Consider the following 57,671-nt stretch of genomic DNA (forward strand, 5'->3'; position numbering starts at 1 on the left):
TTTACTGCATCAGGCAGGCTATGATTTTGAGGTAGTCCCCGCGCAGGTAAATGAAGCCTGCCCGCATGGCACCCCTCCTATGCAGCGGGTGGAACAACTGGCACGCCGAAAAGCGATCGCAGTTGCGAAACAGCATCCTGGAGATGTAGTCCTTGCTGCAGATACGCTGGTGGCTTTTAAAGGAAGAATTCTCGGGAAGCCCCAAACCCCCGAAATGGCAAAAAAGATGCTCGAGCTGCTTTCCGGGCAGGTGCATCAGGTCTATACGGGGTTTTGCTTGGTTGCAAACAACGAGATTTATGAAGATAAAGATTGTACGAGTGTGGAATTTTATCGGATTGAACCGGAAGAAATCGAAGCTTATGTCGCTTCGGGCGAGCCCATGGATAAAGCAGGCGGATATGGAATTCAGGGGCGCGGCGCCGTTTTTGTCAAACGAATTGATGGAAGTTTTACCAGTGTGGTTGGACTTCCGCTTGGAAAAATTCATAGGATTCTGAAAAAGGTTGGAATCCATCCGGAAAAGTAGGATAAGGGAAAGGAGCTTCACGAAATTATGCGCTTGAAAAATATTGCGATTGATCTTGGTACGGTCAATACGCTTGTTTATGGAAAAGGCAAGGGAATTATATTAAGAGAGCCGTCGGTTGTTGCAGTTGACGTCGAAAGCGACGTTGTGCTGGCAGTCGGAGAAAAAGCACGGGAAATGATCGGCCGTACACCGGATACCATTGAGGCTGTCTGTCCGCTTCATGACGGCGTCATCGCGGATTTTGACATTACCGCGACCATGCTTAAACATTTTATTCAGGAAACTTTGGGGAAGCCTTCTCATTTTTCCAAGCCTAAAATCGTGATTTGTGTGCCTTCCGGCGTTACCGGGGTAGAGCGCCGTGCAGTGGAAGATGCGATGGCGGATGCCGGTGTGCGTCAGGTAGAAATTATGACGGAACCGATGGCTGCTGCGATGGGTGCAGGGCTGCCGGTGATGGACCCGATCGGTTCTATGGTAGTGGATATCGGCGGTGGGACAAGTGAAGTTGCGGTGATTTCTCTTGGAGATATTGTTACAAGTACCAGTGTTCGAGTAGCAGGAAATAAATTTGATGAATCCATTAGCCAATATGTTAAAAATAAATATAATCTTTTGATTGGCGAGCGTACAGCGGAAGAATTAAAATTGCAGATCGGTTCGGCCTATCCTACGGAGGAATCAAATGGCCTTTCGCTGAAGGTCAAAGGGAGAAATCTTGCGGATGGTCTGCCCGCTTATATCACGATTACAGCTCCTGAAATTCGCGAGGCAATCTCTGACCCGCTCTCTGAGATTATTGATGCGGTTCGCAATACGCTGCAGAAAACGGAACCGGAGCTTGCGGCAGATGTCATTGACCATGGAATCACACTTACAGGCGGCGGCGCACTGCTGCGGGGGATCGACGAATTAATCAAAACAGAGACTTCCCTGCCGGTTCGGATTGCGGATGCCCCTTTGGATTGTGTGGCGCTGGGTGCAGGAATGCGTTTGCAGGGAATTGAGCAGGCAGGACGGCAGGAGCAGCCGGAGCCGAAGAAAAGTGAGCCGAATGATTCGAAAGAATGAAAATTCGAAAAAGCAGAAAGATTTCGGACAAACAAGGATCCGCTGATCTTTTCTGCTTTTCTTTTTCCGACTTTTATGATGAAAAAAGGAGGCGGCGGAGTTGAAAAAAGGATCTCATAAAAAGAGTCTCGGAAAACTTCTAATGGTATGTGTTTTAATGGGCTGTTTGATGCTCTCTACCGCCGCGTTTAGTTCCAGCGGTTTTGGAGGAGCTGTCAATTTGCTTTTGATGCCCATGCAGCGGGTCAGTGCTGCTTTGTCGGAGCAGATTACTGCAAATGCAGAGGAAACAGGAGCCTCAAAAGAAGATCTTCTCAGCGAAAATGAAGACCTTAAGGCGCAGATCAATGATTTGAACCGTCAGCTTATCAATTATGATACGCTCAAAAGAGAGAACGAAGAATATAAAAAATATCTGGGGCTTAAAGAAGAAAATCAGGATTATCAGCTTTTGGCGGCAGAAGTGATTGCAAAAGATCCGGATGATCTCTATGGAAGCATCACGATTGATCAGGGGTCTAGAGACGGCGTTTCAAAAAATGACCCGGTCATAACAGATGCAGGGCTTCTCGGTTGGGTGAGCGAGGTGTTCCCCACTTCCAGCCGTGTGACAACGCTGTTCCATGCGGATGCAAAATTTGGCGCCCGTGACAGCCAAACGCAGGAAACAGGAATTATGAGCTGTACGGTCCAATCGGCAGACGAAGGATATCTTCGAATGAATTATCTGGATTCCACCACAAAGGTGCAGGAGGGCGACTTGGTTGTTACCAGCGGCCTTGCAGTAGAGAGCGGATTCGGCGGGCTTTTCCCCAGAAATCTGACGGTGGGAACAGTGAAGTCTGTCAGCCGAAGTGAATCAGACGCCTCCCTTTATGCACTTGTACAGCCTGCGGTAGATTTGAAAAACCCAAAAGATGTGATGGTGGTCACCAATTTTGCAGGAAAAAGTGCAGCCGGTGAAGATACAGCTTCCTCAGGGGGGAACTCATGAGGCGGGCGGGCATTTTGCGGGGGATGGCTTATGGTGCCGAATTTTTGCTATTGTATTTGCTGCAGCAGGTTCCAGGACTTTTTCCGGAAATATCTCATTCCCTGCCGATACTTCTGATTCCGGCAGTGGTTACAGTAGCTTTCTTTGAAAAGGAAGTGCCTGCGATGGTCTGCGGCCTTTTTTGCGGATTGCTGATGGATTTTGGCAGCGGCAGTTTTTTGGGAGCAAAAGCCTTAGAGATCGCGATTGGCGGATATTGCGTGAGCTTTCTCGCCAGTGAATTTTTAAAGACAAACCTTTTGAGCGCTGTCGTTTCCACTTTGGTACTGGGAGGGATCTTGGCCCTTTTACAGTGGATTTTTACCGCTCTCTTTCCGGGAAGTTCAGAGAGCGGGTATCTGCTACTTTACCATCTTTTGCCGCGGACTCTTTATACGGCGGTATTTGCAGTGCCTCTTTATTATCTGAATCGGTTTTTAGCGACAAGGCTGAGAGCGCCGGCTGATACTTAATAAAATAAAAAATTTCGGAAAGGAAGTGGGATCACTTGAGGTTGTGGAAAAAACAGTTGTCCAGAAAAAAAGTTTGCATGGGACTTCTTCTTTTAGCCTGCGGTATTTTTGCCGTTCGGTTGATACAGTGGCAGTTTGTGGATGGACAAGAGCTTTCGGCCCTTGCGGAACAGTCGGTCAGCACAACACAAACGATTCCCACTGCCCGGGGAGAAATTGTGGATATTAATGGGGTCGGGCTGGCAACCAATCAAATTTCTTACGAAATCCGGTTTAATTTGGGAGAAATGTCGGCGGCGTCGATTAATAAAATTACAGGAAAACTGATTTCACTTTTAAAAATGCGCGGAGAATCATGGAATGATACTTTGCCCATTTTATATCAAAACGGGGAATACGAGTTTCAAGCAGGTGCGGAAGATGAACTTACATATTTAAAATCCGATCAGTTCTTGAAAGTAGGACAAGATGCCGATCCGCAAACTTGTATTGACGCACTTTCAAAACGATATTTCGCGGGGAGCGGAAATGATGCTTCAGAGTATACTCCTGAGCAGTTGCGCGATATCTTGTCGGTGCGTTACGGAATGACAATGAGCGGATTTTCTCTGGGGGTTCCATATATTTTTTCCAGCAAGGTCAGTCAGGAAACGGTAGCGATCATCAGCGAAAACAGCGATGATTTGCCAGGTGTATCTACACAGATCACGTCGGTCCGGAAATATCCGGAGCCAACTTTGATGCCCCATATTTTAGGCAATCTGGGGGCACTTTCTGAGAAGCAGTATGAGTCTTTAAAATCAGAAGGATACACGCTGAATGATACAATCGGAAAATTTGGAATCGAGGCTGCGATGGAGTCTACACTGCGGGGCTCTGCAGGAGAAAAGAAAATTGAGTATAATAGCAACGGAGAAGTTCAGCAGGAGACTGTGACCAAAGAGCCACAAGCGGGAAATACCGTATTTCTTACCGTTGATTCTAAAGTGCAGAAAGCTGCCGCCGATTCACTCGCAAAAAATGTACAGGCAGCGCATGCCACGGCCAAAGACTGTGTCGGCGGCGGAGTGGTAGCATTGAGAGTTTCTGATTTTTCGGTGCTGGCTGCTGCAAGCTATCCGACTTATGATCTTTCTCAATACAGCAAATCTTCTTATTTTGATTCCCTTTTAAAAGATGCTACCAATCCGCAGGTCGATAGGGCTTTCGGAAGCGCGTTTACCCCCGGTTCTATCTTTAAACCGTGCGTTGCACTGGCAGCTTTGCAGGAAGGTGCCATTACGGATACAACGAAAATTGTCTGCAATCATGTTTATGATCGTTTTAAACCGAGTTTGATTATAACCTGTATGGGTTGGCATGGTCCTATGGATGTTCGTTCTGCCTTGGCACAGTCCTGCAATGTGTTTTTCTGCGAGACCGGCTATCGCTTGGGTATTACAAGCATGGATCTATATGCGAAAAAATTGGGACTCGGAGTAAAAACCGGAGTGGAGATCGATGAGACGGAGGGAACGCTTGCCGGCCCGGAATCCAGAACTGCTGCGGGTGGAACCTGGTATGACGGCGATACCGTGCAGGCGGCGATTGGGCAGAGTGACAATCAGTTTTCTCCCGCTCAACTTGCCGATTATGTTGCAACGATTGCAAATAATGGAACTCGAAAAAAAGTGCATTTGGTTGATCACGTAACCGATTATAGCCGTCAGAATACGGTTTCTTCAACAGAAGGAGAGACACTTGTTGATAACTCTGATTATAGTTATCTTTCTGCGGAAAATCTGAAGACAGTACAGGAAGGAATGAGAGAAGTTGTGACCTCCGGTACTGCAAGAACACTCTTTTCTAATTATAAAATTGCGATTGCCGCAAAAACCGGAACGGCAGAAACAAACGGCAGCGATAATGTTACGTTTATCGCCTATGCGCCTTATGATAATCCTCAAATCGCTGTGGCGGTGGTGTTGCCGCATGGCGCAACAGGCAGTTATGCTCAAAATATCGCAAAAGATATTTTTGACGCATACTTTCAATCATAAATTTGTTAAAAAAAGTCTGGAGACAGAATTAAAAACAGTTATTTTGACTGTATTTTAGCTTGTATTAACAAATATCTGTTGATTTTAGATAAAAAAATTGACTATTTAAGAGTCTTGTGATACTATGAAAATGAGGTTTTTAATATGGGAGCAGTAACAGTTATTACATCGGGAAAAGGTGGCGCAGGGAAATCCACCACAACAGCGCATGTTGGTCTGGCATTGGCAGCAAGAGGGCGTCGGGTGCTTCTGGTTGATTGTGATGCAGGGCTGGGATGCCTTGATTTGCTTCTCAATATTGCACAGGAGCAGGTCTTTGATCTTTCCGATGTGGTTTCCGGTACTGCTACACCTGCACAAGCGATCTATCCCAGCTCTTATCAGGATGGTCTTTATTTGATGCCGGCTCCATTTCGGGAAGAAGACTTAGTTAGCCCTGAAATCATGAGGGAGCTGATCGGTGCAATCGCATGTTATTTTGATGATGTGCTGATTGACTGCCCTGCAGGGATCGGGGCAGGTTTTCGCAGTGCTGTTTCGGCAGCAGACAGAGCCTTAGTAGTCAGTACACCGGATAAAGTTTGCACATTGGCTTCTTTTAAAACCCGTGAGCAGCTTTTAGAAGCAGGCATAACGGAACAAAGGCTTGTGATCAATCGGTTTTCATCTTCTTTTTTCCGAAAATCGGGATTTTTTACCGATGTAGATGATATGATTGACCAGACTGGAATCCAGCTGATTGCAGTCATTCCGGAAGATGTGGAGCTTCGTGCAGCAGCGGTGCGGAAATTGCCTCCGCAGAAATGCCCTGCAGCGTTAGCTTTTGCTCGACTTGCCATGCGGCTAGAGGGACATGAGGTTCCGCTGCCGCCTTTGCAAAAGTTTTAAAAGTATCGAAAAAAATAATGATATAGGAGAGTGTTTAAAAATGAATATTGCATTGATCGCACACGATGCAAAAAAAGAATTGATGGTTCAGTTTTGTATTGCATACTGCGGGATTTTAAGCCGTAACGATTTATGTGCTACCGGCACGACAGGAAAGCTGGTCAGCGATGCGACCGGCCTTAAAATACAACGTTTTTTAAGCGGAAGTCAGGGTGGAGATCAGCAGATTTCTGCTCGAATTGCCTGCAATGAAGTGGATATGCTGTTGTTTTTTAGAGATCCGCTCTCTGCAAAGCCACATGAACCCAACGATAATAATATGCTTCGTCTCTGTGATACTCATAATATTCCGGTCGCTACGAATATTGCAACGGCGGAAGTTTTGATTCATGGTTTGGAGCGCGGCGATTTGGATTGGCGCAATATTGTAAATCCTTCCCACTGATTTTATCAGTGGGTCTCTTTGTGCGAATCATTAAAAAAGTCCCGCCTTTGCCGTATCTCTCCGGCAGGGCGGGATTTCTGCTTTTCTTTTAGAGAAAAGTAGTTTTCGGAGCGGTCAATTTATGGTATAATAAAAAATAACATTTTTATTTGAGATCAAGGCCCAAGAGCTCGGATAGCTTTTGATGGCTTTTGAAATGATTCAGGAGGAAAATTCTTATGGAACTGATTACGCAGGTACCTCGCGGAACAGAAGATATCTTGCCGGGCCAGAGCGAAAAATGGCAGATCGTAGAATCGGTTGCACGAAACGAAGCCGAAAAGAATGGATTTTCGGAGATTCGCACACCGGTTTTTGAACATACAGAACTTTTTTTGCGCAGTGTTGGGGAAACTACCGATGTGGTACAAAAAGAGATGTATACATTTAAAGATAAAGGCAACCGCAGCATTACCCTTCGCCCGGAGGGAACAGCTGGTGCGGTGCGTGCTTTTTTGCAGCATGGCTTGCTTTCTGCCGGAATGCCGCAAAAGTTTTATTATCTGACCAGCTGTTATCGCTATGAAAAAGCGCAGAAAGGCAGACTGCGGGAATTTCATCAGTTTGGGATCGAGATGTTTGGTTCCAATTCCCCACTTTCGGATGCCGAAGTGATCGGTGTGGGATATTCTGTTTTGCAAAGACTCGGAATTGCCGGCATTTCGCTTGCAATTAATTCCATTGGGTGCCCTACTTGCCGGGCGGCTTATACAAAGGCACTGAAAGAATATTTTTCTGCCCGCAAAGAAGAACTATGCGAAACCTGTTTGTCTCGTCTTGAACGGAATCCTATGCGGATCTTGGACTGCAAAGAGAAAAAATGCCAAGAGATCGCAGCAAATGCGCCAAAGATTTTAGATTTCCTTTGTGAAGATTGCCAGAGACATTTTGATGGCGTAAAGCATGCACTGGAGGCAATGGGGATTTCTTATACCGTTGATCCTTCTATTGTCCGCGGATTAGATTACTATACAAATACCGTCTTTGAATTTCTCTATAAAGGAATGGCGATTTGTGCCGGCGGACGTTATAACGGACTTGTAGAAGAAATGGGAGGAACTCCAACACCTGCATTGGGATTTGGAATGGGACTCGAACGCGTAATCCTTGCGATGGAAGAGCAGAAAGTTGAATTTCCACCCAAAAAACGCTGCGATCTTTTCTTAGCGTCTCTTGGGGATGCAGCGCGGGAGAAGTCATTCCTTCTGGCACAGAAGTGCAAGGAATCCGGCCTTTATGCAGAATTTGATGAGATTGGGCGCGGGCTCAAGGCACAGATGAAGTATGCCGATAAAATTGGGGCACGGTTCAGTCTGGTTTTAGGCGATAATGAGATCGAGAGCGGCCGGGTCATGATTAAGAATATGGCGAACGGAGAAAAGACGGAAGTTTCTCTGGGAGATGAGTTCTTAAAAGAATTCTGTGTCTTAGAAAACAGCTGATTGTATCGACGGAAATATCGTTAAATTTGTTTTTATTGATCTAATTTGATTATAAGAAAGCCCACGCGAAATTCGCGTGGGCTTTCTTATTCTGAAATATACCTTAAAGTAGCTCTCCATATCTTTTAATATATAATTTTTTGACAATGGTCGCGAGTATCATATAACCGAGAACAATCGCGGAAAGCCATGCAAAATAAATTGGAGGAAGGGGAGAAAATCCTAAAAATGTTCCCAAAGGAGTACTCACGATCAGTGTTGCCGTTAAAACAGCAAATGCCGTTAGAGACAGCACAGGCGCAGAAGCACGGCTTTGTAGAAATGGAATTTTAGGAGTGCGGATCATATGGACTACCAAAGATTGGCTCCACATGGATTCCACAAACCATCCGGACTGAAAAGTCGAGATATAAAGTAATTTTAAAGAAGGGTCCGTGATCTGCTGGAAGAGCTGCCCGCCGCAGACCATAGGGCAAATGAAAAAATACATGAGAAGATACGTGACAATATCAAATACCGAGCTGGTGGGGCCAATCCAGAGCATGAATTTGCTGATAGAAGAAGCATCCCATTTCCGCGGCTTTTGCAGATATTCCCGATCTACATTATCCCAAGGAATGGCGGTGCAGGAGATATCATAAATCAGATTCAGCAATAATAGCTGAATAGAAGCCATTGGAAGGAAAGGAAGAAACGCACTGGCTGCCAAAACGGAAAACATGTTTCCGAAATTAGAAGAAGCAGTCATTTTGATATACTTTATCATGTTCGCGTATGTTTTTCTTCCCTCGATGATTCCGTCTTCCAAAACCATCAAGTCTTTTTCCAACATAATAACATTCGCAGATTCTTTTGCGATATCTACAGCAGTATCAACAGAAATGCCTACGTCGGCGACTTTCATAGCGGCAGCGTCGTTGATGCCATCGCCCATATATCCGGTGACATGGCCATTATCCCGGAAAATTTGAATCACACGCGCTTTTTGAGTGGGAGACAGCTTTGCAAAGACCATCGTTTTTTCTGCTTTTTGGGCAAGCTCATCGTCCGTCATGTTGTCGAGATCTTCTCCTAGAAGCATACGATTGTCTGGAATTCCTACCTGACGGCAGATGCTGCAGGTGACTTTTTCATTGTCTCCGGTCAGAATTTTAACGGCAACACCATGTTCGTTAAGGGCGCGGATCGCTTTGGCTGTTGTTTTTTTTGGAGGATCTAAAAAGGCAAGAAAGCCGATCAAGACCATGTTGTCTTCGTCTGCTACCGAAAATTCACCGACTGGAGCAGGATTTGTTTTGTGCGCGACTGCAATGACGCGCATGCCCGAAGCGTTTAGTTCGTCAGATTTGGAAATAACAAACGAGCGAACTTCTTTTGTCAGCGGCTCCACTGTCCCGTGAAGCTCGGCATAAGAACAGCATTTGAGCATTTCTTCAATGGCACCTTTTGTAATCATTTGCGTTTTGCCGCTTTTATCCGAGACCACAACGCTCATTCTACGACGATTAAAGTCAAATGGAATTTCATCCACTTTCCGATAGTCTTTTTCGATGGGGACAGGCTCTAATTCATTCTGCTTGGAGATAATTGCAAGATCGATCAGATTTTTGAGCCCTGTTTGAAAATAGCTGTTTAAAAAAGCATGGCGCAGTACGCGGGAATCTTCATTGCCCTCAACATCCAGATGGGACTCTAAAATCACACGATCCTGTGTGAGAGTTCCGGTTTTGTCGGTGCAGAGCAAATCGATAGAGCCTAAATTCTGGATGGAATTCAGACTTTTGATGATTACTTTTTTTTGACTCATTGCGACAGCACCTTTTGCAAGGCAGGTAGTCACAATCATGGGCAGCATTTCCGGTGTAAGACCTACAGCAACGGAAATTGCGAATAAAAATGCTTTAAGCCAGTCGCCCTTTGTAAATCCATTAATGAAAAGGACAATCGGTACCATAACCAGCATAAACCGAAGAAGAACCCATGAAACAGAGTTGACCCCTTTTTCAAAACTGGTTTTTGGTGGTTTTTCCGTCAGACTTTTTGCAATGCGACCAAGCATGGTATCATTCCCGGTAGCAATTACAACAGCTTTGGCGCTTCCGCCGATCACGGTGCTTCCCATAAAAGCAAGGTTCGAAATTTCTGTCAAGGAGTTCTGTTCACTTACAGGAGCTCCATATTTTTCAACTGGCTGGCTTTCCCCGGTTAGGGCGGATTGGCTGATAAACAAGTCTTTTGCTGAGAGAATCCGCAGATCGGCTGGAATCATATCACCGGCGGAAAGGTAAACGAAATCGCCGACCACCACATCTTCCAGGGGGATTTCCTGTTTGCCGGATTCCTGCCGCTCGACGCAAGTCGTTGTATGGATCATTTTGGAAAGGCTTGCAGCTGCGTTTCCACTTTTAGTTTCCTGAATAAAGCGCAGGACTCCAGAAATCATTACCATCGTTACGATAATAATGACGGTTGTATAATTTTGTTCACTGGGTTCTGTAAAAAGAATATCAGTAAACACCGAGATAATGGCAAGCGCAAACAAAATCGCTGTAAAAGGATTGATAAAAGCGCTGCAAATTCTTTTAAAAAGAGATTGTTTCTTTTTATGCATGACGATGTTGCTGCCAAAAGATTTTCTTGCGGATTCAACCTCTTCGTCGTTTAATCCATTAGTCCCGGTACCAAGCGTTTGCAGGACTTCTGCTTCATCGTGAGTCGAAGCAAATAAAAGACGATTTTTAACTTCTGTACTACACGAATCTGCCATGGAAAGACTTTTTTTGGTTAAAACTGTTTTTGAATTTTTTTTCATCGCTCGTACCTCCATTTCTTTAGATTGGCATGTGCTAAAAGGAGGAAGTATGGCACTTTTTATAAGACGGAGGACTAGATACAGAGAAGAATGAAATCATGGTTTGATTCTTTTATTGTTTCCATTTTTGCTGTAGGCCATCCGTCGGGGACTGTGCCGCTGCTACTCCCAGAGTCCATTCTTCTCACCTCCGTTTGAATCAAAAATTATCTTCGATTTTAAAGATGTCAAAACATGTTAAAAAAATAAAAAGCTCCCATATATTCGGTCAAGAATATATGGGAGTGTAAAAAAACACTTCTGACTTCTTCGTTTGAGCTTTAGCTTTGCAGGGCAGTGAAACTGTATTATGCTACACCTTAGGTTCGATATAGCCTGCTCCAACCTTCTCCATGGTGTCTCCACCACTCTGCGGCAACAATCCATATCCCTGCAAAAACCTCACCTACCGAATCTTACTTATTATAAGTATATTCAAATGTGATGTCAATGGTTTTTGACATTTTTTTGAACATTAGAAAAATTTTGTGCTTTTCTGTCCAAAAAGATCTCCTGCAAAAAGTGGTAGCTACTAATAGAAAGAGCTTTTAAAATGATCCGAGAGGAAACTAATCATAGTATACAAATATTTGTACTGTTTGTTAGGCAATTATTTTTCACAAACGAAAAATGAAATGCTTTAAAAAAAATAATCAATAAATATCATGAGAAAATTACAGCAATATTATACGAAAGCATTGAAAACAAATTTCACAAAAATCCTATATTTACTATTTATTATATAAAATATGGACTAAATGGAAACGAATGAACAAGGGATTTCTTGTGAATATTCTGAAAATACTTGTTTTACCTTGTTAAAACGCGATGCTATACTTTAGCCAACAAAGCAAGAATCAGGCCGGCCTCCTGCTTCTTTGGGAATAGATTCCATAATGGAGGAAGCAGATAGGTGTGAAAAATTTTGATGATAAAGCAAGTGAACTAATGAAGGGAGGGTATGACTTACATATTCATACATTACCCTCGGTGTTTCCGCGGTCGCTGGATTGTTTTCAGTTGGTAGCAGAAGCTAGCCAAGCGGGAATGAAAGGAGTTGTTTTAAAGAGTCACTATGAATCAACAGTTGCCCGTGCTATCTTGGTTAATCAATATGGGAACGCTCGAGCAAAGGCGTATGGTGCCGTTGCGTTAAACTGGCCCGTAGGAGGGTTAAATGTTTACGCGGTGGAAAACGCGCTCAGATTTGGTGCGAAGATTATCTGGATGCCAACACGGGATGCGGCCAACAGTTTGACTTTTGGAAATATGTCGGGAGATTTTTTTGATCGCCCAGGAATTACGATTCTTGACCAGAAAGGTCATCTTAAGAATTGTGTCTATGAGATTATGGATGTTGTTAAACGGTATGATGCAACGCTGGCAAGTGGGCATTTAAGTCCGGAAGAATCCGTTATTCTCTGCAAAGAAGGAAGACGCAGAGGCGTTCGCATGGTTTTGACACATCCGGAGTTTTCCCGTACGATCGTTCCGGCGGAAATTCAGGAGGAACTTGCTAAAGAAGGGGTTTTCATTGAAAAGGTTTGGCTTAATGTCGTTCAGAAATCCGTATCGATCGAGCAAATGGTGAGTACCATTCGCCGAATTGGCTCGAGCAGTGCATTTATTACAACAGATCGTGGACAAAAAGGAAGTCCGCATCCCACGATCGAAATGCATCGGTTTGTTTGTGCGCTGCTGGAACAAGGATTGAAGAATTCTGAGATCCGGGATTTAATTCATAATGTTCCGGAGGTTATTTTAGGGTTAGAGTAGAAATGGGGGAAAATCGAAAATGAAACGTTTCATTGCCGCAGTTTTGGTATCTGCTATGGTGCTTAGTTTGGTCGGATGTGGAGAAACAAGTTCTGCTCCGAAAACAGTACTCAGCATCGGCTATACGACTGCTTCGAATCCAAATGATCCTTATGCGCTCACTGCGCAGAAGTTTAAAGAAGTCGTGGAAGAAAAAACACAGGGGCGCATTACGGTGAACGATTATCCGAGCAGTCAGCTTGGTTCGGAACCGGAAATGTGGGAAGGAATGCAGATTGGCACCTGTGATATGGCCGTTATGACAAACGCATATGTTTCTACCTATGTTTTGGCAAACGGAGCTTTGGATCTTCCGTTTATCTTTTCCGATTCCAAACAGGCAAGAAAGATTTTGGACGGCGATTATGGACAGAAGCTGGCAAAAAATGTAGAGAGTGCAGGCGTAACAGTTCTGGGATGGTCCGAAGGTGGGTTCCGTCAGCTGGCTACGGGCAAAAGAAGCATTAAGGAGCCGTCCGATCTTGCGGGAATGAAAATTCGCTGCATGGAGACAAAAACATATCTTGCGGCTTATGCTGCGCTGGGCGTCAACGCGACCCCGATGGCATGGAGCGAGGTTTTGACTGCTTTACAGCAGGGAACCATTGATGGGTGCGATGCACCGTTAAGCGTGCTGTATACAAATGGGTTCCCGGATGTCAGCAAATACATCAATAATGTGAATTTGTTTTATTCGCCTTTGCCGATCTGTATTTCGAGCAGAGTTTTGGAATCTTTCTCTGAAGAGGATCAGCAGATTATCCGCGAAGCTGCACAAGAAGCCGTTGCTACCGTTCGCAAAAACAATGATGATTCTGCGGAAACGATGGAAAAGGATCTGATCTCTAAAGGAATGACCGTAGTTCCTACCAATGAGGTGGATTCAAAGGCCTTTCAGGAAGCTGCAAAGCCCGTCTATCAAAAAATGGAATCTTATATTGGCGGAACATGGGTTTCGGATCTTGAAAAGGAAGTTGAAAGCAAATGATGATTTTGAAAGGGCTTTTGCAGGGTAGCGCGAAAATCAGAAATTCTGATCAGAATGAGAAGGGGTGGAAATGTAAATGAAAGGGTTAAAACGCGTTTCTCATACGATTAATAAAGCGGTCAGCTATACGGGAATCGGAATGTTTGTAGTGCTTGTTTTCGCATGCGTTATGCAGGTGTTCTTCCGCTTTGTGCTGAATAATTCGCTTTCGTGGACAGAAGAATTGGCGAGATATCTATTTGTTTGGATGCATCTAATCGGCGCATCTCTTTTGATTGAGGATGGCGGACATGCGACTGTGACGGTGATTCTGGACCTTCTTCACGGCAAGGCACGCAAAGCCGTCAATATCCTAATAGAGGCAATTATTTTGATTGACGGCACTTTGATGCTTTATTCCGGAGTGATTGTATCTTATCGCTCCCGCACAAACGTCAGTACGGCCATGTCGATCCCGATGTGGGTAATCAATTTGTCGGTAGCCGTAAGCGGTGCACTTCTGATGTTTCAGGCCATTGTGCAGATTGCGGTCTATCTTTCTGATAAAGCGGAAAAGAAGGAGGGCACTGCAGAATGACACTCGTATTTATTATCTTGTTTGGCCTAATGCTGGTCGGAGTTCCGGTCGCATTTGCAATTATTTCTTCCGGTGTTGCATATCTTGCAACCAATGGAATGAGTATCCTTACTCTTTCTCAGCGCTTGATTTATGGGCTGAATTCCTTTACGCTTCTGGCGGTTCCACTGTTCATCTTGGTAGGAAATCTAATGGATTTTGGCGGGATTTCCAAACGCCTCACCGATTGGGCAAAGAGCCTTTTGGGCTGGATGCCAGGCGGACTCGGGATCGTAACGGTTTTTAGCTGCGCAATTTTTGCAGCATTGACCGGATCCGGCCCGGCAACAGTTGCGGCAATCGGCAGTATTATGCTGCCCTCAATGATCAAGTCTGGCTATTCCAAAGAGACCAGTGCCGGCTTGGTTGCTGCGGCAGGTGCTTTGGGGCCCATTATTCCTCCGAGTATTCCAATGATTATTTACGGCGTTACCATGAGCCTGTCCATTCCGGCCATGTTTGCTGCCGGAATCGTTCCCGGTCTTATGATTGCAGTTGTTCTGTGTTTGGTGAATGTTTACTTCTCCTTTAAAAATCCTGAAGTACGGAAACAGGCGGGCGAAGTAAAATTCGATTTTAAATATTCCCTTAAAATGTTTTGGAAAGCTTTGGGTGCCCTTGGACTGCCGGTGCTTATTTTAGGCGGTATTTACGGTGGGATTTTTACGCCGACTGAATCCGCTGCTGTCGGTATCGTTTATGCGCTGGTTCTCGGATTTGCACTTAAGGAACTCAAAATCAAAGATATGCCGAAAATCCTGATTTCCTCTCTTAAAACTTCTACGATGGTAAACTTTATCATTGCGGCCGCTTCACTATTCTCTTGGGTGGTTTCCAGATCTCAGGTCGGAAAAGTGATCTCGAAAGGCTTTATCAGCATGGTTGGCGGAAACAAAAATGTTTATCTTATCTTGTTGATCCTGATTTTGCTGGTTGTCGGATGCTTAATGGATAACGTGGCTGCCACGTTAATCCTTGCTCCAATTTTAATCCCGATTGGTGTTTCTCTCGGATGCAATCCGCTCCATTTGGGCGTATTGTTCTGCATTTGTCTTGTAGTTGGTTTTGTAACGCCTCCGTTCGGCTACAACCTTTTTACGGCTGTTTCCGTATCGGGACTTAAATTCAATCAGGTTGTTAAAGGAGTTATCCCATATATGCTGACAGAAGTAGTTTTGCTGGTACCTTTGGCATTTTTCCCAGACATTATTTTATGTTTGCCGCGTGCTATGGGATTTAGTTATTAGGAACTCTTAAAAAGCAATCGACATAAATCATATACATATAAAAGAAATAAAAAGGCAGTGTCCTGTTTTTATGCAGGCACTGCTTTTTCTAAAGGAATTCGCAGGCAAAAATCGTGACGATTTCTTATGATTGCAGATTGTCAGAAATGATAGTATGATAAATAAAGAAATTTTATTTGCATGAATGAAGAGAAGCTAATTCATATGGAAGGGGATTTTCCATGAAAACAGGATATGAAATCTTTTTGATGACGGCAGAAGAAAAAAATATTTCTCGTGCCGCAGAAAGAGCATTTGTTACCCAGCAATGTGTCAGTGACCATATTAAGCGGTTGGAAAAAGAATATGGGGTTCAGCTTTTTGAACGGAAACCCAAATTTAAACTGACGCCGGCGGGAGAAGTGATGCTCCAGAATCTTAGAAATATTCAGATCCTAGAAAAACGAATGAATAGTGATTTAAAGGATATGGCGCATGGAGAAGTCGGAAAATTTACGCTTGGGATCAGTACATCCCGAGCCCCGGTGATTCTTCCGGCGGTTTTGTCGCACTATCACGAAGCTTTTCCAAAAGTGAAAATTTCTTTTTGTATCGAGGATACGCAAGTTTTAGAGGAAAGAATGCTGCGTGGGGATATTGATCTTTTTATCGGTGTGAATACAGACCCAAATCCTGAATTTTGCATTCAAACGATCGCTTTAGATGAAATTGTACTGGTGATTTCTTCGGAACTTCTGCATAGCTATTTTCGTGTGGAAGAAATTAAAATGATGCAAAAAGGGGTGGATATGGAAAAGTTCTGTGATGTCCCTTTTACGCTTAGTTTTAAAACAGGAAAGGTAAATCGGGTGATTCAAGAATACCTGAATGACAGAAAGCTTCAGCTAAAGGTCATGTATAATATCAGCGATAGTGAGACGCAGATCCTTCTTTGCGCAGAAGGAATTTGTGCATCGCTCTGTCCCAAAATGCTGCTCACGACTGCCTATCGGCATAACCTGACCTGTAGTGAAAATGAAAAGCTTTATATGTTGCCCATTAATCATTTGGACCGAAAACTGCGCATCGATCTAGTGACGCACAGCCATATGAGTCAGCCAATGTATGTTCGTGTATTTATTGAAACATTGAGAAAAGAGGTTGCGGAAATTTCCAAAAGAAATTTTTTAGCGATTGGACAGGACTAGTTGTTCAAAAACATAAAAAGCTCGAAATATAATAATGCTTAAAAGTTAGTACAAAAAACAGTCTCAGAACCTTTTGGGCTCTGAGACTGTTTTTAGACAACGTTTAAAAATTACAAGACCAACGAAGGGGCAACATAGACGCGAGTTTGCAGTTCATTGTCCAGCATATAAAGTCCCTTAGGGTCATTCCCAAACAAATCATACTTTTTGATTAAATCTTCTGCATTCTTTTCTTCTTCTCCCTGCTCTTTCACAAACCAATCTAAAAACTGCATGGTACGAAAATCATGTGCCTCATTACTGGCAGCATAAATCATGTTAATTAGAGAAGTCACATAGCGCTCATGCTCTAAACCAAAATGCAAAGGATCTTCAAATTTAGTCAGCTTTTTGTCCGGCTTTTGGACGGTATCGAGAGTGACCTTTTCGTTGCTGTTCAAAAGATATTGGAGCATTAGCATAGCATGATCTCGTTCTTCCTGCACCTGCACTTTGTACCAGTTGGAAAAACCATCTAAGCTTTCAATAGCATAGTAGTTGGAAAAATCCAGATACAAATAGGCAGAGTAGAATTCCTGTGTAACTTGAGAATTCAGAAGCTGTGCAACTTTTTTGTCTAGCATAAAAAACGCCCCTTCCATACAATTAAAATAAGAATAATTACTTTTTCATGTAAAATTATAGCACAAATGAAAAATTTATGAAATTATAATTACATAAAAAGGAAGGCCCCCAATACCAATTTGGTACGGAAGCCTTCCTTTTTCAATTTATAGGGTAAAGTTATGCTGCAAATTTTAAAAAATTAGTCAGCGTATTTATCGTCGTTCCAAGCGTACATTTTGCGCAGCTCTTTACCGACTTTTTCCAGTTGATGAGAAGCAGCTCTTTCACGGCATGCATTAAAGTGTGCACGGCCGCCTGCTTTGTTCTCTGCGATCCATTTGGAAGCAAAGGTGCCGTCCTGGATCTCGGTAAGAATTTGCTTCATCTCGGCTTTGGTTTGAGGCGTGACAAGACGTTTGCCGGTCTCGTAATCGCCGAACTCAGCAGTGTCGGAGATGGAGTAACGCATGAAGCTGAAGCCGCCGGTGTAAATCAGATCGACGATCAGTTTCATCTCATGGATACATTCGAAGTAAGCGTTCTCTGCCGGATAGCCAGCCTCAACCAGTGTTTCGAATCCAGCCTGCATCAGAGCGGTAACACCGCCGCAAAGAACTGCCTGCTCGCCGAACAGATCGGTTTCAGTCTCAATCTTAAAGGTGGTATCCATCAGAGCTGCACGAGCAGCGCCCAAACCTGCGCCATAAGCCAGTGCAATATCGAGGCAGTGACCGGAAGCATCCTGGTAAACCGCAACCAGAGCCGGGGTGCCTTTGCCTTCGACAAACTCAGAACGAACGGTGTGACCCGGTGCCTTCGGAGCAATCATGAAAACATCAATGTTCTTAGGCGGGACGATCTGCTTAAAGTGGATGTTAAAGCCATGAGCAAAGGCAAGTGCTTTTCCTTCAGTTAAGTAGGGAGCGATGTCTTTCTTATAAATATCCGCTTGCTTCTCATCAGGAGTTAGCATCATAATGATATCTGCCTTCTGAGTGGCTTCTGCAGTGGTCATAACATCAAAGCCCATCTCTTTTACATGATCCCAGCGCCGGCTGCCTTTATAGAGGCCGACAATTACATTTACACCGCTGTCACGCAAGTTTAGAGCGTGAGCATGACCCTGGCTGCCGTAGCCAATAATTGCAACGGTCTTCCCCTTGAGAACGTTGATGTCGCAGTCTGCGTCGTAATAGATCTTTGGCATATGTTTTTTCCTCCTTGCCTTTCTCAGGCTTAAAATTTATAAACGAAACTCTCAAAAGAGTTGGGTTAACGTAAGAAAATCAGGGATTTACTTTGCTCTTTGTAATCTGAGCGCCCTTTTCAATCGCGATTGCACCGGTTCGGACAATTTCTTTGATTCCATAGGGATGTACCAAATCAATCAAAGTCTGGGTATTTTCCTGTGTATCCGAAATTTCCAAAGTCAGGCTGCTGGGTGCTACATCTATAATCTGAGCTTTCATCAGCTCGGCGATCTTCATCAGGTCTATTCGGTCTTGTGTGCGGCAATTCACCTTGATAAGAGATAACTCTCGAGAAAGGAAGTTTCCGGGAGTTAACACTTTTACCTTAATGACCTGAATCAACTTATTTAATTGTTTTTCCACTTGCTCAACGATCGATTCATCGCCGTCCACTACGATTGTAATGCGGGAGATGGTGGAGTCTTCCGTCACGCCCACTGCAAGAGAATCAATATTGAATCCCCGCCGGGCAAAAAGGCTGACCACTTTTGAGAGCAGGCCGGGCTGGTTTTCAACCAGTACAGAAAGCGTAAATTTCATTAAAACTGCCCTCCTTTAAATACTTGGGGTATCCGGATCAACCCGACATACTAAAATATAGGGGTCAGGACTTTCGAGCATTCGTGCGGCGGCTTCTTTTGCTTCTTGGTTGGAAAAAGCGCATTCTGCTTTGATTCCATAGCTTTTTGCCAGAAGGACAAAATCCGGTTCGCCGCCTTTTAGCTGTGTCGCAATATAATGGCTGTGATAAAGTTTATCCTGAAACTCTTTGACCATGCCGAGAGTGCCATTTTGCATGATGATGATTTTAATCGGAATTTGATACTGCATGATGGTGCCGAGTTCGCACATTGCCATCTGAAAGGAACCGTCTCCGCAGACGGCGACGACCTGCCGGCGAGGTTTCGCAAGCTTTGCGCCGATTGCCGCTGGAATGGCATATCCCATGGTGCCAAGGCCGCCGCTTGTTAGGAACCGACCCAGCTTTACATTAAAGTTGCGTGCCGACCAAATTTGGTTTTGTCCCACATCGGCGACAAGAATCGCATTTTCTTCCATCATAGAAGAAAGGTCGCGGATAAAGACCCGGGGTTCTACCGCATCCTCCCGGGGAACTCCACGGAGCGGATACTGATTTTTAAGCTCTAAAACTTCTTTTTTCCATTCTTCCGGAACGGTGTCGGTGATTTCTTCTGCCATCGTGTGCAGAACGCCGCGGATATCGCCGACAATCGGAATATCCACCTGTATGTTTTTTCCGATTTCGGCAGGGTCGATATCAATATGAATAATCACGGCTTTATTGGCGATCTGTTCCGGAGAGCTAACAGCGCGGTCCCCTACTCTTGCGCCGCATAAAATCACCAAGTCGGCTTTTTTTAGTGCCCGATTGGCGCTTTCTCTGCCGTGGGTTCCGATCATGCCGAGATAATGATCACTATTCATCGGAACCACGCCGATCCCCATCATGGTCGCACAGACGGGAATTCCGCTGTTTGTTGCAAAGGCAATCATTTCTTCCCTGGCACCAGAAAGAACCACACCGCCGCCGCAGCAGAGGATGGGGCGCTTTGCTTTACCGATAGCAGTGAGCGCTTTTTTGACCTGCATAATATGTCCCTGGGTGCGGGGCTTGTAGCCACGGATCTGCGCTTTTTCCGGATAGTGAAAATCTTCTACCATCTGGTTTTGGATATCAGTGGGAATATCGATCAAAACGGGGCCGGGGCGCCCGGTAGAAGCAATATAGAATGCTTCTTTAAAGATACGAGTCAGATCATTTGCATCTTTTACAAGATAACTGTGCTTTGTAAAACTTTCACAGGCGCCGGTGATGTCGGCTTCCTGAAAAACATCACGTCCCAAAAGCCATGAATTTACCTGGCCGGTAATGATAATCAGCGGAATCGAATCCATATAAGCGGTTGCAATGCCGGTAATTAAATTAGTTGCACCAGGGCCGGAGGTCGCAACACAAACACCAATCTTTCCGCTGGAGCGGGCATATCCGCTGGCCTCATGTGCAGCATTCTGTTCTTCCCGACAGAGGATATGGCGAATGTCAGATTCGAAAAGGCAATCATAAAAAGGGCAGATTGCGGCGCCAGGATAACCGAAAACAAGATCGACGTTTTCTTCTTCCAGACATTTTACCATAATCTTTGCGCCGCTAAACATGAAAATTACCTCCTCATTTTGCCAATAAAGTCACCAAGACTTTTGTAATAAAAAAAGCCGATCCGGAGAAAGGATCGGCGAAACTTTTTCCGAATTTAATTAGTAATTATACGATAGAATGACCAGAAGGTCAATAAAAAGTTTAGCAATTTAACTCGGAAAATTTATTTTTTAAATTATTTTTTTAAAAATGGGATTTTTTATAGCTTGGAATCGGCTTTTTGCTGAAAACGATTGGAAAAAACAGAAACGCGCTGGTGGACTCCGGTAGCGACTTCACCTTTGTTATCGCTGGCGGTCAAGGAAAAATCGAAAAAGCGTCCCTCCTGTTTTGTCAAAACTGCCGTTACGGTAATTTTGGCATCCAGAGGAGAGGGCGCATTGTGATTGACTGTGATGGAACAGCCAACCGTTGTGGAACCCTCGTCCAAATATTTGGCAGCGAGATTCATGGAAGCGTTCTCAAAAAGGGCAGCCAGAGTTGGAGTGGCAAGTACCCGCAGGCTGCCGGATCCGACATTTACAGCGAGCATATCTTCGGTTACGGTTTTTGTGATGGTCAATTTTGTTTCTTGCATTGTAATCCCTCCTAGAATCATGTTATAATTACTATATCATATTTTCTGAAAAAAAAACAAGGAGAACCGTAAATTGGAGCTGCAAATTGTAAAAGCGGAAGAGGAAGATTTACCTCAGGTTGCTGCTTTGGCAAAAGAAATCTGGGAAGAACATTTTACGCCGATCATCGGAGAAAAACAGGTGGCGTATATGGTGGAAAAATTTCAGTCTCTCACCGCAATGCGCCGCCAGATAAAAACAGAGGGATACCGCTATTATCGCTTCTTAAAAGATGGAGTGCTAATTGGCTATACGGGAGTGGCGGTGAACCCCGGTGATGAAGGACGGCTTTTTTTAAGTAAACTGTATCTTAAAAAAGAAGAAAGAGGACAAGGCCTTTCCAGCAGAGCCTTTGATTTTCTCGAAGACCTTTGCCGAAAAGAAGGCCGCCGGTCGATTTGGCTTACCGTCAATAAACAGAACGAAATTCCCCTTGCGGTTTATCGACATCGCAAATTTCAGATTACCGACAGTGTTGTCACCGATATTGGCAGCGGATTTGTGATGGATGACTACATAATGGAGAAGATTATTCCAAAAACAAAGTAAAACTCACAGAAAAACAATAATTATTATTAAATTTGCATTGACTTTCCAAATTCTTCATGATATTATAAAAAACGAAAAGACAAAGAGGGATCACTGTATGAAATTAGGAATTGTAGGACTGCCGAACGTAGGAAAGAGCACCTTGTTCAACGCGATCACAAATGCAGGGGCACAGAGCGCAAACTATCCGTTCTGCACCATCGAACCGAATATTGGGGTTGTGGCGGTGCCGGATAAGCGGCTGAATTGGCTTTCGGATTTCTATCATCCGAAGAAGTTTACGCCGGCTAGTATTGAGTTTGTAGATATTGCGGGCCTTGTAAAAGGAGCCAGCAAAGGCGAAGGGCTCGGCAATAAATTCCTTGCCAATATTCGTGAAGTGGATGCAATCGTCCACGTTGTCCGCTGTTTTGAAGATGACGATATTGTCCACGTAGAGGGCAGCATTGATCCGAAGCGTGATATTGAAACGATTAATGTGGAGCTGATCCTTTCAGATTTGGAAGTCTTGGACCGCCGAATTGATAAGACCCAGAAGATGATTAAAGCAGATAAGAAGTATCAGATTGAGCTTGACTTTTTCAAACGGGTCAAAGAAGCTTTAGATGCTGGAAAACCTGCACGCAGCGTCGAATGTAACGAAGACGAAGCAGCACTTCTTTCGACCGTCAATCTTTTGACGAATAAGCCAATTATCTATGCTGCCAATATGAGCGAGGCGGATTTTAAAACCGATATTCATCAGAATCATTTTCTTGCAGAAGTCGAAAAGATTGCAAATGAGGAGCATGCGGCGGTATTGCCGATCTGTGCAGAGATGGAAGCAGAGATGGGCGATATGGAGCCCGACGAAAAAGAACTGTTCCTTGCGGATCTGGGGTTAAAGGAATCCGGACTGGACCGTTTGATTCGCGCCTGCTATTCCCTTTTGGGATTGATCAGCTTTTTGACTGCCGGAGAACCAGAAGTCCGTGCATGGACCATTAAAAAAGGAACAAAAGCCCCGCAGGCTGCCGGAAAGATTCATACGGATTTTGAACGCGGTTTTATCCGTGCCGAGATTGTTTCTTTTAAAGATTTGGTGGAGTGTGGGTCCATTGCCGCAGCGAAAGAGAAAGGCCTCTATCGCAGTGAAGGTAAAGACTATGTGATGCAAGACGGAGATGTAGTCCTTTTTAGGTTTAATGTTTAAGAAATTTCTTTTTGGCAATTCTTTTTAAGGAAAGAAAGTTTTTCTTTTCTTTAGAATTTGTATAAATCAAAATGAAATTAGGAGGTAATTCGTATGGAATTCAAAGGAAGTAGAACAGAAGCAAATTTGGCGGCTGCGTTTGCCGGCGAGAGCCAGGCACGCAATAAGTATACTTACTACGCCAGCCGGGCAAAAAAAGATGGATATGAGCAGATCGCAGCCATCTTTGAAGAGACTGCCAATAATGAAAAAGAACATGCAAAACTTTGGTTTAAACTTCTTCATAATGGTGAGATCCCGGATACCATGACCAATTTGGCCGATGCGGCTGCCGGTGAAAACTACGAATGGACCGACATGTATAAGAATTTTGCAGAGGAAGCTGACAAAGAAGGCTTTGCGCAAATTGCACAGACAATGCGTGATATTGCAACGGTTGAAAAATCGCACGAGGAGCGCTACCGCAAGCTGCTTTCTGATTTGAAAGAAGATATCGTTTTCAAATGTGATGAAGAAACAGTCTGGGTATGTCGGAACTGCGGTTATATCTATGTTGGCAAGGAAGCTCCAAAAGTATGCCCCGCCTGTAAGCACCCGCAAGCTTATTTTGAACGCCGCGCGGTCAACTATTAATTAATAAATTGAATCTTTAATTTTACAAAAACCGGCAAACCATTTTTGGCTTGCCGGTTTTTCCTACATTTCATTAAAAAATAAATAAAAAATCAATGCCTAATTTGTAAACATTTAATCTCATGTCCCATTTTTGGGACATGACCCCTAATTGAAAGAATAAATGTTCGAATAATTATTGCGCTTGTCCACAGAAGCTCATACAATAAAAAGAGGAGAGAAAATTTACCCGACCGAGAAATTCAGGAAAGCGAGTGGATAAACGAATGGATTATTTAGCATTATCAAACGAATACTTAGGGGAGGCCCAAAAATTGAAAGAAGCAATCGTACCGATTAAAAATCGGCTAAAGCAAAAAAGGCTTGGCTTTGAAGAAACGATTTCTTTGCAGCGGAGGCAGGCAATGCTTTATCAGATGTATCTGGAGTGCCGGTTTACCGGTCTCTATTTGAAAAGGCATTACGCATGAGGACAAAGCTGCTCAGCCTGGAGGCCCTAAAAAAGGGGATTGCAGCACAGGAACAGGAACAGGAAGACCCCAAAAGAGAAAGGCTTTGCCAAACAGTAAAACTTGCGATGGAGGAGGAACTGACCGAGCGGCAGAGAGAATGTCTTTGGCGCCGGTGCGAGGGAGAAGCGATCAAAAAGATAGCGGAAGATTTGGAGATTACACCGCCGACAGTCGAAAAGCATATCAGCGCGGGCTTGCGCCGCCTACAGCGAATTTTTCGCTATTATCCTTTCTAGAGAATTCGACTTTTTAGGACAAGAAAGGCGGTAGACAAATTGTGGAAACAAGACTATAATAAAAACGATTCTAATTTGTTAAAAATACAAAATTAATTTTGGAGTGTGAAACTATGAAGTCTAAAAAGATTCTCGCGGCCTTGATGGCGGGTGCGGTGGCGCTTTGCAGTTCAGGCTGTACGATCGGAGGGGACAAGTCCTGGTCTGCAAAATCGGGAGATACGAAACTTCCGGCGGGCGTTTATATTTATGAACTTTTCAGTGCTTATAATCAGGCAAAAACAAAGGCGGGATATACCACCTATATGGATATGAAAACCCAAACAATTGATGGAAAAGATGCGTTTACATGGACGAAAGATACCGCTAAGAATAGCATTAATCAGATCTTTGTCATTGATGATATGATGAAAGACCTGAATCTGACCCTTTCGGATGATGATAATACAACCATTAACACCGAGACGGCTTCTGCTTGGAATGGTTCTTCCTCCAATGCAGGATATGGTTCTACCTTGGAGAAATATAATATTGCAAAATCGTCTTTCCAGATTGCTTATGCTGAATATTATGTCAAGTATCAGAAAGTGTTTGAGGCGATCTATGGACAAGGCGGAAGCAAAGAGATCAGCGCAGAAGATCAAAAGGCATATTTTGAAAAGAACTTTGCTTCTTTTGAGATGATTCCGGTTGCTCTTTATAGTAAGGATTCTTCCGGGTCTTACAGCGTTATGAGCGATGATGATAAAGCAAAGCTCAAAACAGAGCTGGAAGGCTATGCAAGCGAAGTAAAAGGCGGAAAGAAGTCCATGTCTGATGTGGGAACGGATTATATGAATGCACACTCCGATACCGTTACCGCTTCTCCTAATCAGGATGTCACAACCGATTTGGAAACCAGCGGACTTCCAACCGATGTGGTCACAGGGATTCAGGGCATGAACGGCGGAGATGTACAGGTACTTGATATTGGCTCCTATTATATCCTTGTCAGCAAGCGCGATATTAAGACCAAAACAGATGCGGCACTGCAGGATCAACAAACAAAACTTTCTGTTCTAAATGGACTCAAAGGGGACGAATTCCAGCAGGACATTGAACAAAAAGCGGAGAATTATACGAATGCAACCTTTAATACCGCCTGCATCAATGCTTATACGCCGGATTTGTTCTATACAACTCCATCCAGCAGTGCGGCAGCTTCTTCGGAAGATACTTCGGAAAATCCCTCAAGTACTTCTGATGCGGTAAGCAGTACCAGTTCCGCAGCATAACAAAAGAGAATGTATAACGGATTTTTATAAAAAGCAGCGGCACAAACAGGAATGTTTGTGCCGCTGTCTTTTCTTATTTTAAAATTACTTTGTTCATTTAGAAAAGCACGACAATATCTCCGCGGACTGCACAGTCCCCTTCATAGCTTTGTGTCTTTCCGGTTTTTAGGTCATAAATGGAATAAAAAACAAAAGTGCTCTTTTCATCGGTCATTTCATAGCGGGCTAAAAGATAACGATCATCAAGGCAGGTAATAAAATCTCCCATTTCAGTGCTGTAACAGATATCCACCGAACTGTGAAGAATCCCTTTTACGTGAATTCCTTCGTTGCAGCGATTGATTCGAAAAACCCGGCATTCCCCATCAATCTGAAATTGCGCATCTTTATCGTTCCCTGTAAGAGTCAAGCTTGCGGCAACTGTTTTATGTCCGGTTTCTTTATCGACTGCAATCAGCCGTTGGTCGCTTCTCGGAAAATACAAGGCGCGAAAATAGAGAGATTTCTCGTCCTGACCGGCATAACGAACAAGCCCGTCGGTGCCGGCGCGAAGAATACATTCCATCGGCAATTCACTTTTTCCATAATGGATCGCATCCAATATTTCGCTTTGCATCCCGAGAAAGACAGAATCAGAAATATCGTCTCCGAGCCACCGCTTATCCTGATAGCATTTTCGTTTGTCTTCTTCTGTACCATGAGGCTGCAGCAAAAGAAGCTGCGGAATTTCTCCACCGATAAATGGAATGAGCGCTGCGCCCGCACAGATCCGCTTATCCCGAATGCTGCGGCAGCGGCCCGTTTCCAAATCGTAAAGATAAGCTGCCCGAGAGTTTCCCGTATGTAGCTGATATTCATGAAACAGCGCTTCATCCCGATCATTTTCCTCCACGTAAAAAAGAATGTGAGATTCATCGATCGCAAAGCTGCCGGAGTAATTTCCCGCAAAAGTCACCTGATCAAAATTCTTTTCTTTGCCTTCTTTACTGAGCCGCAGAACCCACGCTTCTCCACTGCCGTTTTCCATCACGACGAGAAAATCAGTGGGAAACGAAAAATAGTGCATCATATAGCCAGGCTTTTGAACCAGATAATTTGCGAGCATATCCTCTTTTTGGGTAGCACTGTTATAGCGCAGCAGAAAGAGGCTCTGCTTGCCGTCCTCTATTTTTTCTTCAGCATAATAGATTAGATCACCGCAGATATCGATCAGAACATCATTGCAGTTTGTAAAAATGTTACGCAGGTCAATTAATTTCATATTCTGCGGTGCTCCTTTCTAAAAACTTACTTTTCTATTTTAGCCTACCTTTCGGTCTTTTTCAAGCAAATGGGAAGGACTTTTCCTGAGAAAGTCAAAAGCCCCTTTGAAATAAAAAGTTCATACACTTTTTATGATAAATGTGTATAATAATATCAATATGCGAAAGGGGATTCATTTATAATGGTAGAGCGAGGAAGCGGCCCGGTGGTGGAACTGGATTTTCATAATACGCTGGTCAAAGATGCACAGCGGGAGCTGACCTCCTATCTTTCTCATGCGCCGGATTCTGTCCGCGAAGTACGTGTGATTCACGGATATCACGGCGGCACGGCTCTTCGAGATATGATTCGTTACCATTTTCATCACCCCCGCATTAAGACGAAGATGATCGCGCTAAACCCCGGGGAGACCCGACTAATTTTAAAATAACGGGAGAATCATATGGCTTTTGTGGAATTTCATGATGTGACCAAGTTTTATCAAATGGGTGAAGTTTCAATCCATGCGGCGGACGGCGTTAATTTTTCCATCGAAAAAGGAGAATTTGTCATTATTGTTGGTCCAAGCGGTGCGGGAAAGACCACAGTGCTCAATATGCTGGGGGGCATGGATTCCTGTACTACCGGAGAGATCCTTTTGGATGGGAAAAATATCAGCAGTTACAATCAAAAACAGCTTACGCAGTACCGGCGGTACGATGTAGGTTTTGTTTTTCAGTTTTATAATTTGGTGCAGAATCTGACGGCACTCGAAAACGTGGAATTAGCATCTCAGATCTGTAAAGATCCGCTGGATGCGATGGAAGTCTTACGGGAAGTGGGACTTAAAGAGCGGGCGGATAATTTTCCGGCACAGCTTTCGGGCGGCGAGCAGCAGAGGGTTGCGATTGCCCGTGCTCTTGCAAAAAATCCAAAATTACTGCTCTGTGATGAACCGACCGGCGCACTGGATTACCGCACCGGAAAGGCAGTCCTTCAGCTTTTACAGGATACCTGCCGCAATACCGGAAGAACTGTGATTGTTATTACGCATAATCAGGCATTTACTCCCCTGGCAGATCGAGTGATTCATATTCATTCAGGAAAGGTTCAGAAGATGGAGCTAAACCAAAACCCAATGAGCGCTGAAAGGATTGAATGGTGAGATGAAAGCTTTCAGAACTGAAATCCGCCGTTCAATTTCACGGTCAAAGGGCCGATTCTTTGCGATCTTGCTAATCGTAGCGTTGGGTGCGGGATTTTATGCCGGCTTGCGGTCAACAGCACCGGATATGCGCAGAACTGTTGACCAATATATGAAAGACGGCAACCTGATGGATCTTCAGCTTTTGTCCACTATGGGATTTTCGGATTCGGATGTGGAAGCTGTTTCTCAGGTCGAAGGCGTTGAGGCAGTAATGCCGACCTATTATACCGATGCCGTCACCACGGTAGATCAGAAAGATATTACGATTAGAATTCATGCGCTCCCGCCGTTGGGGGCGGAAGATACGTCGACAGAATCGATGAACCGTCCGACTTTGGTGGAAGGACGCTGGCCGCAGAATAGCGGAGAATGTGTTGTCGAAAAAGGGAAAGACATTAAGAATAGTATCGGAATTGGCTCGACAATTACGATGCAGTCTTGTACAGGCGGGCTTTCGGATACCTTGAAGACAGATACGTTTACAGTGGTCGGCTATGTGGATTCCTCATATTATGTCAGTTTTTCAGTCGGGACTACGACCATCGGAAATGGTCAGCTTGACCGCTATGCCTTTATTTTGCCGGAAGATTTTAAAAGCAGTGCTTATTCGACGCTCTATCTCAAAGTGAAAGGTGCAGATTCAGTCAGCACTTTTTCAGATCGGTATGATGAGATTGTCGGCGCGGTAAGTGATCGCCTGGAGGACATTCGGGAGTCGCGGCAGGATGATCGCTTGCAGGAAGTGAAAGCAGACGCGGAACAGAAGCTTTCTGATGCCCAGACAAAATATGATGATGCAAAGGCGGATACGGATGCGCAGTTAAATGAAGCACAGCAGAAGCTTTTGGATGGAGCGGCGCAGATTGCAGAAAATGAGCGGACGCTGGAAGACGGAGAAGCGAAGCTTGCTGAAGGGAAGCGGAAATATGAGAGCGGTCTTGCAGCTTATCAGGAAAAAGCAGCAGAGACAACTCCACAGTTAAATGCTGCGCAGGACCAAATTGATGCAGGTAAAACGGCCCTTGCCGAAAAAAAGCAGCAGTTAGAGGATGCAGAGAAAAAGCTGGAAGAAGGAAAAGATCAACTCTCTCAGGCAGAGCAGTTGGTGCAAAGTATTCCGCAGCTAAAAGCCGGCATTTCACAGGCGCAGCAGACAGTAAATGATCTGGCCGCAAAACAGAAACCTTTGGAAGCTCAAGTTGCGGGATTAAAAGCCCAGGCAGAAACGCTTAACGCACAGATAAATGCGCTGGATCCAAAAGCTCCTGATTACGAAGCTCAAAAAACAAACCTGCAAAATCAACTCGATCAGGTAAATGCAGGACTTTCTCAGGCAGAAAGCGGGCTGCAGCAGGTGAATGACGGGATAACCGCCGCAAATTCCGAACTGCAAAATCTGGGGGGACTTCTTGCGCAGGCAAATGAACTTTCTCCGCAGCTTGATTCGATGAAAGAGCAGCTGACTTCTGCGGAGCAACAAATTTTAGAGGGACAAGAAGCAATCACTTCCGCTGAGGCGGAGATTGCTGCGAATCAGCAGAAAGTGGATTTCGGTCGGGAACAGCTTGCTGCGGCAAAAGAAAAACTTGACAGCGCTGCAGAAGAGATTTCTACAAATGAAACACGTTTGGCACAGGGAAGACAGCAGCTGGAAGAAGCCAAAAACACGCTTTCTGATGGACAGAAATCCTATGACGATGCAAAAAAAGAGGCAGAAGAAAAGCTTTTAAATGCCAAGCAGGAACTCGACGACGGGAAAGCAAAATTAGACGAACTGAAAGCGCCTACATGGTATATTCTTGACCGCCATAAGAACCTTGGCTTTGCCAGCTTTGAAAGCGATGCAGACCGAATGGATTCAATTTCCAGCGTGTTTCCGGTTCTGTTCTTTTTAGTTGCAGCGCTGGTCGCACTCACGACAATGACCCGTATGGTAGAAGAGGAGCGGGTCTTGATCGGAACCTATTTTTCTTTGGGATATTCTAAGCATACGATCCTGAAAAAATATCTGTTCTATGCGGGAGTTGCAGGAGTTGCAGGCTGTGCAGTGGGGATTCCTTTAGGAATGTATGTTTTGCCGCCGATTTGTTGGAATAGCTATCGCCTGATCTATATTGCACCGCCTGCAATTTTGGAATTTAACCTCAAATATACGGCGATCGGCTTTTTTGCTTCTCTGGGAACTTCTCTAGGGGCGACTGTTTTTGCAGTGGTTTCTTCCCTGAAAGAATCCCCAGCATCTCTGATGCTGCCAAAAGCACCGGCACCCGGAAAGCGAATCCTTCTCGAGCGGATCCACCCGATTTGGCGCCGTATGAAATTTACCAGCAAAGTGACTGCACGGAATATGTTTCGCTATAAACGCCGTCTGATTATGACGATTGTTGGAATTGCCGGCGCGACGGGGCTTCTTTTGACCGGATATGGAATTAAAGACAGCATTTCCGACATTATTACGAATCAGTACAATGTTCTTTATTCCTACAATGTGGTAGCTCATCTGAAAGATGGAAACGTTTCTGAAGAAGCAAAAAAAGTTTTGGAAGATCCCCAAAAGACTTCCGGTTGGATGAAAGATGAGCGCCGCAATATCGATATTGATAACGAAAGCAGAAAGAGTATTTCCGGATATCTTTTTGTACCGGAAACAGCGGATGAACTTCCGAGCTTTGTGAATCTGCGTTTGAGAAAAACCCATGAGCAAGTGCCTTTTGGCAGCAATAGCGTTGTCCTTACTGAAAAGGCCGCCGGTCAGTTGGGTGTCTCTGTGGGCGGAAAAGTGATCATTAAAAATAATGAGGGAAAAGAAGTTTCGTTTACAGTGACCGGCATTACGGAAAACTATCTTTATCATTTCCTTTACATTGATCCGGTGCTTTATGAATCTGTCACAGGAGATCAGCCTCAATATAATGAATTGTGTATTGAGGCGAATGCCCCGGATAGTGCTGCGCAGAAAGCATATAGCGACGAGCTTTTAAATAGCGATGGAATTTCTATTGTTACGTTTTTGAGGGATACGACAAAAGCATTTGAAAAGATGATTGAATCGCTGAATAATATTATTTTGGTTTTGATTTTCTGTGCCGGAATGCTGGCGTTTATCGTCCTTTATAATCTGACCAATATCAATATTACCGAGCGGCAGCGGGAACTTGCTACCATTAAAGTTCTGGGGTTCTATGATCGTGAAGTCAGTGCTTATATTTATCGAGAAACCAGTTGGCTGACGATTCTGGGGTGTGGCGCAGGGCTGCTTTTGGGAATTTTGATGCACGCTTATGTCATTACAACGGTAGAAATAGATGTGGTGATGTTTGGCCGCGAGATTGCACCGCAAAGCTTCCTCTATAGTGCTCTCTTAACATTGCTGTTCTCTGTGATTGTTGATCTGGTTATGAATCGAAAACTGAAACGAATTAATATGGTGGAATCTTTAAAGTCGATTGATTAAATAGAATAAAAAATAAAAAGCTGAAACAACTTACTTAATAGACAAATGTTTCGGCTTTTTTGTATAAAGAACGCTCCAAACGGGAACTTTACAGAAAAAAGGAGCGTGAAAGCGATATGAATGGGGACGCGGAACTGCTGAACTTTATTTATCAGAATTCACAGATGGGAGTAGAGACGCTGGGGCAACTGATTCCCATGGTGAAAAACTCTTCGGAATTTCAGAAACAGCTCGAAGGGCAGAAACGGGAATATGATTCGATTCACAAAGAGGCAAGAGAGCTTCTCGAAAGCCACGGAAAAGAGGAAAAAGGTCTGGGTTCTTTTGAAAAGGTTCGCACTTATCTAATGGTGAATCTGGAGACCCTGACCGATCGTTCGGCGTCTCATATTGCCGAAATGCTCGTGATCGGCAGCAATATGGGTGTGATTGATGCGATCAAGAATCTCAAAAAATATGAAAGCGGAGTTTCACCAGAAGTAAAAAGTTTAATGGAGCGTTTGAGAAAATTTGAAGAAAATAACATGGAACGCCTTAAAAAATATTTATCATGATCAGAAATAAAAAACGGCATCGGAATTTTTTCCGGTGCCGTTTTAATAAGAAGTAGCAGATGATTTTTACACATGAAGAAGCTGCGCTGCGATAGAGAAATAGATAATCAGGGAAACCGCATCCACAATCGTCGTAATGAGCGGTGCCGCCATCAAAGCGGGGTCCATATGTAGTGCCTTTGCAATCATCGGCAGTACGCCGCCAATGGATTTTGCCATGATAACGGTGCAGATCATGGAAAGGGATATGGTCAGTGCAATTAAGGGCCGATCAGGATAAAGAATGATCAAACGAACAAAGTTTACAGCACTTAAGACGATGCCTACCATAACACTGACTCGAATTTCTTTCCAAAAGACTTTCCAGAAGTCATGCATCTGGATTTCTCCCAGCGCCATACTGCGAATGACGATGGTACTCGACTGGCTGCCGGCATTGCCGCCGGTATCGGTGAGCATCGGAATAAAGGAAACCAAAATCGGCATTGCCGAAAATGAAGCCTCATAGTTATTAAGAATGGATCCGTTGATCATCCCGGAGATCATCAGAATTAAAAGCCATACGATTCGGTTTTTAGCGAGCCGAAAAACGCCGGTCTTGAGATAGGGCGTCTCTTCCGGCGCCATAGCACCCATGACCTGTATATCTTCGGTAGCCTCTTGCTCCATAACGTCCATCGCATCATCAACGGTGATAATGCCGACGAGACGATTTTCTTTATCGACTACCGGCATGGAAAGAAGGTCGTATTTACTAAAATTGTTGGCAATATTTTCTCGATCGTCTGTCGTAGTAGCTTTGATGATATCTTTGTCCATCAGTTCTTCTATCGGACAGTCGTCGTTTGAAAGCAATAAATCTTTTACAGTGACGATTCCCTGCAGGATTCGCTGATCATCAATCACATAGCAGGTATAAATAGTCTCACTATCTTCTCCCGTACGGCGAATTTTGCGGATGGAATCTTTGACTGTCATATTCCGCTGCAGATCCATAAATTCGGCGGTCATAATGCTGCCGGCGGAATTTTCCGGATACTGTAAGAATTTGTTGATCAGCGTGCGGGTATCTTTAGAAGCAACTTTTAAAACACGTTTGACCATGTTGGCCGGCAGTTCTTCGACCATATCCACTGCATCATCAACCGAAAGATCTTCTAAGATTTCGTGCAGCTCCTGGTCGGTAATCGATTCTACTAAATATTGCTGGGTATCCGATTCCAGATTGGAAAAGACTTCGGCCGCTACCTCTTTTGGCAGGGTACGGAATGCAACAATCGATTTTTCGGCCGGCAACTTTTCCAATAGTTCGGCGATATCCACTTCGTTCATATCGTCGAGCAGTTTGCGTACAGCTGCAAAGTTGCGCTGATTTAAAAATTCCAGAAGCTGATTTTTGAGTTCTTCATTGTTGGAATTGTCCATATGGGAGGTCCCTCCTTCGCTTTTTAAGTAAAGAGACAGAGAACCCCAAACAACGAAAAAATAGCCGAACGCAAATCACTTTTTAAAAGTTGCGCACAGCCATAACGAGTCCTTATTTAAAACGAACACCAAAGCCGATGATTCATTAAAAAATCAATCGGGCTAAAATGGTCGTCCATAAAGGAACGTCATCGTCATTTTGGGCGCTTCGGTCATAGATGTCCACTTGGTGCTCCTCCTCTTTTAATTTTTTTTGAATCTCTACATGAACATATTTATTATAACATACAGTCTTTTAAAATGTATACAAAATTTTAAAAAAACAGAGTGGATGAAAGCAGAATTTTGAAAAGTTGATTCCTTTCTGAAGACGGCTGTGCTATAATAAAAAATGATTTAGAAATGCAGGACTTTTAAAAAAAGGCCTGAAATCTTGGAGGTTTATGAACCATGGCAGAATTTATGACAGGCTTAAAACGAAGCTGCTACTGCGGTGAAGTACGCCTGAGTGATGTTGGAAAAAAAATTACGGTTTGCGGCTGGTGTCAGCGTCAGCGCGATCTGGGACAACTGATTTTTATTGATTTAAGAGATCGCACCGGTATTTTACAGCTGGCTTTTGATGAAAGCTGTGACCGAAATGTATTTGAAAAAGCATTTTCCGTGCGTGCAGAATATGTGTTGGCGGCAGTTGGTGTTGTACGAGAGCGGACCAGCAAAAACAAAGAGATTTCTACCGGCGATGTGGAATTAGAAGTGCAGGAGCTGCGTATCTTTTCAAAGAGTGAGACGCCGCCTTTTGCGATCGAAGAAAATTCCAATGTAAAAGAAGATACTCGCCTAAAATATCGTTATTTGGATTTGCGCCGTCCGGATATGCAGAAGAAGATTATCGGCCGTCATCGGATTGTTAAAGTTGCACACGATTATTATGATGAGAACGGCTTTGTTGAGATTGAAACGCCGGACCTGATTAAATCCACACCGGAAGGCGCGAGAGATTATCTGGTTCCTTCCCGGATGTTCCCCGGCAATTTCTTTGCATTGCCGCAGAGTCCGCAGCTTTATAAACAGCTTTTAATGCTTTCAGGATTTGACCGCTATATGCAAATTGCCCGCTGTTTCCGCGATGAAGATCTGCGTGCAGACCGTCAGCCGGAATTTACGCAGATCGACTTTGAGATGAGCTTTGTCAATCAGGAAGATGTCATGGGGATTGCAGAGGGCTTTATCGAGAAAGTTTACCGCGAGATCCTTGGCATCGAAATCCCGCTGCCGCTGCACAGAATGACATGGCAGGAAGGAATGGAGCGTTTTGGCTCCGACAAGCCGGACCTGCGTTTCGGGATGCAACTAACCGATGTGAGTGAGTGTCTGAAAGATACGGAATTTAAAGTATTCTCCGGCGCACTAAAGACCGGAAGTGTCCGCGGAATCAATCTGAAGGGACAGGCACAGGCGCTTTCCCGCAAAGAGATTGATAAGCTGGGCGAATGGGTAAAGTCTTATGGGGCAAAGGGCCTTGCATGGACTCGCCTTGCTGAAAAAGAGACAAGCAGCTTTGAAAAGTTTTTGAAGGCAGAAGAAGTCGAAGCGCTGCGTAAAAAGATGGATGCACAGCCCGGAGATGTACTGTTCTTTGTTGCCGACCCGAAAAACAAAGTTGTCTTTGATACATTGGGTGCTTTGCGCTGTGAACTTGCGCACAGATTTAACCTGATCGATGACAGCAAGCCATGCCTTTTGTGGATTACTGATTTTCCACTCTTTGAGTACAGCGAAGAAGAGGGAAGATTTATGGCAATGCACCATCCGTTTACGATGCCGAATCCAGAGGATCTTGACCGGCTCGAAAGTGATCCCGGCTCGGTGCGCGCATTAGCTTATGATATGGTTTTGAACGGCAATGAAGTTGGTGGTGGTTCTATCAGAATCAATGATTCCGAACTGCAGCGCCGCATGTTTAAAGCGCTTGGATTTACACCGGAAGAAGCACAGCGCCGATTTGGATTCTTGATTGATGCGTTCCGCTATGGAGCGCCCCCGCACGGTGGTATGGCCTTTGGGCTTGACCGCCTTGTGATGCTGATGCTGAACTGCGATTCTATTCGTGACGTGATTGCGTTCCCGAAGGTCGCTTCTTCGGCAGAACTGATGTCGGAAGCACCTACCGAAGTCGATCAAAAGCAACTGAACGAACTTGGAATTCAGATCGCAAAACAAAAATAAAGCCGATTTTTCCGAACCTTTTTGGAGAGAGGCCGGATCATTTCAGAATAGAGGGATTGATTTTGGCACCAAAAGAAAATTATCAGTTGGTTCTGGATCGAACCTTGCAGAACTTAAATGGCAGAAAAAAGCTGCTTCTTCATGGATGCTGTGCTCCCTGCAGCAGTTATGTTCTGGAATATCTCAGCCGCTATTTTGCGATTACGCTTTATTATTATAATCCGAATATTTCTCCAAAAGAGGAGTATGAAAAACGGGTGCGGGAAGTAAAACGTCTATTAAAGGAGATGCCGTTTTCGAGCCCTGTGGAATTTTTAGAAGGCCCTTATGATCCGGAACGCTTTTTTGAAATGGCAAAAGGGATGGAAAATCTTCCGGAGGGCGGCGAACGGTGCCATAAATGTTATCGTCTGCGTTTGCTCCAGGCGGCACAGGTCGCAAAAGAAAACGGATTCGATTATTTTACGACGACCCTTTCGATCAGCCCATATAAAGACGCACAAGCTCTAAATGCAATCGGAAAAGAGCTCAGCGAAAAAATTGGAATTCCTTATCTTTTTAGTGACTTTAAAAAGCGCGGAGGATACAGCCGAAGTATTGCACTTTCGAAGGAATATCATCTTTACCGGCAAAACTATTGTGGCTGTGTCTTTTCTGCAGTGCAGGCAGAGAAAAAAAGAGAAGAAAAAGCAATTTTGCAGAGTTCCCAGTCCGAGTGATTTTAGAAACTTAATGAAGATTATAAGGAGAAGGATCATATTATGAAAAAAGATAAAGAAAAAAAGAAAAAGCGCAGCCGGGAAGAAACGGCTCCTTCTAAATCTTCCAAAGACCTAAAAAAGCAGGCGGTACAGCAGGAAAAGCAACCGGCTGTTTCTCCTAAAGAAGAGGAAAAAGTTTCGGAAACTGCGGATAATGCAGATTCCCTTTTGGCACTGGCCCTTTCAAAAGTCGGAGGAAAGTGGAAGCTTCGCATTCTTTTGGCACTGGAAAGTTCCGCACAAGACGCCTTGCGCTATGGGGAAATCAAAAATACAGTCTCCGGTATTACGGATATGATGCTCAGTCAAAGTCTGCGTGAGTTGACTGCAGATGGGCTAATCGAACGCAGACAATACCAGGAGATTCCGCCAAAGGTTGAGTATCGGCTGAGTCCCTCCGCAAAAGGAGCTCTTCCTGCCGCTCAGCAGATGGCAGAATGGGCAAAAACTTTTTAAAAACAATCCTCATTAAAACCCGCAGGCGCTAATCAAGAGCGTTTGCGGCTTTTTTAATGTGTTAAAAGATCCCGTTTGAATGGGCTTTCTATTAGTTGCTCCCATTTGTAAATAGCACAACATATAGATTTATAAATAAAAACATGTCAATATAAAGTATTCAACCACTTGACTTCCTAAAAAAGCAGTGCTAAAATACAAACTAGTACAGATGAAATAGGAGAGGAGATTTTCGGGAAATGGTCAAGGAAATTATTAAGAGGAATGGGACCAAAGTAGCTTTTAATGCGGATAAAATCCGTACGGCAATCAAAAAAGCGAATGATACAGTGCCATCAGAAACAATGACTTCCAAGGCATTGGATGCATTAACTGCTTCGGTACTCAATTCGCTTTCTGAAAAAGGAATACCAAGTGTAGAAAAAATTCAGGATTTAGTAGAGGAAAAGTTAATCAAGGCAGATTATGCGCAAACGGCAAAAGCATACATCCTTTATCGGGCGGAGCACACAAAGATTCGTCAGGCTGAAGGGGATTTGATGAATATTTATCGGCAGCTGACTTTTCAGGATGCGAAAGATGCGGATATCAAGCGTGAAAACGCGAATATCGATGCAGATACAGCCATGGGGACAATGCTTAAATACGGCAGTGAGGGCAGTAAATACTTTGTCAATAATTATATTTTGCCAAAAGATATCGCTGCAGCACATATGAATGGGGACATTCATATCCACGATGAAGATTTCTATATGCTGACCGAGACCTGCTGCCAGATCGATCTTCTGAAGCTTTTTAAGAACGGATTTTGCACCGGACACGGCAATCTGCGGGAGCCGAACGATATTCGTTCCTATGCGGCACTTGCCTGCATTGCGATTCAGGCAAACCAGAACGAGATGCACGGTGGACAATCTGTTCCGAATTTTGATTATTCAATGGCGCCTGGTGTTGCTAAAACATACCGAAAATCTTATTTCTATGCGTTGAAAGATTATTTTGAAATTGCTTTTGGGATGAATCAGCAGGATGCGCAGCTCCTTGTTGAAGATTTGAAAAAGAATCTTACGGGAACGATTTCTATGAGCAACGAAGAAAAAATGGAGAAAGCACTTTGTGATTATTTGCCGCGCCATCAGGAAGAGAATGGATTCCAGAAAATTTCTGAGGAGGAAGCCAAAAAAGCAAACGCTTTTGCAGCAAAATCCGCGTTGTCTGATACGGATCGGGCGACTTATCAGGCGATGGAAGCATTGATCCATAACCTCAATACCATGAATTCCCGTGCGGGTGCACAGGTACCGTTCTCCAGCCTGAATTACGGAACAGATATAAGTCCCGAAGGACGGATGGTCATGAAAAATTTGCTCAAAGCAACTGAGGCGGGACTTGGCGCCGGTGAGACTCCGATTTTTCCAGTGCAGATTTTTAAGGTAAAAGACGGTGTCAATTATTCCAAAGGCGACCCCAATTACGATCTTTTCCGGGAATCAATGAAATGCAGTGCAAAGCGCCTGTTCCCCAATTTCAGTTTTCTGGATGCTCCTTTTAACCTTCAGTATTACGATGGAAGCTATGACAGCGAAGTGGCTTATATGGGCTGCCGTACCCGTGTGATGGGAAATGTGCATGACCGCACAAAGGAAGTCACCTGCGGAAGAGGAAACCTAAGCTTTACCAGTATCAATCTGCCGAGAATCGGAATTGAATCAAAGGGCAGCGAAAAGAAGTTCTTTGAGATTTTGGATCAGCGGATTGATCTCGTGATTCGCCAGCTGCTGCACCGCTTTCAAATTCAGTGCAGCAAAAAAGTTTACCATTATCCGTTCCTGATGGGACAGGGACTTTGGCTGGATTCCGAAAAGCTTGGCCCTGAGGATAGTGTTGCGGAAGTTTTAAAGCATGGAACACTTTCGATAGGCTTTATTGGGCTGGCAGAAGCGTTGGTCGCTCTTACCGGAAAACATCACGGAGAGAGTGCGGAGAGCCAGAAGATGGGACTAAAGATTATTTCCCATATGAGGCAGCGCATGGATGAGGAAAGCGAGAAAACGCATCTGAATTTTACACTTCTTGCAACGCCGGCCGAGGGACTTTCCGGAAGATTTGTGAAGATTGATAAGGTGAAATACGGAGTGATTCCGGGCGTTACCGATCGGGAATATTATACCAACAGTTTTCATGTGCCGGTTTATTATCCGATCAGCGCTTTTAAAAAGATTCAAACCGAGGCCCCCTATCATGCGATGACGAATGCGGGACATATCTCTTATGTTGAACTGGACGGCGATACTTGCAAGAATCTGGATGCTTTTGAATCGGTGATTCGCTGCATGAAGGAATCGGGAGTCGGTTATGGCAGCGTCAATCACCCTGTAGACCGCGACCCAATTTGCGGGTATAATGGTGTCATTGATAATGTTTGTCCGCGCTGTGGCCGCCGTGAAGGAGAGCCGGTCAGTGTCGAACGTCTTAAGGAACTGCGCAAGAAATATCCGGATATGCCGATTATTCCGGGCTGCGGCTGCGATGGACGTTAATAGACCAAATAATTAAATTTTTATATTTTTAAAGGAGGAAATTACGATGACTGGAACAACACAAACAGAAGCAGTCAAAGAAGTAGGAGAGGGCGTTGGATTTGAGCGGATTCGCAGGATTACGGGATATCTTGTGGGAACGCTTGACCGTTGGAACGATGCAAAACTTGCAGAAGAGCGTGATCGAGTAAAGCATGGACTCAAATAATCTGATTCGCTTAGCTGGTGTAGAACCGGAATCGATTGTAGATGGGCGAGGATTTCGCTATGTGATTTTTGTGCAGGGGTGTCCTCACCACTGTCCCGGCTGCCATAATCCACAGACTCATTCGTTTGAGGGCGGTACTCTGGAGTCTCCTGAAAGATTCCTCAGTGAGATGAAGGAAAATCCGCTGCTGCGGGGCGTTACTTTTTCCGGCGGAGAACCATTTTGTCAGGCAGAGGCACTTTCTTATTTGGCCAAAAAGATCAAAGAGGAGACGAATCTTGACCTGACCGTCTTTTCCGGCTGGACTTATGAAGAGCTGTTAGCCAAAAAAGATTACTGGACGGATCAGCTGCTTGCTCTTTCAGATTATCTGATTGATGGCCCCTTTATTAAGGAACAGATGGATCTTTCCCTGCAGTTTCGCGGCAGCAGCAATCAGCGAGTGATCGATTTAAATGCGACTAGAAAAGCAGGCTGTGTAGTACTTGACAATTTAGATGAATAGAAAACGGTTGCAAAAAACTTTTTTCTATTAGAAGCGGTGCAGTGAAAGCTGCACCGCTTTTTTGTGTGATGAAAATGGCTGTATGAAAGGGACTTTTTTATTGGTTGATGTTGTTGGGACACGCATAGAGAGGGAAAGAATTCGCATAAGAATAAAAGGAGCTTTTTGAAAGGGGGAAAAGTGAATGGCATTTTCCGATCGGGAAATTTTGGCACGAATCATTGAGTGCGAAGCCGGCGGTGAAGGAGAAACCGGGATGAAAGCGGTTGCTTGTATCGTAATGAACCGGGTGCAAATCACCTATGGAGAATATGCAAGCTTACATACGATTCGGGCAGTAGTTTATGAAAAAGGACAATTTGTCTGTGTGCGCGAAACCCTTTACGGGGCGCAGAATCTGCAAAATATTTATAATATGCGTCCAACCGGTGTCCATTATAATATTGCGGATTGGGCAATTGCAGGAAACCGATTGAATAGTCTTGGATTTGCGCTGTGGTATTTTAATCCATATAGTCCGGTCTGTAAGGCCAACTTCCCCTCAAATGTTGGAAGATTTGCAATCCGTATCGGCAATCATTGCTTTTATAATCCGACACCTGTTTATGCAACAACCTAAAGGAGGCACTCTCTATGGCTAATACGACAAATAATAACCAGTCTAGCCAAGTCGCCGGCAGCAGCCGTCAGAAACAAGTAGAACAATATGATTGGCATCAAGGCTCCAGCGAAAGTATAAAGGAATTGCTCCAAAATAACCGATTTTATCTGCCGCCCAATGAAAAATTTGACTCGGAAGAGATGCGCGGGACGTTGCAAAAGACACTTTCTGAAAACATCGGGGAATACATCGTTGGCGAGTTTTTGATTGGAACCGATCTAATTATGCGTAAGCAGGGAGTGCTTGTTCATGTAGGCCGTACTTTTATCACCATTTATGATGATCAGTCCGATTTCTTTATCACCTGCGATATTTTCTCTATCAAGTTTGTTTATTTCTATCAGCCCGGAAAACGCCCTCAGCACAATTTTAATCATCTACGAGATAATCAACAACGTAGGTTAATTTAAATTTTATTTGTATAAAAAAGGCGGAATCTTTTGTTTTAAAAAGATTCCGCCTTTTTTTATCAGAAAATGCCAAATGAAAAGGATCTATGTGGAATACTTGTTTTTTAAGAGAGGCTACTCTATAATAAATTTAGAACTTATTAAAGGGGATGCGAGTTTTTGCAGATTAGCGAGGAGCATAAAGAACATCTGAAAAAAAAGGTTCATCAGATCAAAGAATATTTGACCATCTTTTTTCGTTGGGTATTTTTAAGTGCGATTATTGGAGTGGTAATTGGCGGTTTAGTCGGAACCCTTTTTTACTATGCACTCAAATGGTGTACAAATACAAGAACCGCGCATGAATGGCTGCTGTATTTTTTGCCGGTTGGCGGTCTTCTGATCGTTTGGCTGTATCGTTCCTGTGGAATTAAAAAAAGCCGCGGTACGAATTTGGTTCTGCTGGCGATTCGGGCAAAAGAACCATTGCCTGCTAAAATGGCATCGCTGATTTTTATTTCGACCTGTATCACCCACTTATTTGGCGGTTCTGCCGGAAGAGAAGGCGCTGCCCTGCAAATTGGCGGCAGCTTAGGTTATCGACTGGGGCGCCTGATGAAGTTGGACGAGGATGCGCTGCATGTGGTAACCATGTGCGGGATGGGCTCTGTGTTTGCGGCGTTGTTTGGGATGCCGGTCGTTGCGGCTGTTTTTGCGCTGGAAGTGACCAGCGTTGGCGTGATGTATTATTCGGCTTTGGTTCCGGTTTGTATTTCCTGCTTGCTGGCGTCTGGAATTGCAGAGAGCTTTGGTGCGATTCCGACTCATTTTGTACTGAATGCGTCAGAGCATGGGATAAGTTTGCTTCCGGCGTTGCAGATTGCGGTCCTTGCAGGACTTTGTGCTTTGGTTGCAATCATATTTTGCAGAACGCTTCGTCTCTTTGGAAAGCTTTATCAGCGCTTTTTTCCAAACCCGTATATCCGAGTAGCAGTCGGAGGAGTTCTTGTCATTTTGGTGACGCTTTTGACGGGCGTGCATGACTATGAGGGAGCCGGCGGCGATATTATTGAGCGTGCGATCGGCGGTGAGGTCAGACCGGAAGCGTTTCTATTAAAAATTATTCTGACAGGGCTCACCTTAGGTGCAGGATTTAAAGGCGGCGAAATTGTGCCAAGTTTTTATATTGGTGCAACCTTCGGATGCTGGATGGGCGGCCTTTTAGGGATTGATCCAGGAATTGGTGCGGCAGTCGGTCTGGTTTGCCTATTTTGCGGCGTAGTCAACTGCCCAATTACAGCTTTGTTTTTAAGCTGTTCTCTTTTTGGATATGATACCGCACCGTATTTCTTCCTTGCGTGTGCAATTTCGTACATGCTGTCCGGCTATACCGGACTTTATTCCGAACAGACTATTCTGTATGGAAAATTTCGTGCAAAGTTTATCAACAAAAAAACAGAATAAAAAAAGACATTCTCCTATTGATTACAGCTGGGAGAGTGTCTTTTTTATTTTTTATTTGCAGGAGGTAAGCGCTTCGATTACAGGGGTAAAATCAGAACGGTCTAAGTTTCCAAAAACAGTGCCGTTTATTGCAATTGTTTCCTGTAGATCGGAAGCTTTATAAAAAGTATAAATGGTTTTGCTGCCGTCATATCCGGTTAGCGTGAAAGTCCATTCCGGCGTCCCAGAAACAGCGGATCCTTCATCAGTAATTTTCAGATTCTGAAAACTGCTCCAGAAAGAAAGATAATTGTCACTGCTCGAAAGTGTGGTTCCATTTAAAGAATAGGTGTACTTATAAGTGGAATTATCTTCCGTAGAGCTGTTTTCATCAATTTCACGGTTTGCAGAGAAATGATAGACAGAGCCGTTTCCTTCCGCTTTTAAAGAAGCGGTGTCTTCTCGTTTTTGAGAAATTGGATTTAGTTGCCGATAGGTCAAAGCAGAAGCGTTAATCCAAGAAGCTCCACTAGCAGAAAGCTGATAGATAACCGGTCGGTCGTCCATCATCAAAGCATAGCGGCTGTCGGCGAGATTCCCGATTTTGAAGGTGTGACTTTCGCCGTTAATTGTAAAGGAAACAACGGAGGAAGGGGAATCAAGGCCATAGCTTTTCAGCTGATCTTTTGTGGGATTCATTAAGGTAACGCTGACAGCAGAAGTGTCGCCTAGTTGATTGCCGAGTGCGGCGATTTTATCGTGATCGCCCGGCTGCCCATTCACAGTGTAACCATCCCCAGAGGAAGTAGGCAAAATTTCAATCGTGCTGTTCTTGTTTTTAAGACTTAGCTTTTGGACGGAGACGGAACTTGATGAAGAAGTAAGATTTGTAAGCTGTTTTGAAAGGAAGATCGATTTATCCCCAAGGATGGCATCTTCGATTCCGGCAATGTAAATTGTATCACTGCCCTCAAGCTGTACATATCGACTGGATTCCGAAAGCGGAGGCTGTCCGCCAATCAGAAGGGTGGCGGTCGATCCGTCCTCATAAGTCATTTTCATGGTTGCCTGCGGATTTTCCAGACCAAATCCGGAAGTGCCAGAAGAGCCGGAAGAGATATCGATTGCTTTAGAGGCGGAGAGCGCACAGCCGTTTTGTGCCGCTGCTTTTACAGCGGTAGAATCAAGATCATAACCAGAGAGCTCTTTGATTGTAAAGACAGGATCGGTGCTGCCCCCGGAAGACGAGGACTGTGCTGCTTCGGTTGCTGATTCGTCACGGACTAACGTATAGCTGCCGTTGGAATTTTGTACTTCTATCTGCGTTAGATTGGTGAGTCCTTGATTCAAAAGCGAAATCTCGGTTGTGGAAACAGAGGAGGAAGCAGAACTGCCCGAACTGTTCCCTGAAAAATTCAGAGCGGCAATTACAGCAATCAAAATCACCGCCCAAATTCCCAGAATCACAAATTTGTTTTTGGGGGAAGGTTTCACTTATAGACGCCTCCTCTTGCGGTAAATCACAATTCCGGCGACTGCAAAGCACATTGGGATCAGGAAGGTAAAGACACCGACTCCCAAGAAATTAATTGCACCGGTAGGAATCGAAATATCCAAGGTGTTCGTTTGCACAGATTTTGTGGGGATCGTGCCGCTGTCATTGCTGCCGGTCATGTAGCGGGCAAGATCAGCGGTCCAGGTCGAATTATTAAAGGTACTGGAGTTGACAATTCCATCCACAAAGAAGGGCGAACTGCCCAGAGCTACCACATTTGCGTGATAATCGTTTCCATTGGAAGAAACGGTGCTCTGCGCGAGAACGGCAATATCGAATGCCTGCTGATTGTTTTTCTCTTCACCGGTTGCCTGTTGATCCATACTCAGCGCATAACAGGTAGATGAAGTTTTCAATAGAGAATACGTTTTGATTCCATTTTGTTCGGAGAAAAGCAGATTAAAAGGAACGCTTGCAGGAGCAATCAAAAGGTTGTAGGAATGGTTGCTGTTAAGTGCTACACTGCTTTGCGCTTGTGCCAGAAGATAGGTCGGATCCTGACTCAAATATTTTTGCGAATTGCTTTCGGCAACATAGTTGCGCTGCGGCTCAATGCCCCATTCTTTCAGGAGAGCCGTCAGATTCGGCATCGCGGATTGATTGGGGTAGAATGTCACCGCAAGGCCGCGGTCGACAGCACGGGAAGAATCTTTCAGATAAGATTCCAGCTTCTCGACTTCATCCGCCGTCAGATCATTTGAAGGGGTAGCAAGAATAATTAATTGAGTATTATCTGGAATGGCATCTGTTAAAAGGCTAAAAGATTTTGTTTCAAAATTGCTGCCGGCAAGGATCTTTCCCATTGCGGTAGTGTCCAGCTGCTCCTGGTGGCCTGTATCAAAGGCAACAATGGGAAGAGTATTCGCGTTTACGTTGTTGATTGCACTTGCTAATGTGGAATCAACCAGAGAATAAATGGCGGTAGAACCGGTGTAGTCAGAGCTGATGTTAAATAAGTCGGTATAAGCGATATGACGATATCGGCTGGGGGTTTTGATGATGATGTCTCCAGCGGAAAGCTTTTCGCTGGAATATCCGGAAGCAAAACTGGGGTCGGTGTCGAGATCTTTATACGAAATCTTGATATTGGGATTCATCTCAGCCATCTTGGCGCAGAGATTTGCAACTTGGCTGTACTTGATGCCATAGTTTGAGAGAATCTGGTCGCCTTTTACCTGAGCTTCTGAAGCCAGAATATAAATATCGGTCTCCTGAGAAACGTTTTTCACCACATCTTTTGTGGTGTCGCTTAGAGAATTGAGCCCGCCTGTTGTCATATCTAAATTGAGGCTGGGATACTTTTGAACAAGCATGCTGACAAAAACATTCACCAATACCAAAACGATAAGAAGTCCCGCGGTAAATACATTGGCGGCGGTGCCGTGGCGGAATTTCGGAGAGCGCAAAGTCTCTTTTAAAGGCTTGTGAAAGGCCTTCTTTTGAGCCTTGACCGCTTCTTTTTTCGCTTTTTTAGCTGCCTTTTGAACAGCTTTTTCCTGAGGATCTTTTGTACTTTTCATCGAGTACACCTCCTTAGTTCCAGCGGCGGCCTTCGAGACGACGTGCCGTCAGGAAGAGAAAAGCCGCAGCGACCGACAGGAAAAAGACCAGTGAAGAGAGGTCAAAGACGCCGGAAGTAAATGTTTTATAGCGGGTATTAAAGGAAATCCAGTTGATAATCTGAGTAACGACCGGATTGCTGACAATCGAACCAATTTGATCGATTACCATTAAAAAGACTGCAATCCCCATCGAACTGATGGCGGCAACAATCTGATTTTCGGTCAGCGAAGAGAAAAACATACTGATAGCAATCATGGCGGCGCCATAGAAAAGGGTGCCAAGAACGTTACCAAAGATAATTGCCCAGTTAGGCGATGAAAAAATACCGATTACGAACGCGGGAATCAGAGACCCCACTAGAGAAACGGCAAACACCAATAATGCTGCCAAAAATTTTCCGAAAGCGATTGCATAGGTGCCGACCGGTGCTGTTAAGAGTGCCTGATCGGTTTTATTTTTTCGCTCTTCACTAAAACTCCGCATCGTAATGATCGGAATGACCAGCATGTTAAAAAGAAACATGGAGCTGTATACACTGGAGATATAAGTAGAAGTCTGCAAAAGCAGGACGTTGTAATAGAAAAATCCATAGAGCGCCAACAAAACGCCGATACAGACATAGGCAATCGGAGAATGAAAATAGGAATTGAGTTCCCTTTTAAAAATCGCTTTCATTCTTGATCACTCCCTTCTTTAGAGTCGGCAGAAGCATCCGCAGAAGATACAGATGGAGAATCATTTTTGGGCAGCAGATGCCCATCATCATACTCACCGCTTGTCAGGCGCAAAAAGACTTGCTCCAGACTCTGTTCATGAGAATGAAGCTCCAAAATAGGCCAGTCCTGCTCTTTGCAGAGAGAAAAAATTTCTCTGCGGGCGTCCTCTTTTTCGTCGATCGAGAAAAGGCAAGTGCCGTTTTCCCGACGTTCGGAGCAGACCGCTACCTTTATGGAAGGCAGCTTTCGTAAAGCGGAGAGCGCTTCGTCACGCGGCGCTTGTAGAATCAGCTGTAAATGGGGCTCTTCCATATTTTCACAAAGTGATTCCGGATTTCCGTCAGCGACGAGGCGCCCGTGATTGATGACGAGAATCCGAGAGCAGGTCGCTTCAATTTCCGGGAGAATATGGGAAGAAAGCAATACGGTGTGTTCTTTTCCAAGCTCTTTAATGAAATTTCGAATCTCAATAATTTGCTTTGGGTCAAGCCCGACGGTGGGTTCGTCCAGAATTAAGAGAGGAGGGTCACCAAGCAGTGCTTGTGCAAGCCCTACCCGCTGACGATATCCTTTGGAAAGGTTGGCAATCAGCCGGGAGGAGACATCCGAGATACCCGACTCTTTGCAGATTTTTTCAATATGTTCTTCTTTTGGCATGCGAATCTTTTTGAGGTCAAAGATAAAGCTGAGATATTCGCGCACGGTCATATCCATATAGAGCGGGGGCATTTCCGGTAGATATCCAATCAGCGATTTTGCCTGGTTGGGTTCGTCCAGAATATTGTGGCCCCCGATAAGGACTGTCCCGTCGGTTGCAGAAAGGTATCCGGTCAAAATATTCATGGTGGTGGATTTTCCTGCACCATTTGGACCTAAAAAGCCGACGACACCGCTGCCTTCCACTGAAAAGGTGATATCGTCGAGGGCCGTAAAAAGGCCGTATCGTTTGGAAAGGTGACTGACGTTAATCAATCTGGAATTCACTCCTTTTTGATGTGGAGAAGCTTTATAAAAGTTTCGGACACAGATTAATTTCTATTATAAAAATACTATCTGAACATTACGTGAAGATTCCGTGATTCCTAAAGTTGGGTTTTGCTTGACGGAAACAGTGTCACCGTTTAAAATAGAGTATATAAAAGTTCAAAAAACAGTAGGAGGGTTACAGTGTATGGCAATTATCAAACCATTTCGAGCACTTCGCTATACAGATAAGGCAGGAGAAATTGCGGAATTAACCTGTCCACCTTATGATATCATCAGTGAAGAGCAGCGAAAAGCCTATCTTGACGAAAATCCAAAAAATGTGATTCGTCTGGAACTGCCCAAAGGCGAAGATCCTTATGGAGAGGCCGGACGTACGCTTGATACCTGGCTCAAAGACGGCATCCTCCGCGAGGATACTCAGCCGGGAATTTATATTTATGAGGAAGAGTTTAAAGCTTACGGCGAAACAAAGAAAATTAAGGGCCTGATCTGTCGGGTTAAACTGATTGAATTTGATAAAGGCGTTATTTTGCCGCATGAGGAGACGCTCAGCAAGGCAAAAGAGGATCGCTTTCATCTGATGAAAGCAACGCACTGTAATTTTAGCCAAATTTATTCGCTTTATATGGATGAACAGCACAAAACAAAAGCCAGGATCGATGCGCTTTCTAAGGATACGCCGCGGTATGAATTTTCTGATGGAAACGTGACACATCGGATGTGGATTGTGAATGACCCGGTGGCAATCGAGGCAATCTGCGATGATTTTTCTATGAGAAAACTTTATATTGCAGATGGTCATCACCGCTATGAGACAGCGCTCAATTTCCGCAACTGGTGCCGGGAACAGGGTGTGATTTCACCGGAACCGGATTATTGCATGATGATGCTGGTAGATATGGAGAATGAAGGGCTGGTCGTCTTCCCAACCCATCGTTTGATCCATGGCCTTCCGAAATTTGATGAGAAAAAGCTCCTGAAGGACTGTGAGCAGGAATTTCGGGTGACCTCTTATGAGGGGACCGACAAGATTCAGTCAGCGTTAAACGAATGCTATCAGAAGGGCGAAAAAGCGTTTGCTTGTTACTGCGGCGGCGAAAGCTGGAATCTGCTTGTTTTAAAAGACCCTGCCGTGATGAAAACTTATCTGCCGGAAAAATCCAAGGCAAGTCAGGAACTCGATGTTGCAGTGCTCCATACGATGATCCTTGAAAAGTATCTTGGAATTGACAAGGAAAATATGGCAAAGCAGATCAATCTGTCTTATACCCGTGATCTGGATGAAGCGCTTGAAAGCGTGCGGCAGAAAAAGAGTCAGTGTGCGTTTTTGATGAATCCTACCCGTGTAACGGAGATTCGTGACGTAGCGGCTGCCGGAGAAAAAATGCCCCAAAAATCCACTTATTTTTATCCGAAGCTGATTACCGGCCTTGCGATGAACAAGATGAATTTTTAATCATGAAAAAGTAAAAAACCTTAGAAAAGCGTGTGTCGGTTTTGGCACACGCTTTTTTTTACTTTTTTAGTCTTTGTCAGATGATTTTGAAGTCTTTTCCCAGTAGTCCGACATGGTGAAGCCGGAAACTTCGGTGACCTCTCGCCCTAAAAATTCAGGCGGAATAAATGCGTTTGCCTCCTCTTTTGAAGAAAATTCTACTTCTGCGTAGCAGAAAGAAGTTGGCTTTCCAGAATCGACCACGCTGTATTCCAGCCTTTTTCCTTGAGACAGCGCATAGACGGTGTAATCTTTTCTTACCATTTCGCGCGAAAGGAGTTCACAAAGCTCGGTAAACTGCTGCTTTGTAAGATCAGTTTCCACTTCGGTGCGGCACAAAGTGCCCTTGCCTTTAATGCAAAGCCGAAAGGTAGGGGCGTTATTCGCAACTTGTTTTTTTCGAATGCGGACAGTCGGCTTTGTGCAAAGATAGCCCTGATAAATAACTGCTTGTTCTAAAATCGGAAGTCCCTGAGGCTTTTGTTCCATTAAAAATTTTCGCTCAATTTCCATTTTTGACCTCTTCCTTTCGATAAACTGATTATACGCGTCTTCTCAAAAAGGTACAAGATTGTTTTAAAACTTCTAATTTTGAACAATTTTTAAATAAAGATGGAAAACAATATTCAGACAAAAATTTATGGTATAATTAAACAATATTATTTAATTTTTTTAAAAGGAGGAGAAAAAATGAAGAGAGTGCTGTCGGTACTGTTGACTGCTATTTTGGCGGTGGGAATTTGTGTGCAATTTACTGGATGCGGTAATTCCTCCAGCAGCAAGGGAGAAATTAAATTTGCAGATGTTGGCTGGGACAGTGTCCGTTTTAACGATGCGGTCGCGGGTTTGATTGCGCAGTCCGGGTATGGATATACATGGTCGGAAACTTCCGGTTCTACACCGATTATGCATGAGGCACTCACAAAAGGTGAGATTGATGTGAACATGGAAGAGTGGACCGATAATATTCAAAGCTATGCGACTGATTTAAAAGCCGGTCTCTTGCAGGAGATGGGAACAAATTTTGATGATAATATTCAGGGGTTCTATGTGCCGCGCTATGTGATCGAGGGCGACGCCTCGCGCGGGATTGAACCTATGGCGCCGGATTTAAAAACGGTGCAGGACCTCAAGAAGTATGCGAGCCTTTTTAAAGACCCCGAAGACCCTTCTAAGGGCAGAATTTATGGGGCAATTCCCGGGTGGGAAGTAAATGAGATCATGAAGAAAAAGGTTTCATTTAATGGACTTGATTCTACGTATAATTATTTTCAGCCCGGTTCGGATTCGGCGCTTTCGGCAGCATTTACTTCTGCTTACCAGAAGGGAGAGCCCATTGTCGGCTATTATTGGAGTCCCACATGGCTTTTGGGAAAGCTTGATATGGTGCTTTTGGGGGATGTTCCCTATACAGATGCTGCGAGCTATAAAGAAGGACGTACCGCCTGCCCATCCGTTGATGTAACGATTGCCACAAGCAATTCGTTTGCAAATAACCCAAACAATGCAGACTACTGTTCCTTCTTAAAACGTTACCGTACTTCAAGCGCACTGATTAACGAGGCGCTTGCTCATATGCAGGACAACCCTGGCGTCAGTTATACTGATACTGCTAAATGGTTTTTAACGGAGCATCAGAATTTGATTGACCAATGGGTACAGGATCCAGACAAAGCGGAAGAGGTAAAGGCTTCACTGGGACTGGCAGAGAAAAAGAAAAATTATTTCTTGGAATTTCCATTTCAGCTTCCGATCGATGTTAACTCTTTTGACACTTCGGTCAAATCATTTGCATCGTCGAGTGCTGGTTTCTTTAATGCACAGAAGAACGGAATTAACAGCTTGATTTCTGCCATTTCCGGAATTCTTTCGATTATTCCATGGTGGCTGATGCTGGCCTTGGTATTTGTCGCCGGCTGGAAAATGAACCATAAGATTCGTACCGGTATTTTATATGCAGTCTTGCTCTCAGTGATTGGCATGATCGGATTGTGGGATATGATGTATGAGACGCTTTCCATTGTAATCGCTTCTGTACTCATTTCACTTTTGCTGGGGCTGCCGATCGGAGTTTTAATTTCGGGCAGCGACCGTGCCAATCGAATTGTTCGGCCAATTCTGGATACGATGCAGACCATGCCGGTCTTCGTTTATTTGATTCCGGCGGTCCTGTTCTTTGGATTGGGAAAAGCGCCGGCAGTTATTGCAACCTTGGTTTATGCGATTGTGCCGGTCATTAGACTGACTAGCCACGGAATCCGACAGGTTGATCCCGAAGTGGTGGAGGCAGCAAGATCGTTTGGCTCTACCCGGATGCAGACTTTGTGGAAAGTGCAGATCCCGCAGGCAATGCCAACCATTTTAACCGGTGTCAACCAGACACTTATGATGGCGATGTCCATGGTGGTCACCTGTTCGATGATCGGGGCTTCCGGACTCGGAATGGAAGTTTTGATCAGTGTCAACCGGATTGAGATTGGACGTGGCTTGCTGGCAGGCAGTGCGGTTGTTATCATTGCAATCTTGATGGATCGTATGACGCAGGGAATGCTCAAGAAAGGGGAGAAAAAAACAGATGGCCAATAATTTAGAGTTTTTGGAAAACCATATGGAAGAATCTCAAAACCAAGAAAACATGCTTCGGGTTAGCCATCTGACGAAACTCTATGGAGCAAATAAGCAGGAAGCTGCCAAAATGGCGGAGGCTGGCGTCGGAAAAGATGAAATCTTTGAAAAGACTGGCGTGACGCTGGCTTTGTGGGATGTTAGTTTTTCGGTCAAAAAGAACAGCATTTTTGTCATTATCGGCCTCTCCGGGTCCGGAAAATCCACACTGGTCAGAACGCTCAATATGCTTCATAAGCCTACTTCCGGTGAAGTGATTTTTGAAGACAGTAAAATCGATCAGTTTGGGAAAAATGATTTGCTTCGTTATCGTCGGGATAAAATTTCAATGGTGTTTCAAAATTTTGGACTGATGTCACACCGGGATGTGATGGGAAACGTTGCCTATGGATTGGAAGTGAAAGGGGTTCCTCGGATAGAGAGAGAACGCAAGGCTGCCGAAATGATCGAGATGGTCGGATTAAAGGGGCTGGAGCATTCCTCTATCAATGATCTTTCGGGCGGCATGAAGCAGCGTGTTGGAATTGCCCGTGCGCTAGCGAATGACCCGGAAGTCCTTTTAATGGACGAACCGTTTTCCGCTTTGGACCCATTGGTTCGAAAAGATATGCAGTTTGAGCTTTTATCAATTCAGCGCAAACTCAAAAAGACGGTCATTTTTATCACGCACGATATCAATGAAGCGTTTAAACTTGGAGATCAGATCGCGATTATGCGCGATGGCCGGTTGATTCAGATTGGAACACCGGAGGAAATGAGCGCTCATCCGGCAGATGACTATGTTCGCCAATTTATTGGCAGTGCCGATAAGACAAAAGTCCTTACGGTAAAGCATATCATGATAACTCCCTCCTGCGTTGTGCGGCTGAAAGACAGCCCGCAGTTTGCAATTCAGGAAATGAAAAGGAACGGAACTTCTACTGCGTATGTGGTTGATCATGAAATTAAATTGCAGGGAATTGTTAATATCGAGGGTGCAGTCAGAAGCATTCGAGAGAGTCTTTCTCTTGCAGAGGTACAGCTTCATGATGTAGAGACGACAACACCGGATACTTTGATTAGCGATATTATGCCGGTAGCTGCTAAGGCAAAATATCCGCTTGCCGTTTTAGGAGAGGATGGCAGACTTTTGGGAATTGTAACAAAGGCTTCCGTACTTTCTTCGATGCTGTAAAAGAAAATAAACAAATCCCCCAATCGTAGAAAAATAAAACTACGGTTGGGGGATTTGTGATGTTAAAAAGAAATATGCAAAAATTTAGTGACTCTTTATTTTTGCGAAAAATGTTCTCGCAGACGTGCAAAGGTTTCTTCACTGATATCATGTTCAATTCGGCAGGCATCGGCTGCAGCAACATCGGGAGTTACATCGATGGAGATCAAAAAATTAGTTAAAAAACGATGCCGCGCATAAATATTATCTGCAATTTTTTCACCGGAGCTGGTCAGGGTAATCTGTCCGTCTTCTGCCATTGTCAAGTGCCCCGCTTTTCGAAGAACTGAAACCGCTCTACAGACGCTTGGCTTCGAAAAATTCATCTCTCGTGCAATATCGACAGAATGAACATTTCCGGTACGTTCCTGAAGGATCAGAATGGTTTCCAGATAGTTTTCTCCGGATTCCTGAATTTTCATCTGTACTCCCACCTTTTTATAAAATTTTTATATTATCTTATCTTATCATACTTGAATGATTTTTACAAGTTCAACCAACTGAGGAAGATGGCGTATTAGATTCTAAATTTTGAGCGGTTATAATGGAATGGGGAAGACGCACATACTGCCCATCTGTAACCGGATAAGACTGAGAAGGATCGCCGTCGGCTGAAAGGATACAAGCCATTCCGACAATGGTTTCAGCTTGTGCGTCGGCGTCATTTTTAATGGTCCCATAAAGAGATCCATCCCGAATGGCATCCAAAGCCGGTTCAATTGCATCAATTCCTACCACCAGAGGCCCGCCGTTTGAATACAAAAGATTCTTCTTCTTGAGTGCCTCGATTGCGCCCAGCGCCATATCGTCATTATTGGAGATAACGACTTCAATCTGATCGCCTAAGCCACTGTCCAACCATTGCTGCATCTTGGAAGAAGCCTGATTGCGCTGCCAGTTTGCAGAAGCGTTTGCGAGCTTTTCCATAGGAACGCCGCCGTCTGTGATGGATTTTACAGAATACTCGGTTCTCAAAACGGAATCCTGATGAACAGGTTCTCCTTCCAGCATGACGTACTGCAGCTTCCCGTCGCCGTTTTTGTCGATGGAAGGGTTTCTTTTAAGAGCATCTAAAACCATTTGTCCCTGCAGCATGCCGGACTGCTTGGCATCGGTGCCTACATAATAGGCTTTATTCCACATTTGCAGATCCTCTTGAACCGGTTCACGATTAAAAAAGATAATCGGAATATTGGCACGCTGGGCTTTATCAATGATGACTGCCGAGACTGTGCGGTCTACTTCGTTTACACAGATTACATTGTAGGCCTGGTTGATAAAGTTATCAACTTGATCGTTTTGAATGGACTGATTGTCTTTTCCATCCGCGATGGTAAGAATAATTTTCTTTCCCAAAAGAGACTCCTGTTTTTTAGCATACTGTTCCATATTATCACAGAGTGAGGAAATAAAAGCGTCATCCATACGATAGGCAGCGATGCCGATTCGAATGGTTTCGATGGACTGAGATGATTTTTTATTGTCCGAACAGCCGCAGATCGAAAGAAAAAGTCCTGTCACGATCAGCAGAGGAATGGTACGTTTCCAGAATCTCATAGTAGAAGCCTCCTTTTTACCGGGATTATTTGCAAATTATTGGGAGAATGGGAAGAGCAGACGTTGATTTTCTTTGGTATAAAGATCCTCTCCGTTTACAATGGAATAATCAATGACTGTATTCTGTAAAGATTGTTTATTTAGGATACTTACAGCTTTCTGTAGACCAAGATAGCCGATATTAAATTCATTTTGAACGCCCAGAGCAGAAATAATATGATCTTCCAGATAGGAGACTACCTGACGAGTAGAGCCGACGCCAAAAATTTGTACAGAGGTAACGCCGGAAGGGGATAGCTCTTGTTCTGCTTTGGCGACAAGCTCAGATGTGTCGCTGTCGAATGCAGCAACTTTGTTCACGGACGGCCCGCGCAAAAGGGTAAGAAGTTGATTATAAGCTTCGGTAGGATCTTCGGGGAGAGCCCATTCCACAAAGGAAACGTTTTCTTCCTGTAATTTTGATTTAGCCCCCTGATAACGTTCAGCACAACTGGTTCTGGAAAGATTGCGGTTTACAAGCGCAATCGGTTTTTCAGCTTTTGCCGGATCATTTAGCATTCGCTCGGATAATGTTTCTCCTAAGGCAGTATTGTCACAGCGAATATAAGGAATATCGTCAGCGTCTGCAATCTCGGAATCAATTGTGACGACGGGAACTGAACGGGCAGCTTTTCGAATTGGTTCCTCCAGATCTTCCGAATTAACGGGGGCAATCACAATGGCATCTGCACCGTTTTCTACTTCACGTTCCAGCATCTCAATTTGTTCCTGTGCATCATTTTCTTTGGAAAGATAAACCGGGGTAAGTTCTACTTTATAATCAGATGCCGCCTGCGTAATCCCCTGTTCCATTTTGGTCCAAGTTTCTCCTTTTTTTCCGCCTGCAAGAAAGGAGATTTTTTGAATCTGCGGTTGGGTCTGAGAAAAAGTGATGCCTTGGGAAATAATGGCCAAAAAGATCAGAAAAAAGATGAGAATGACTGAAAAAACAATCAGACTGCGATGCTTCTTCAAATGGAATCGCCCCCTTCTCCGGTCACTTCGGCGATAGTTTTAACGGGAAGATGAATCCTTGCAAGTGTCCCTTCGTCCGGTTGGCTCAAAATCTTTAAGCCGTACTTTTTTCCAAAATAGAGCTGAATCCGCTCATTGACGTTTTTTAAGCCGACACCGGAACCACTCCCGGTCTTTGGCTTTTGAGAGCTTTCCAGAAGGAGTGACTGCGCCTGTTCCGGGGGCATACCTGGTCCGTTATCCACAACATCAATAAAGAGGTCTTTTTCTTTTTGGTAAGCCCGGATATGAATTTCACCATCGCCGTCCATAAATTCCATGCCATGATAGATCGCATTTTCCACAAGAGGCTGAACGATCAGTTTAATAGTTGCACAGGAAAGGACTTCGGGCTCTGCCTCCATCGTATAGATGAATTTATTTTTGTAGCGCGTTTTCTGAATGGTCAAATAGTTACGCACATGCTCCAGTTCATCCTTTACCGAAATCACCGTTTTTCCTTTGGAGAGGCTAATGCGGAACAGCTTAGCGAGTGCAGTGACCATTTCAATCGCACCGTCGTAATGCTCGTTTTCAATCATCCAGACAATGGAATCTAGGGTGTTATAAAGAAAATGCGGATTAATCTGTGCCTGCAGCGCGTCCATTTCACTTTTACGCTTACTTTCCTGTTCCGCAACGATGTCATCCATTAGCTTTCGCATCTGTTCTGCCATGGAACGAAGCGCGGAACCTAGGTGGCGTACTTCATAGGAGCCTCCAATAGAAATCGGTGCGGAAAGATTCCCCTTTTCCAATTCTCGAACGGATTGTTCCAATTCTTTAATCGGGTTTGCGATTCTGGAGGATAAAAACAAGTTTGCAGAAGCCAGAAGAAAAATGGTAAAGAATGCAAAGAACCAGATATAAGTTTGCAGCTCTGTATAATTGGCGGTGATATCTTTTATTGGAACGACGCCGACAATTTTCCAGCCGGTATAACCAACCGTTTTTACCGAGACCATGCGCTCTTCATTTTCAAAGATTTCTGTATGGTTTCCATCACTATAAGTTGCAGCGGCCAAATTGTTTTCGTGAATCAGATTGGAATAAATCAGCTGCTGGCGGGGGTGGTAGATAATCTCGCCGTCGTTGCTGATTAAATAAATATAGCCCGATTCTCCTAGATCTGCATTTTTGCAGATCTGTTCAATTCCGCTGAAGTTCATATCGACCAAAAGGACGCCGTGATAGATAGAACCGCTGCGCGTCAATTCTACCGAGCGGCTAAGAGAGACGACCCATCGATAAGGATTATTGGAATCCACAAAAAGATTCTGTACATGCGGCACCGAAAAATGTACATTTTCAATTTTTTCCTTAGCACTTTGGAACCAGTCCTGATCTTTCACGTTGACGCTGCTCTTTAATTGCTGCAGCGGCTCGGAGGAGAGAACGGTACCGTCGTCGGAAAAAAGAGAGACTGAAACCAGAAGATCGCTGTAAGTGTTGTAGAAAAGCGTCATGTCTTTATTGACGGTCTCCATATCGGAAGCAGTATCCAAATTTGCGCTTTTAATTACACGGTAATACACGGAATCGGAAACGCGCATAATGTTGTGCAGATAATTATCAAGATTTAGGTTGATTCCACTTAAAACTCGCTGATTGTCTTCAGAAATCATTTTTTCATTGGTTTTTGTAAAGCGGGCAGAAAGAGTCAACGTAACGACAATCATGCCTGCAATCGCAACCAAAGTAAAAGTCAGCGAGAGCGTAAACTGAAGGCTTCGCTTTTTTAAAAGATGTCCAAATTTATCGAGTAGGTTGTGTAGACGCTGTTTCATGATTCAGCACTCCGATTATTCGAAGGATGTTCTTGATTGGAACGATACTTGGAAGGCGAAACGCCAAAACGTTTTTTAAAAACATAACTGAAATAGTTGGATTCCGTATAGCCGACTTTTTCCGCAATCATATAGGTCTTATCGTTGGTCGTATCAAGAAGATTGAGTGCATTTTGAAGCCGGACATCCGTTAGATAGGAGACAAAGCTCTGCTCCGTTTCACGTTTAAAAACCGTTGAAAAATAAGCGGGGCTTACGTGAAGAAAAGAACAAAGAGTTTCAACGGAAATGGATGGATTGCTGTAATGCTCCTGGATAAACTGCTGAGCGTT

General features: G+C 44.3%; 52 protein-coding genes, 1 pseudogene and 1 riboswitch (2 of these 54 only partly in view). Of the genes and pseudogenes, 35 read left to right on the forward strand and 18 right to left on the reverse strand.

Annotated elements, in window-relative coordinates; all coding sequences use genetic code 11:
* From ACVS9P_RS00590 to hisS, 8 genes are all read left to right on the forward strand, one after another.
* Window positions 1–529, forward strand: the 3' portion of a protein-coding gene (locus tag ACVS9P_RS00590) for a Maf family protein (RefSeq protein WP_452103716.1). It extends 38 nt beyond the left edge of the window; 529 of the gene's 567 nt are visible here — the last part of the coding sequence; the start codon falls outside the window, past its left edge; its stop codon occupies window positions 527–529.
* 27 nt (window positions 530–556) lie between these two features.
* Window positions 557–1,603, forward strand: coding sequence for a rod shape-determining protein (locus ACVS9P_RS00595; protein WP_452103717.1), 1,047 nt, complete (start codon window positions 557–559; stop codon window positions 1,601–1,603).
* Between the two features lie 100 nt (window positions 1,604–1,703).
* Window positions 1,704–2,597 (forward strand): rod shape-determining protein MreC, encoded by an 894-nt coding sequence (mreC, locus tag ACVS9P_RS00600; RefSeq protein WP_452103718.1) that lies wholly within the window; start codon window positions 1,704–1,706, stop codon window positions 2,595–2,597.
* A complete protein-coding gene (mreD, locus tag ACVS9P_RS00605) occupies window positions 2,594–3,109 on the forward strand; it encodes a rod shape-determining protein MreD (protein WP_452103719.1) in 516 nt (171 codons plus the stop codon). The genes mreC and mreD overlap by 4 nt, the downstream gene beginning before the upstream one ends.
* 35 nt (window positions 3,110–3,144) lie before the next feature.
* A complete protein-coding gene (locus ACVS9P_RS00610; protein ID WP_452103720.1) occupies window positions 3,145–5,148 on the forward strand; it encodes a penicillin-binding transpeptidase domain-containing protein in 2,004 nt (667 codons plus the stop codon).
* Window positions 5,149–5,292: 144 nt separating this feature from the next.
* Window positions 5,293–6,036 (forward strand): nucleotide-binding protein, encoded by a 744-nt coding sequence (locus tag ACVS9P_RS00615; protein ID WP_452103721.1) that lies wholly within the window; start codon window positions 5,293–5,295, stop codon window positions 6,034–6,036.
* A gap of 40 nt (window positions 6,037–6,076) precedes the next feature.
* Complete coding sequence (gene mgsA, locus ACVS9P_RS00620; protein WP_452103722.1) at window positions 6,077–6,481, forward strand: methylglyoxal synthase; 405 nt, start codon at window positions 6,077–6,079, stop codon at window positions 6,479–6,481.
* Between the two features lie 218 nt (window positions 6,482–6,699).
* Window positions 6,700–7,962, forward strand: coding sequence for a histidine--tRNA ligase (hisS, locus tag ACVS9P_RS00625; protein WP_452103723.1), 1,263 nt, complete (start codon window positions 6,700–6,702; stop codon window positions 7,960–7,962).
* Between the two features lie 103 nt (window positions 7,963–8,065).
* Here hisS and mgtA read toward each other — a convergent pair whose 3' ends face one another.
* Entirely contained in the window at window positions 8,066–10,729 is a 2,664-nt protein-coding gene (mgtA, locus tag ACVS9P_RS00630) for a magnesium-translocating P-type ATPase (protein ID WP_452104651.1), read from the reverse strand.
* 342 nt (window positions 10,730–11,071) lie between these two features.
* Window positions 11,072–11,234: riboswitch (M-box (ykoK) riboswitch) on the reverse strand.
* Window positions 11,235–11,728: 494 nt separating this feature from the next.
* Between mgtA and ACVS9P_RS00635 the strand changes: the two genes are divergently transcribed.
* From ACVS9P_RS00635 to ACVS9P_RS00655, 5 genes are all read left to right on the forward strand, one after another.
* On the forward strand, window positions 11,729–12,589 hold the full coding sequence (locus ACVS9P_RS00635) for a DUF6282 family protein (protein WP_452103724.1): 861 nt from the start codon (window positions 11,729–11,731) through the stop codon (window positions 12,587–12,589).
* A 19-nt stretch (window positions 12,590–12,608) separates the two neighbouring features.
* Window positions 12,609–13,616 (forward strand): TRAP transporter substrate-binding protein, encoded by a 1,008-nt coding sequence (locus ACVS9P_RS00640; RefSeq protein WP_452103725.1) that lies wholly within the window; start codon window positions 12,609–12,611, stop codon window positions 13,614–13,616.
* A gap of 76 nt (window positions 13,617–13,692) precedes the next feature.
* Window positions 13,693–14,193 carry a TRAP transporter small permease gene (locus ACVS9P_RS00645; protein ID WP_452103726.1) on the forward strand — a complete coding sequence of 167 codons (501 nt, stop codon included), beginning with the start codon at window positions 13,693–13,695 and terminating at the stop codon, window positions 14,191–14,193.
* Window positions 14,190–15,479: a TRAP transporter large permease gene (locus ACVS9P_RS00650; protein ID WP_452103727.1), complete on the forward strand. Its 1,290-nt coding sequence runs from the start codon at window positions 14,190–14,192 to the stop codon at window positions 15,477–15,479. Before ACVS9P_RS00645 ends, ACVS9P_RS00650 begins: the two co-directional genes overlap by 4 nt.
* A 221-nt stretch (window positions 15,480–15,700) precedes the next feature.
* Complete coding sequence (locus ACVS9P_RS00655) at window positions 15,701–16,666, forward strand: LysR family transcriptional regulator (RefSeq protein ID WP_452103728.1); 966 nt, start codon at window positions 15,701–15,703, stop codon at window positions 16,664–16,666.
* A 110-nt stretch (window positions 16,667–16,776) separates the two neighbouring features.
* On the opposite strand, the gene ACVS9P_RS00660 is transcribed toward ACVS9P_RS00655, so the two are convergent.
* From ACVS9P_RS00660 to ACVS9P_RS00680, 5 genes are all read right to left on the reverse strand, one after another.
* Window positions 16,777–17,289, reverse strand: coding sequence for a ferritin (locus tag ACVS9P_RS00660; protein WP_452103729.1), 513 nt, complete (start codon window positions 17,287–17,289; stop codon window positions 16,777–16,779).
* 182 nt (window positions 17,290–17,471) lie between these two features.
* Window positions 17,472–18,479 (reverse strand): ketol-acid reductoisomerase, encoded by a 1,008-nt coding sequence (gene ilvC, locus ACVS9P_RS00665; RefSeq protein WP_452103730.1) that lies wholly within the window; start codon window positions 18,477–18,479, stop codon window positions 17,472–17,474.
* Window positions 18,480–18,558: 79 nt separating this feature from the next.
* Window positions 18,559–19,062 (reverse strand): acetolactate synthase small subunit, encoded by a 504-nt coding sequence (ilvN, locus tag ACVS9P_RS00670; RefSeq protein WP_452103731.1) that lies wholly within the window; start codon window positions 19,060–19,062, stop codon window positions 18,559–18,561.
* A 15-nt stretch (window positions 19,063–19,077) separates the two neighbouring features.
* Window positions 19,078–20,700: a biosynthetic-type acetolactate synthase large subunit gene (ilvB, locus tag ACVS9P_RS00675; protein WP_452103732.1), complete on the reverse strand. Its 1,623-nt coding sequence runs from the start codon at window positions 20,698–20,700 to the stop codon at window positions 19,078–19,080.
* A 200-nt stretch (window positions 20,701–20,900) separates the two neighbouring features.
* Window positions 20,901–21,278, reverse strand: a complete 378-nt coding sequence (locus ACVS9P_RS00680; RefSeq protein WP_452103733.1) for a thioesterase family protein — start codon at window positions 21,276–21,278, stop codon at window positions 20,901–20,903.
* A 73-nt stretch (window positions 21,279–21,351) separates the two neighbouring features.
* Here ACVS9P_RS00680 and ACVS9P_RS00685 point away from each other — a divergent pair, with 73 nt between their 5' ends.
* From ACVS9P_RS00685 to ACVS9P_RS00710, 6 genes are all read left to right on the forward strand, one after another.
* Window positions 21,352–21,867: an N-acetyltransferase family protein gene (locus ACVS9P_RS00685; protein ID WP_452103734.1), complete on the forward strand. Its 516-nt coding sequence runs from the start codon at window positions 21,352–21,354 to the stop codon at window positions 21,865–21,867.
* A 97-nt stretch (window positions 21,868–21,964) separates the two neighbouring features.
* A complete protein-coding gene (ychF, locus tag ACVS9P_RS00690; protein ID WP_452103735.1) occupies window positions 21,965–23,059 on the forward strand; it encodes a redox-regulated ATPase YchF in 1,095 nt (364 codons plus the stop codon).
* 93 nt (window positions 23,060–23,152) lie between these two features.
* Complete coding sequence (rbr, locus tag ACVS9P_RS00695) at window positions 23,153–23,692, forward strand: rubrerythrin (RefSeq protein WP_452103736.1); 540 nt, start codon at window positions 23,153–23,155, stop codon at window positions 23,690–23,692.
* A gap of 314 nt (window positions 23,693–24,006) precedes the next feature.
* Window positions 24,007–24,162, forward strand: coding sequence for a hypothetical protein (locus ACVS9P_RS00700; RefSeq protein WP_452103737.1), 156 nt, complete (start codon window positions 24,007–24,009; stop codon window positions 24,160–24,162).
* Complete coding sequence (locus tag ACVS9P_RS00705; protein WP_452103738.1) at window positions 24,159–24,440, forward strand: sigma factor-like helix-turn-helix DNA-binding protein; 282 nt, start codon at window positions 24,159–24,161, stop codon at window positions 24,438–24,440. The genes ACVS9P_RS00700 and ACVS9P_RS00705 overlap by 4 nt, the downstream gene beginning before the upstream one ends.
* A gap of 113 nt (window positions 24,441–24,553) precedes the next feature.
* Window positions 24,554–25,714 carry a hypothetical protein gene (locus tag ACVS9P_RS00710; RefSeq protein WP_452103739.1) on the forward strand — a complete coding sequence of 387 codons (1,161 nt, stop codon included), beginning with the start codon at window positions 24,554–24,556 and terminating at the stop codon, window positions 25,712–25,714.
* 97 nt (window positions 25,715–25,811) lie between these two features.
* On the opposite strand, the gene ACVS9P_RS00715 is transcribed toward ACVS9P_RS00710, so the two are convergent.
* Window positions 25,812–26,975 (reverse strand): hypothetical protein, encoded by a 1,164-nt coding sequence (locus tag ACVS9P_RS00715; RefSeq protein WP_452103740.1) that lies wholly within the window; start codon window positions 26,973–26,975, stop codon window positions 25,812–25,814.
* 183 nt (window positions 26,976–27,158) lie between these two features.
* Between ACVS9P_RS00715 and ACVS9P_RS00720 the strand changes: the two genes are divergently transcribed.
* The 4 genes from ACVS9P_RS00720 to ACVS9P_RS00735 all read left to right on the forward strand — a co-directional run bounded on the left by ACVS9P_RS00720 (window position 27,159) and on the right by ACVS9P_RS00735 (window position 32,171).
* On the forward strand, window positions 27,159–27,407 hold the full coding sequence (locus ACVS9P_RS00720; protein WP_180341718.1) for a Smr/MutS family protein: 249 nt from the start codon (window positions 27,159–27,161) through the stop codon (window positions 27,405–27,407).
* A gap of 12 nt (window positions 27,408–27,419) precedes the next feature.
* Window positions 27,420–28,121 carry an ABC transporter ATP-binding protein gene (locus ACVS9P_RS00725; RefSeq protein ID WP_452103741.1) on the forward strand — a complete coding sequence of 234 codons (702 nt, stop codon included), beginning with the start codon at window positions 27,420–27,422 and terminating at the stop codon, window positions 28,119–28,121.
* Window position 28,122: 1 nt separating this feature from the next.
* Window positions 28,123–31,617, forward strand: a complete 3,495-nt coding sequence (locus ACVS9P_RS00730) for an FtsX-like permease family protein (RefSeq protein WP_452103742.1) — start codon at window positions 28,123–28,125, stop codon at window positions 31,615–31,617.
* Between the two features lie 116 nt (window positions 31,618–31,733).
* Entirely contained in the window at window positions 31,734–32,171 is a 438-nt protein-coding gene (locus tag ACVS9P_RS00735; protein ID WP_452103743.1) for a hypothetical protein, read from the forward strand.
* A 66-nt stretch (window positions 32,172–32,237) separates the two neighbouring features.
* Here the strand turns inward: ACVS9P_RS00735 and mgtE are convergent, their stop codons facing one another.
* Window positions 32,238–33,596: a magnesium transporter gene (mgtE, locus tag ACVS9P_RS00740; protein WP_452103744.1), complete on the reverse strand. Its 1,359-nt coding sequence runs from the start codon at window positions 33,594–33,596 to the stop codon at window positions 32,238–32,240.
* Window positions 33,597–34,046: 450 nt separating this feature from the next.
* Here mgtE and aspS point away from each other — a divergent pair, with 450 nt between their 5' ends.
* The 9 genes and pseudogenes from aspS to ACVS9P_RS00785 all read left to right on the forward strand — a co-directional run bounded on the left by aspS (window position 34,047) and on the right by ACVS9P_RS00785 (window position 42,809).
* Window positions 34,047–35,825 (forward strand): aspartate--tRNA ligase, encoded by a 1,779-nt coding sequence (gene aspS, locus ACVS9P_RS00745; RefSeq protein WP_452103745.1) that lies wholly within the window; start codon window positions 34,047–34,049, stop codon window positions 35,823–35,825.
* A 62-nt stretch (window positions 35,826–35,887) separates the two neighbouring features.
* A complete protein-coding gene (locus ACVS9P_RS00750; protein ID WP_452103746.1) occupies window positions 35,888–36,544 on the forward strand; it encodes an epoxyqueuosine reductase QueH in 657 nt (218 codons plus the stop codon).
* A 42-nt stretch (window positions 36,545–36,586) separates the two neighbouring features.
* A complete protein-coding gene (locus ACVS9P_RS00755) occupies window positions 36,587–37,042 on the forward strand; it encodes a winged helix-turn-helix transcriptional regulator (RefSeq protein ID WP_452103747.1) in 456 nt (151 codons plus the stop codon).
* A 239-nt stretch (window positions 37,043–37,281) separates the two neighbouring features.
* The gene (locus ACVS9P_RS00760) at window positions 37,282–39,582 is read left to right on the forward strand and encodes an anaerobic ribonucleoside triphosphate reductase (protein ID WP_452103748.1); all 2,301 of its coding nucleotides are present in this window, start codon (window positions 37,282–37,284) and stop codon (window positions 39,580–39,582) included.
* 88 nt (window positions 39,583–39,670) lie between these two features.
* Window positions 39,671–39,790, forward strand: a pseudogene (nrdD, locus tag ACVS9P_RS00765) (anaerobic ribonucleoside-triphosphate reductase); the annotation flags it as partial.
* Window positions 39,777–40,295: an anaerobic ribonucleoside-triphosphate reductase activating protein gene (gene nrdG, locus ACVS9P_RS00770; protein ID WP_452103749.1), complete on the forward strand. Its 519-nt coding sequence runs from the start codon at window positions 39,777–39,779 to the stop codon at window positions 40,293–40,295. The pseudogene nrdD and the gene nrdG, both read left to right, overlap by 14 nt.
* Window positions 40,296–40,479: 184 nt before the next feature.
* Window positions 40,480–40,914, forward strand: coding sequence for a cell wall hydrolase (locus ACVS9P_RS00775; RefSeq protein WP_452103750.1), 435 nt, complete (start codon window positions 40,480–40,482; stop codon window positions 40,912–40,914).
* Between the two features lie 14 nt (window positions 40,915–40,928).
* Window positions 40,929–41,366, forward strand: a complete 438-nt coding sequence (locus tag ACVS9P_RS00780) for a hypothetical protein (protein ID WP_452103751.1) — start codon at window positions 40,929–40,931, stop codon at window positions 41,364–41,366.
* Window positions 41,367–41,525: 159 nt separating this feature from the next.
* Entirely contained in the window at window positions 41,526–42,809 is a 1,284-nt protein-coding gene (locus ACVS9P_RS00785; protein ID WP_452103752.1) for a chloride channel protein, read from the forward strand.
* A 51-nt stretch (window positions 42,810–42,860) separates the two neighbouring features.
* On the opposite strand, the gene ACVS9P_RS00790 is transcribed toward ACVS9P_RS00785, so the two are convergent.
* From ACVS9P_RS00790 to ACVS9P_RS00805, 4 genes are read right to left on the reverse strand one after another with little or no spacing between them, the layout of a single operon-like run.
* Complete coding sequence (locus ACVS9P_RS00790; protein WP_452103753.1) at window positions 42,861–44,282, reverse strand: DUF4340 domain-containing protein; 1,422 nt, start codon at window positions 44,280–44,282, stop codon at window positions 42,861–42,863.
* A complete protein-coding gene (locus ACVS9P_RS00795) occupies window positions 44,283–45,863 on the reverse strand; it encodes a Gldg family protein (RefSeq protein WP_452103754.1) in 1,581 nt (526 codons plus the stop codon). It lies immediately after the preceding gene.
* A 13-nt stretch (window positions 45,864–45,876) separates the two neighbouring features.
* A complete protein-coding gene (locus ACVS9P_RS00800; RefSeq protein ID WP_452103755.1) occupies window positions 45,877–46,581 on the reverse strand; it encodes an ABC transporter permease subunit in 705 nt (234 codons plus the stop codon).
* Entirely contained in the window at window positions 46,578–47,594 is a 1,017-nt protein-coding gene (locus ACVS9P_RS00805; protein WP_452103756.1) for an ATP-binding cassette domain-containing protein, read from the reverse strand. The genes ACVS9P_RS00800 and ACVS9P_RS00805 overlap by 4 nt, the downstream gene beginning before the upstream one ends.
* Before the next feature lie 199 nt (window positions 47,595–47,793).
* Between ACVS9P_RS00805 and ACVS9P_RS00810 the strand changes: the two genes are divergently transcribed.
* On the forward strand, window positions 47,794–49,065 hold the full coding sequence (locus ACVS9P_RS00810) for a DUF1015 domain-containing protein (RefSeq protein ID WP_452103757.1): 1,272 nt from the start codon (window positions 47,794–47,796) through the stop codon (window positions 49,063–49,065).
* A 66-nt stretch (window positions 49,066–49,131) separates the two neighbouring features.
* Here the strand turns inward: ACVS9P_RS00810 and ACVS9P_RS00815 are convergent, their stop codons facing one another.
* Complete coding sequence (locus tag ACVS9P_RS00815) at window positions 49,132–49,617, reverse strand: hypothetical protein (protein ID WP_452103758.1); 486 nt, start codon at window positions 49,615–49,617, stop codon at window positions 49,132–49,134.
* A gap of 177 nt (window positions 49,618–49,794) precedes the next feature.
* Between ACVS9P_RS00815 and ACVS9P_RS00820 the strand changes: the two genes are divergently transcribed.
* Entirely contained in the window at window positions 49,795–51,690 is a 1,896-nt protein-coding gene (locus ACVS9P_RS00820) for a glycine betaine ABC transporter substrate-binding protein (protein WP_452103759.1), read from the forward strand.
* Window positions 51,680–52,903 (forward strand): quaternary amine ABC transporter ATP-binding protein, encoded by a 1,224-nt coding sequence (locus tag ACVS9P_RS00825; protein WP_452103760.1) that lies wholly within the window; start codon window positions 51,680–51,682, stop codon window positions 52,901–52,903. Before ACVS9P_RS00820 ends, ACVS9P_RS00825 begins: the two co-directional genes overlap by 11 nt.
* Window positions 52,904–52,998: 95 nt before the next feature.
* Here the strand turns inward: ACVS9P_RS00825 and ACVS9P_RS00830 are convergent, their stop codons facing one another.
* The 5 genes from ACVS9P_RS00830 to ACVS9P_RS00850 all read right to left on the reverse strand — a co-directional run.
* A complete protein-coding gene (locus ACVS9P_RS00830; RefSeq protein ID WP_452103761.1) occupies window positions 52,999–53,364 on the reverse strand; it encodes a metal-dependent transcriptional regulator in 366 nt (121 codons plus the stop codon).
* Between the two features lie 70 nt (window positions 53,365–53,434).
* A complete protein-coding gene (locus ACVS9P_RS00835; RefSeq protein WP_452103762.1) occupies window positions 53,435–54,499 on the reverse strand; it encodes a galactose ABC transporter substrate-binding protein in 1,065 nt (354 codons plus the stop codon).
* 36 nt (window positions 54,500–54,535) lie between these two features.
* Window positions 54,536–55,513, reverse strand: coding sequence for a substrate-binding domain-containing protein (locus ACVS9P_RS00840; RefSeq protein WP_452103763.1), 978 nt, complete (start codon window positions 55,511–55,513; stop codon window positions 54,536–54,538).
* Entirely contained in the window at window positions 55,510–57,339 is a 1,830-nt protein-coding gene (locus ACVS9P_RS00845) for a cache domain-containing sensor histidine kinase (protein ID WP_452103764.1), read from the reverse strand. The genes ACVS9P_RS00840 and ACVS9P_RS00845 overlap by 4 nt, the downstream gene beginning before the upstream one ends.
* A protein-coding gene (locus tag ACVS9P_RS00850; protein ID WP_452103765.1) for a response regulator crosses the window boundary here: on the reverse strand, window positions 57,336–57,671 show its 3' portion. The gene runs 1,314 nt beyond the window's last position; 336 of the gene's 1,650 nt are visible here — the last part of the coding sequence; its start codon lies off the right edge, out of view — the gene reads right to left on this strand; it ends in the stop codon at window positions 57,336–57,338. The genes ACVS9P_RS00845 and ACVS9P_RS00850 overlap by 4 nt, the downstream gene beginning before the upstream one ends.

Source organism: Caproicibacterium sp. NSD3, from assembly GCF_053613275.1.

Coding starts and splice junctions, on each gene's coding strand:
- ACVS9P_RS00715 (WP_452103740.1), bottom strand. CDS start 26,975: ATGAAATTAATTGACCTGCGTAACATTTTTACAAACTGCAATGATGTT.
- ACVS9P_RS00800 (WP_452103755.1), bottom strand. CDS start 46,581: ATGAAAGCGATTTTTAAAAGGGAACTCAATTCCTATTTTCATTCTCCG.
- mgtA (WP_452104651.1), bottom strand. CDS start 10,729: ATGGCAGATTCGTGTAGTACAGAAGTTAAAAATCGTCTTTTATTTGCT.
- ilvC (WP_452103730.1), bottom strand. CDS start 18,479: ATGCCAAAGATCTATTACGACGCAGACTGCGACATCAACGTTCTCAAG.
- ACVS9P_RS00820 (WP_452103759.1), top strand. CDS start 49,795: ATGAAGAGAGTGCTGTCGGTACTGTTGACTGCTATTTTGGCGGTGGGA.
- ACVS9P_RS00775 (WP_452103750.1), top strand. CDS start 40,480: ATGGCATTTTCCGATCGGGAAATTTTGGCACGAATCATTGAGTGCGAA.
- ychF (WP_452103735.1), top strand. CDS start 21,965: ATGAAATTAGGAATTGTAGGACTGCCGAACGTAGGAAAGAGCACCTTG.
- ACVS9P_RS00830 (WP_452103761.1), bottom strand. CDS start 53,364: ATGAAAATTCAGGAATCCGGAGAAAACTATCTGGAAACCATTCTGATC.
- rbr (WP_452103736.1), top strand. CDS start 23,153: ATGGAATTCAAAGGAAGTAGAACAGAAGCAAATTTGGCGGCTGCGTTT.
- ACVS9P_RS00710 (WP_452103739.1), top strand. CDS start 24,554: ATGAAGTCTAAAAAGATTCTCGCGGCCTTGATGGCGGGTGCGGTGGCG.
- ilvB (WP_452103732.1), bottom strand. CDS start 20,700: ATGTTTAGCGGCGCAAAGATTATGGTAAAATGTCTGGAAGAAGAAAAC.
- ACVS9P_RS00725 (WP_452103741.1), top strand. CDS start 27,420: ATGGCTTTTGTGGAATTTCATGATGTGACCAAGTTTTATCAAATGGGT.
- ACVS9P_RS00640 (WP_452103725.1), top strand. CDS start 12,609: ATGAAACGTTTCATTGCCGCAGTTTTGGTATCTGCTATGGTGCTTAGT.
- ACVS9P_RS00680 (WP_452103733.1), bottom strand. CDS start 21,278: ATGCAAGAAACAAAATTGACCATCACAAAAACCGTAACCGAAGATATG.
- ilvN (WP_452103731.1), bottom strand. CDS start 19,062: ATGAAATTTACGCTTTCTGTACTGGTTGAAAACCAGCCCGGCCTGCTC.
- aspS (WP_452103745.1), top strand. CDS start 34,047: ATGGCAGAATTTATGACAGGCTTAAAACGAAGCTGCTACTGCGGTGAA.
- ACVS9P_RS00595 (WP_452103717.1), top strand. CDS start 557: ATGCGCTTGAAAAATATTGCGATTGATCTTGGTACGGTCAATACGCTT.
- ACVS9P_RS00835 (WP_452103762.1), bottom strand. CDS start 54,499: ATGAGATTCTGGAAACGTACCATTCCTCTGCTGATCGTGACAGGACTT.
- ACVS9P_RS00705 (WP_452103738.1), top strand. CDS start 24,159: ATGAGGACAAAGCTGCTCAGCCTGGAGGCCCTAAAAAAGGGGATTGCA.
- nrdG (WP_452103749.1), top strand. CDS start 39,777: ATGGACTCAAATAATCTGATTCGCTTAGCTGGTGTAGAACCGGAATCG.
- ACVS9P_RS00795 (WP_452103754.1), bottom strand. CDS start 45,863: ATGAAAAGTACAAAAGATCCTCAGGAAAAAGCTGTTCAAAAGGCAGCT.
- ACVS9P_RS00755 (WP_452103747.1), top strand. CDS start 36,587: ATGAAAAAAGATAAAGAAAAAAAGAAAAAGCGCAGCCGGGAAGAAACG.
- ACVS9P_RS00780 (WP_452103751.1), top strand. CDS start 40,929: ATGGCTAATACGACAAATAATAACCAGTCTAGCCAAGTCGCCGGCAGC.
- hisS (WP_452103723.1), top strand. CDS start 6,700: ATGGAACTGATTACGCAGGTACCTCGCGGAACAGAAGATATCTTGCCG.
- ACVS9P_RS00760 (WP_452103748.1), top strand. CDS start 37,282: ATGGTCAAGGAAATTATTAAGAGGAATGGGACCAAAGTAGCTTTTAAT.
- mgtE (WP_452103744.1), bottom strand. CDS start 33,596: ATGGACAATTCCAACAATGAAGAACTCAAAAATCAGCTTCTGGAATTT.
- ACVS9P_RS00720 (WP_180341718.1), top strand. CDS start 27,159: ATGGTAGAGCGAGGAAGCGGCCCGGTGGTGGAACTGGATTTTCATAAT.
- ACVS9P_RS00615 (WP_452103721.1), top strand. CDS start 5,293: ATGGGAGCAGTAACAGTTATTACATCGGGAAAAGGTGGCGCAGGGAAA.
- ACVS9P_RS00825 (WP_452103760.1), top strand. CDS start 51,680: ATGGCCAATAATTTAGAGTTTTTGGAAAACCATATGGAAGAATCTCAA.
- ACVS9P_RS00845 (WP_452103764.1), bottom strand. CDS start 57,339: ATGAAACAGCGTCTACACAACCTACTCGATAAATTTGGACATCTTTTA.
- ACVS9P_RS00730 (WP_452103742.1), top strand. CDS start 28,123: ATGAAAGCTTTCAGAACTGAAATCCGCCGTTCAATTTCACGGTCAAAG.
- ACVS9P_RS00735 (WP_452103743.1), top strand. CDS start 31,734: ATGAATGGGGACGCGGAACTGCTGAACTTTATTTATCAGAATTCACAG.
- ACVS9P_RS00660 (WP_452103729.1), bottom strand. CDS start 17,289: ATGCTAGACAAAAAAGTTGCACAGCTTCTGAATTCTCAAGTTACACAG.
- ACVS9P_RS00645 (WP_452103726.1), top strand. CDS start 13,693: ATGAAAGGGTTAAAACGCGTTTCTCATACGATTAATAAAGCGGTCAGC.
- ACVS9P_RS00650 (WP_452103727.1), top strand. CDS start 14,190: ATGACACTCGTATTTATTATCTTGTTTGGCCTAATGCTGGTCGGAGTT.
- ACVS9P_RS00810 (WP_452103757.1), top strand. CDS start 47,794: ATGGCAATTATCAAACCATTTCGAGCACTTCGCTATACAGATAAGGCA.
- ACVS9P_RS00815 (WP_452103758.1), bottom strand. CDS start 49,617: ATGGAAATTGAGCGAAAATTTTTAATGGAACAAAAGCCTCAGGGACTT.
- ACVS9P_RS00655 (WP_452103728.1), top strand. CDS start 15,701: ATGAAAACAGGATATGAAATCTTTTTGATGACGGCAGAAGAAAAAAAT.
- mreD (WP_452103719.1), top strand. CDS start 2,594: ATGAGGCGGGCGGGCATTTTGCGGGGGATGGCTTATGGTGCCGAATTT.
- mgsA (WP_452103722.1), top strand. CDS start 6,077: ATGAATATTGCATTGATCGCACACGATGCAAAAAAAGAATTGATGGTT.